This window comes from Mesorhizobium sp. M0317, assembly GCF_040321555.1.
In the GTDB taxonomy this organism is placed as follows: Bacteria; Pseudomonadota; Alphaproteobacteria; order Rhizobiales; family Rhizobiaceae; genus Mesorhizobium.
In genome coordinates this window covers 1-56,933 of record NZ_JAMYRV010000038.1, presented here as the reverse complement: position 1 = coordinate 56,933, position 56,933 = coordinate 1, and the positions used below count along the sequence as shown (strand labels likewise).

Sequence of the window (56,933 nt, the reverse complement as noted above, 5' to 3'; positions counted from 1 at the left end):
CGACGGCTTCGACCGCACGCTGCTCGCCAAATGGTTCGCCGAGGCCGCAGGCACCAAGATCCGCTATGTGCCGGCCGGCATTCCCGATCTCCTGCGCACACGCCAGCTGGTCGACTACGAAGCCAACATCACCAACCGCAGCCGTCTGGCGCAGGCCAGCGAGACGCAGTACCGCATCGAGTACAACCGGCGCCCTGAGACCGACATGGAGGTCTGCATGCCGCGCCATACGCTTGAGATCTTTGCCCGCGGCCTGGGCGTCTGGGACCGCTTTCCCGAGGCTGACCGCCGGCAGCAGCTTGCCCATATGGCGACGCTGCTTGACGATCTCTACCCCACCTTCCGCCTGTTCCTCTATGACGGCCGCATGCGCTATTCCATCCCGCTGACCATCTTCGGCCCTTATCGCGCCGCCATCTATGTCGGCGACATGTATGTCGTGCTGAACGCCACCCAGCCGGTCCAAGCGCTGACCCAGCATTTCGACAATCTGATCCGGGCCGCCGACATCAACCCGCATGAGGCCGCCGCCTACGCGCGCAATCTGGCCGGCGCGTCATTTCCATCGGGTTCTGCCTGATCCCCAACGCCCCGGAAAGGTGCGCCGCGCGGCATCGCCGGTCGCAAACACATTGACTGGACATAAAGACTTCTTTATATCCTTATTCCATTCAAATATCTGAAAGTCGATCCGATGACCGCGAACAATCCCATCGATGCTCTGCTGGCCGAAAAGGGCGTGCTGCTCGCCGATGGCGCCACCGGCACCAATCTGTTCGCCATGGGTCTGGAGGCCGGCGAAGCGCCCGAGTTGCTGAACGAGACAGCGCCCGACACCATCACCAGCCTGCACCAGAATTTCGTCGACGCCGGCGCCGATATCATCCTCACCAACTCGTTCGGCGGCACCCGCCACCGGCTGAAGCTGCATCATGCGCAGGACCGCGTGCATGCGCTGAACAAGCGCGCCGCCGAGATTGCCCGGGCGGTCGCCGACAAGGCCGACAGGAAAGTCATCGTCGCCGGCTCGGTCGGTCCGACCGGCGAGTTGCTGGTGCCGCTCGGCGCCATGACCTATGACGAAGCAGTCGAGGCTTTTGCCGAGCAGATCGAGGGTCTCAAGGAAGGCGGCGCCGAAGTCGCCTGGATCGAGACCATGTCTGCGCCGGACGAAATCCGCGCCGCGGCGGAGGCCGCCATCCGCGTCGGCCTGCCCTACACCTATACCGGTTCGTTCGACACTGCCGGCCGCACCATGATGGGCCTGCTGCCCAGGGATATCCACGGCGTCGTCGACGGACTTTCAGAGACACCGCTCGGTGTCGGCGCCAATTGCGGTGTCGGCGCCTCCGACATCCTGGCCTCGCTGCTCGACATGACCGAGGCGAAGCCGGAAGCGACGGTGATCGTCAAGGGCAATTGCGGCATTCCCGAATTTCGTGGCACCGAGATCCATTATTCCGGCACGCCGGAGCTGATGGCCGACTATGTCCGGCTGGCGGTGGATGGCGGCGCGAAGATCATCGGTGGCTGCTGCGGCACGTCGTTCCAGCACCTTGCCGCCATGCGCAAGGCGCTCGACGCGCACACCAAATCCGAACGCCCGACCGTCGCGGCGATCGTCGAGCGCATCGGTCCGATGCGCAACAAGGTGGCGACGGAAAACACCGCCGAGACCAGCGAAGCCCGCCGCGAACGCCGCCGCACCCGGGCCTGATATCGAACTTATTCGCTGTTTTCAGCGTAACGCGATAGCGCCGTCTTGAAATCCAGGGCGGTGCTGTCGGCGCTTTCATTCATCGTCACCAGGTCACCCGACGACTGCGGATTGCCGATCTGCTCCAGCATGACGCGAAAGCGGTCATTGGTCAGCGCCGACTTTGCGGTATTCCGGGCTGCGTCGACGTCATCCATGATGCGCCTGGATTCTGGCGACAGCGTTCCCGACGCCTGCGTGTGTCTCACCGCCGGCGTCGTGTTTCCAATGTTCATGATCTGCAATTCCCGGCTCCCCAAGCCCAGTCCCGACCCCATGCAATAATAGCAGGGCATTGCGATGACGTTCCGGAAAAGCTGCGCAATTTAACGATCAGGCGGATCATCTGTGCGCTTCGGATCAATCGATCCGAAAAAAAGGCCGGCAGGGTTTCCCCCGCCGGCCTGCCTCACCCGCCCGTAGCCGGTTCCCCGTATCAGAACGACCCCCGTCTGAAAGGAACCGGCTGTATTGCCACTACCGGTTACCGCCGAGCGCCGAGGCAAGGCGCACAAGCGAAAGGAACTCGGACCTGTACCCAAACGGGTCGGCTCCTCGGGCGGCGGTGGCAATCTCCATGATCTTGTCGTAGCCGAACTTCGCGGTCGCATCCTCGTCGCGCAGCTTCTGGCCGAAGGCGGCGACAGCGACGGAGAAACGCTGGTCGGTGCTGGCCTGGTCGAAGGACGCGACCTCGTTGGCCGACGTCACCGGCGTGGTGATCAGCTTCGAGACGTCTTCGTTCGGCAGCTTGTAGCGGATTTTCACGAAGGCATATTCGTCGGCGTTGGCGACGCCGCCATTGTCGACCGCGGCCTGGCCGTAGCGCAGCGGATCCATCTGCTCGCCGCCACTGCCCTTCGGCGTGATCTCGTAGATGGCCGTCACCGAATGACCGGAGCCGATATCGCCGGCATCGACGCGGTCATTGTTGAAGTCCTCGCGGTTCAAGGCGCGGGTTTCATAGCCGATCAGCCGGTACTCCGAGACCTTGTCCGGATTGAACTCGACCTGGATCTTGACGTCCTTGGCGATGGTGAACAGCGTCGATGAGGCATCCTCGACCAGAACCTTCTCGGCCTCGGCCAGCGTGTCGACATAGGCGGCGGTGCCGTTGCCGTTCTGGGCGATGGTCTGCATCATCTGGTCGTTCAGATTGCCGCGGCCGAAGCCGAATACCGACAGGAACACGCCGGTCCTGCGCTCCTGCTCGATCAGCCGCTTCAGATCGTCGTCATCGGTCTGGCCGACATTGAAGTCGCCGTCCGTGGCCAGCATCACACGGTTGATGCCGTCCTTGACGAAGGACTGCTGGGCAAGCCTGTAGGCTTCCTTGATGCCCGCCTCGCCGGCCGTCGAGCCGCCGGGCGACAGATTGTCGATGGCGTTGAGGATCTTGTCCTTCTCGGTGACCTTGGTCGGCATCAGCACGGTGCCGGCGTCACCGGCATAGGTGACGATCGAGATGGTGTCGTCCGCCTTGAGCTTGCTGACCAGCAGCCGGAAAGCCGACTTGAGCAGTGGCAGCTTGTCAGGCTCGTCCATCGAACCCGAGACGTCGATCAGGAACACCAGATTGGCCTTGGGCTGCTCGACCGGCTTGATGTCGAAGCCCTTGATGGCGACGTGCATCAGCTTGGTGTGCCCGTTCCACGGCGTCGGCATGACGCTGACGGTCGAGTTGAACGGCGTCGAAGCCGAGTCCGGACCCTTCCAGTCATAGGGGAAGTAATTGACCATCTCCTCGACGCGGACCGTATCGGCCTGCGGCAGGTAGCCCTGCTTCAGCGAGCCGCGGACGAAGGAATAGGAAGCCGTGTCGACGTCGATCGAGAAGGTCGAGACCGGATCCTGAAGGGCTGCATGCACCGGATTGGTCTTGAAATCCTCGACGCGGTCTCGGTTTGGCTCCTGCGGCGCAATCTGGTCGGCCGGCATCGTCGAAGGCTGTGCCAGGTACTTGGATTCGGTCGCGCCGGCCATGCGGTTGACCCGCGCGCCGCCGGCCGGAGCAGCACTGCCGTCAAGCGAAAACTCGCGGCTCTCAACTGGCGCAGGCTCGGCCAACACGCCGCGTCCCAGCGCATCCTGCTGCGCCGGGGCGACAGCAACGGTCGATTCGGGCTTCGGCGGCGCGGGTGGCGTAAGCGGCGTAGTGGTGTCGCGGCTTCGCACATCGGCGTCGGCCTTCTTGTCGCCTTCAGGCGCCTGCTTTTCTTTTACCGGCGCGTTGATCGCCGGCCCATCGGTTGCCGGTTTGTCGGCCAGCGTCTCGGTGATCTTCTCGTCGCCGCCGAACGGCAACGGCTGTTCCCTCAGCATATGGAAGGTGGCGTATCCGGCGATCGGCAGGGCGACGAGCCCGGCAATGGCCGGCGTGGCGATGAGTTTCTTTTGCATGATCTCGCTCCAGAGCTTTTGTGCTCGCTCTGTGAGACGAAGCCCGCCGACCGATCCTTGGGTGACGGCAGAAATATTTTCCTGATCATAGGCGCTCATGGCGGCTTCGAAGGCGCGTGCCTTCGCGCTTTCGCCCGGCGCCGGTACTGCTGCGTCGCGCAGCCTGTTGAGTTCGTTGTCGTCGACCATGGTCACACTTCCCCGGCTGAACGCATCAACGTCTTCAGCCGTTTCTTCGCTTCATGGATGTGCCAGGAAACCGTCGTCTCCGAGATTGCCATCGCCTCGGCGGCGGCCGCGTGGCTCAAACCTTCGCCATAGACCAGAAGTACTGCATCGCGCTGCTTGTCCGGCAATTGCCGCACCGCTGCCCAGAGCGCCTCAGTGGGATCTTCAGGCTCGGCGGATGCCTCTCCCGAAATCATGCTGTAGGCGCCGAAAGCCTCGGTCTTGACGTTTTCGCGCGTCGTCTTGCGCATCATGTCGCGCGCCGCGTTCAGCGTCACGGAATAGAGCCATGTCGTAAACGCGCCGCCGCCGCGATAGTCGCGGATCGCCTTGCCGAGACGGACACAGACCTCCTGGGCGATGTCTTCGGCATCGGCCTTCTTTCCGCACCAGCGATAGGCGGCGCGATAGACGAAGTCGTAGTGCCGCTCCAGCAATTTGCCGAAGGCACCCCTGTCTCCGCCCTTCGCCCGCCCGATCAATTCGGCGTCGGAGGCTTCGCTTTCATCCAGCATCATCGCCATCATTTGCCTGTTGGACGAAGGCTAATGGCCAATCCTTGGGGTTATGGAAAGATTTTTTTCCGAGGCGACGGATGCACGCGCAACAGGTGCGCTGAGATTCAGGTCAGGCCGAGCCGAAAACGATGGATTTCGAGAACCGGAGCGAAGCGTACTTTTGGTACGCGAGCACCGGAAGCACAGAAGCCGTCGTTTGCAGGCCGGCCTCACCTGAATATCAGCACACCTGGCCCGAGGCCCAGCCGGACGACCAAGCCCACTGAAAATTATAGCCGCCCAGCCAGCCCGTGACATCGACGACTTCGCCGATGAAAAACAGCCCCGGCACGGATTTCGCCTGCATCGTCTTCTGATCGAGCCCGTTGGTATCGACACCGCCAAGCGTCACTTCCGCCGTGCGGTAACCCTCGGAGCCGGCCGGCTTGATGCGCCAGTCGTTGACGGCGGCTTCGACGGTTTTCATTTGCAGGTCTGTCAAATCAGCGAGATTGCCATCGATCCCACTGCGCTCGGCGACTGCTTGCGCAAGGCGCTTCGGCAAATGGTTTGCAAGCACCGTCTGCACCGCTTGCCTGCCGTTGACGCGCCGGGCGGCGCGAAGCAGTTCCGCCACATTCCTCCCCGGCAGCATGGCGATGCGGATCTCGTCGCCCTCGCGCCAATAGGACGATATTTGCAGGATGGAAGGCCCGCTCAAGCCGCGATGCGTAAACAGCATCGCTTCTGAAAACCGCGTCTTGCCGCAGGCGACTTCGGCATCGACGGCATTGCCGGCCAAAGGCGCCAGCCGCTCCAGCGTTCTTGCGTCGAAGGTAAGCGGCACCAGCGCCGGCCGTGTTTCCACCACCGCAAGGCCGAATTGCGCAGCAAGCTCGTAGCCGAAACCGGACGCGCCCATTTTGGGGATCGACTTGCCCCCGCAAGCCACGACCAGAGAATTGCAGGCGACGCTGCCAGTGGAGAGCGTCAGCACAAAACCGTCCGCGGCCTTGCTGACGTTCCTCACCTCGGTCGACAGCGCAAGTTCCACGCCCCCACCCTGCATTTCGGAGACCAGCATGTCGATGATCAGCCGCGCCGAGCCATCGCAAAACAGCTGTCCCAGCGTCTTCTCGTGATAGGCGACGCCGTGGCGTTCGACGAGCCCGATGAAATCGCGCTGCGTGTAGCGGCTGAGCGCCGAAATGCAGAAATGCGGATTGCCCGAGATGAAATTCTTCGGGCTCGCATGGATGTTGGTGAAATTGCAGCGGCCGCCGCCGGAGATGCGGATCTTCTCGCCGGGCTTTGTCGCGTGATCGAGCACCAGGACCGAGCGGCCGCGCTTGCCCGCCTCGATGGCGCACATCATTCCGGCCGCACCGGCGCCGATCACCACGACATCATAGGATTGCATCAGGCTGTTCGTTCCCGCTCGACTGGCGCTGTTTTAACAGGCCGCGCCAATCGTGCAGTCTCTACCCGTTCGTTGCGACTTCAGGCAACGCCTCGTTAGATCAGCGTCTCGGCGAACAGCGTCGTCAGTCGCTTCCAGTGGCGCTCGGCGCCGGCCGCGTTGAAGACGCTGTGGTCCGACACGCACCAGCCATGCGCCATGCCGGCATAGTTTTCGATGACGTGGTCGACTTCCGCCACGCGCAGCGCCTCGGCCAGTCGAGCCGACTGCTCCGGCGGAAAGCTGCGGTCCACCCCAGACGTTCCGACATAGACCCGCGCCTTGATCATTGCAGCCTTGCGGTGCGGACTGTCGGCGGCATCGCTGGCCAGATTGCCGCCATGGAAGCTTGCCGCCGCCACGATGCGATCGGGATAGGTTGCAGCCGCATTCAAGGCCCGCGCCCCGCCCATGCAGTAACCGACGACACCGACCGGTCCGGTGACACCTTCAGCGGTAAGCGTGTCGAGGAACGCCCTGCTGTCGCGGATGGTCATGTGCTGTGTCGTGCCGTGGACCAACGCCGTCAGCGCGACCTTGGTCTCCTCCACGACGAAAGCGGTCTTGGGCTCGAACGGCCCGTAGGGTGCGTTGCGATAGAAGATCCGGCACCAGCACCGCACAGCCCTCGCCAGCCAGCCGCTCCGCCATTGCGTCGAGCGCCGGTGGCGGACCGAAGGCGTCCATATAGAGAATGACACCGGCCCTGGACGGGGAAGCGGTCGCCGAACGGAACAGCCCGGCTTTCGCTACGCCGTCCTCGGTTTTTATCTCAATGTCCTGCTTCGCCATGGCGCGCCCCGTTGATTGTCGTGCGATACATATAAGCAGGCATTGTCAGGGCAAGCCGTCCCCTGACAATCCCGTTCAACACTTTGTGCGGGCTTTCGACCCGGCTACAGGCCGGCAAACGCCGTCATGTGAAAGGCCTGAACCTCAGGCGGATAGCGATGGGCCGTGCCATACGGACAGGCGTTGCGGTCGAGGCAGCCGCCGCCGCGGCATGGTTCGCCCTTCGATCCCCGCACATGCGCCAGGCAAGCCTGATGAGCGAAACCATCCGCGGAATAGGCGTCAACCGGACAGGATTTCAGGCAAGGTTTTGCCACACAGGCGTCGCAAAGGTGAATCGATGCGTGAGCTTCTGGAGCCGCGATCTCGTCTTCGAACAGCAGAGCGCCGCGATAGGCATGCCAGAGCCCGTATTGAGGATGCATGAGGATGCCGAGCGGCGACGGTTTCAGCCCCTCCGCCCGCATCGCCCATTGCTGGAACGGCAGATAAGGTCTGTCCGAAGGCGAAACGCCGCGCGCGCCGAATTTTTCCGCCACCGCGCCGATCACTTCGCGCGACCAAGTGTCGAGCGAATTAGCATTGGTTTGCGGTTGCCGGTCGCGCCAGCGCAGGAAATGCGGCCAGGGTGCCGCTCCCGCCTGCCCGACCAATAGCACGGATTTGGCAGGGGCGGCTGAAGGGCCATGCGGCGGCGTTTCGCTTGTTGCGAAATTGAAGCCGCCGCGCAGGATGAGGCCGTCGGCGGAAAGCGCGGCCGCTATCTCGTCAGCCCGGCGCCGCGCAATCATCCCTTCTTGTCCGGGTCGGAGAAAGCGCTCCGCCAGACTTCCTTGTGGATGATGTTGGCGACTTTAGCCCCGCCTGACTCGGGCTCCTTTCAGGTGAAGGCGTCAGCCATCGACGCCTTCTTCGTCGCGATGTAGTCCTTCAGCCCGTCGTCGATTCCCGGATCGAGATACGGCGCCTCGTAGGTCTCCAGCCAGCGGCGGGCGAGTTCGTTGGCGCGCTGCGGCGCTGTTTTCTCCCCCTCGGCCAGCCACTGCTCGTAGGAATTGTTGTCGGCGATGCTGGAGCGATAGAAGGCGGTCTGGAAATTCGCCTGCGTGTGGTCGCAGCCGAGATAGTGGCTGCCTGGGCCGACCTGGCGGATGGCGTCCATCGCCTGGCCGTTTTCCGACAGGTCGACGCCTTCGGAAAACTTTTGCGTCATGCCGAGCTGGTCGATGTCCATCATGAATTTCTCGTAGCAGGACGCCAGTCCGCCTTCGAGCCAGCCGGCCGAATGCAGGACGAAATTGGTGCCGGCAAGAATGGTCGAGTTGAGCGTGTTGGCGCTCTCGTAGGCGGCCTGCGCATCCGGAACCTTGGAGGCGCAGAGCGAGCCGCCGGTGCGGAACGGCAGACCGAGCCGGCGGGCAAGCTGTGCGGCGCCGTAGGAAACCAGCGACGGCTCCGGTGTGCCGAAGGTCGGCGCACCAGACTGCATGGAGATCGACGAGGCGAAGGTGCCGAACAGCACCGGCGCGCCGGGACGGATCAACTGCGTGAAAGAGGCGCCGGCCAGCACCTCTGCCAGAACCTGCGTCAGCGTGCCGGCCACCGTGACCGGGCTCATCGCGCCGGCAAGGATGAACGGCGTGACGATGCAAGCCTGGTTGTGACGCGAATAAACCTTCAGCGCGCCCAGCATGGTTTCGTCGAACACCATCGGCGAATTGGCGTTGATCAGGCTGGTCAGCACGGTGTTGTTTTCGACGAAATCGTCGCCGAACACGATCTTGGCCATGGCGACGGTGTCTTCGGCCCGCTCTGGCGCCGTCACCGAACCCATGAACGGTTTGTCCGAATATTTGATGTGGCTGTAGATCATGTCGAGATGGCGTTTGTTGACCGGCACGTCGACCGGCTCGCAAACCGTGCCGCCCGAATGGTGAATCGACGGCGCCATATAGGCGAGCTTCACGAAATTCCGGAAATCCTCGATCGTCGCGTAGCGCCTGACACCGTCGAGATCGCGCACGAAGGGCGGACCATAGACCGGCGCGAAGACCGTGGCGTTGCCGCCGATCTGCACCGAACGTTCGGCGTTGCGCGCATGCTGGGTGTAGATGGGCGGCGCGGTCTTCAGCAGCGAGCGGCAGAGGCCCTTGGGAAAATGCACGCGCTCGCCCTTGACGTCGGCGCCCGCCTCTTTCCAAAGCTGCAGCGCCTCGGCGTCGTCGCGAAAGATGATGCCGATCTCTTCCAGCACCGTATCGGTGTTGTTTTCGATAATCGCCAGGCCTTCCTCGTTGAGGACCTCATAGATGTTGATCTTGCGCTTGATATAGGTGAGCTGGGTGCCCGGTCCGCCGCCCGAGCGCGCCGCCCGCCTTGCAGCCGCGCCGCCGCTGGCAGCACGTCCACGTCGCGCATTGGACGCTTCCTGGTCGACTGACGCGTTTTCACTCATGATCGTTTTTCCCTAAAAACCGTTTGCGGCCGCGTAGGCGGCTTCTCGCCCGGATCGTAGCCATGCACCCTATTCGAAACGGCCCGCCAGCGCCAACGCCTGTCGCAAAATCGACAAGAATTCCAATGGATTTGCGGTCGCTTTCCTTTTGCGGGAAGTCGCAAATCAGCTATGGATACCTGCCCCCGCCGGGTTAGGTATTGACGCGATTATTTTAAGCCGCCGTGATCGCATCCGCGCGGCAAGGAGCCCGAGAAAAATGGCCGACGACGAGATCATCCTCTCCGAGCTTTCCGACGACGAGTTGGTGCAGCAGATGCACGACGATCTCTATGACGGACTGAAGGAAGAGATCGAGGAAGGCACCAACATCCTGCTCGAGCGCGGCTGGGTGCCCTACAAGGTGCTGACCGAAGCTCTGGTCGAAGGCATGCGCATCGTCGGCGAGGACTTTCGCGACGGCATCCTGTTCGTTCCCGAGGTGCTGCTGTCGGCCAACGCGATGAAAGCCGGCATGTTCATCCTGCGCCCACTGCTGGCCGCCACCGGCGCGCCGAAGCAGGGCAAGATGGTGATCGGCACCGTCAAGGGCGACATCCACGACATCGGCAAGAACCTCGTCGGTATGATGATGGAAGGTGCCGGCTTCGACGTCATCGATCTCGGCATCAACAATGCGGTGGAAAAATACCTCGACGCCATCGAGCAGCACCAGCCCGACATTATCGGCATGTCGGCGCTTTTGACCACGACCATGCCTTACATGAAGGTCGTCATCGACACGATGAAGGAAAAGGGCATCCGCGACGACTATGTCGTCCTGGTCGGCGGCGCGCCGCTAAACGAGGAATTCGGCAAGGCCGTCGGCGCCGATGCCTATTGCCGCGACGCGGCTGTGGCGGTCGAGACCGCCAAGGACTTCATGAAGCGCAAGCATAACGTGCGCGCTTCAGCCTGATCTGTTACGCAAGGCGTCTGGGCCACAATCGAAAGCCGCGCCTTGCAGCGCGGCTTTTTTGTTCCAGCTATTGGAACGGATGGCTGCGTCAGGGTTTGGTGACGGTGTCGTCGACGGCTTTCGCAGTCGATTTGATATCCCGGCCGACACCACGGACGGTGTTGGCACAGGCCGTAAGCGCCAGGATGCAGGCAAGGATTGCAATCGGCGCAACGCGTAACAGTTTCATGGACGGTTTATCCCTCTCTCGATAGATTCGCCCCACAGCAACGAAGGCCGCTTCGACCAGGTTCCATGGCCAGAATGCAAAAAACGAAACCGAATCAGGACGACAGGCTGCTGGTCATCGCCTGCGGAATGATTGCGCGCGAAGTTTTGGCCGTCAAGGAGCAGCTCAAGCTCGACCATCTCGACCTGACCTGCCTGCCGGCGGAGTTCCATTTCTACCCCGACCGCATCGCACCGGCGATGGACAAGGCGATCGAAAAGGCCAAGGCGGAAGGCTATAGCAACATCTTCGTTGGCTATGCCGATTGCGGTACCGGCGGCATGCTCGACCAGGTCCTGGAGAAGCACGGCGTCGAGCGCATGGCCGGGCCGCACTGCTTTGCCTTCTACCAGGGCATGGACGCCTATGCGAAGGTCGCCGACGACGACATGATGTCGTTCTACATGACCGATTTCCTGTGCCGCCAGTTCGACGCCTTCTTCATGAAGCCGCTCGGCCTCGACAAGCACCCGGAGCTGATCAAGGACTATTTCGGCAACTACCAGAAGCTGATCTACATCGCCCAGACCGACGATCCGGAACTCGACAAGGTCGCCGAGAAGGCCGCGAAGATGCTTGGCCTCGCCTATGAGCGCCGCTCGACGGGCTATGGCGACCTGACGGCCGGACTGGCGCAGGCCGCCGCCCACGCCTGAAGCGGTTCTTGAGCCGGGACGCTGTCGAGAACAGATGACAGGCCGCCGCGAATGGTTAAGTTGTGAGCCAAAAGCAAACAGGCTGATTCAGCCATCCGAACACGGAACGTCCCGATGACCCCTCGCGTCCTGCTTGCCGCCCTTGGCCTCCTCTGCCTCGTCTTGCCCGCTCGCGCCGACGGCGAGGTGCAGAAGATCATCACGCCTGCCGACAAGGTTCGCCTCGACAAATATGGCGAGACCCGCAAGGCGGCGCTGGCCGAGGCAAAAGCGGGAGACCCGGCTGAGGTCAGCCAACTCTACGCGCTGCTGGCAAAGCCGATAGTGGCCTTTTCCGACAAGGACCTGAGCGGCAACTGGCAATGCCGAACCATCAAGGTGGGCCTGACCGGCCCGCTGGTCATCTATGGCTGGTTCAAGTGCAAGGTCACGGACGATGGCTCCGGCTGGCAGCTGGAAAAGGTCAGCGGCTCGCAACGCACCAAGGGCCGTTTCTTCGACGATAGCGAAAAACGCGCGATCTATCTCGGCTCCGGCTATGTCAATGACAACAAGCCAAAACCCTATGGCAGCGGCCCGGAAAGCGACCAGGTCGGCTATGCCTTCCGCACCAGCGCCAACGAATGGCGCATCGAATTCCCGGCGCCCTACTACGAATCGAAACTCGACATCATCGAGTTCAAGCGCTGATCCGTTGGTCTCTCGCTGGCCGGGCGGTCATCAAGATTTAACCTCGCCCGGCACAGAATTGAGCCGGGCAGCGCACGGCAAATGGTTGCGCGCCGGCAAGAAAGCGCGCCATGGCATCAGCGGTTGAAAAAAGTGCTGCGATCGTCATCGTCACCGAAGGCGGGCCGCACATCTGGGCCATCGTCAACGCCATCGCCGACCAGCTCGACCCTATCAGCGTCATCCTCGAAAGCCCTGAATCCAAAAAACAATTGCTGCTCGGCCGGGCGCGCCGCCAGGGCTGGTTTTCGGCCATCGGTCAACTCGGCACGATGGTGTTGACGAGGCTCGGCAAGCGCTTCTTCGCTGGCCACGCAGAGCGGCTCATCGCCGATCAGAAGCTTGAGACCGAGCCGAAGCCGGGACAAAAGATCATCCACGTCTCCTCCGCCAACGCAGCCGATTGCCTGCAGGCGATCGCCGACATCCGCCCGGGCGTGGTGCTGCTCGCCGGCTGCCGGCTCTTGTCCCGGCAGACGCTGGCGCAAATGCCCTGCCCGGTGCTCAACTACCACGCCGGCATCGCGCCGAAATACCGCGGCATGAATGGCGGCTACTGGGCGCTGGCCTGCGGCGATCTCCAGAATTTCGGCACCACCGTGCATCTGGTCGACGCCCGCGGCGCCAACCGCGGCGGGTTGTAACAGGCGCGCGGCAAGCCGGAGCCCGGCGACACTATTTCGAGCTATGCGTTGCGCCAGGCGGCGTTCTCGCGTGACATCTGCGTCGAGGCGGTCCGCGGTGCCTTGGACGGCAAGCTTGTCACGATCGACCCCGGCCTGCCGTCGAAACAATGGTACCATCCGACGATCTGGTTCTATCTCTGGACCGGCCTGACCAAGCGGGTTTGGTAGCCAGCCTTCCCTCGGAATCTCGCCTTTCTTTTTGCGACGTCCAATAGCGTCGCTTTTGAATGCGCGCGCGTCGTCCCATAACAAGCAGCCCCACTGCGCATCCGGCAATGCTCGCACCTGCTGGACAAAGTGGTGGAGCGTCGTTTCCCTCATGGACGCACGGCGCTCTACAGGGAGTGAGAGAATTCATGGCCGATCTGATCGTCGTCTATTGGCGCGACATCCCCGCCCAGGTCATCGTCAAGAAGGGCCGGCAGAACGCCAAGCGCGAACTGCCGCTGCGCTTCACCGAGGCGATCGATATGTGCGCCATGCGCACCGGCGCCGGCGGCACCGACGATTACCTCGCCGAATGGCGCAAGGCCGATCCGATCCCGGTCGGCGACGACCTCGAAGCCGAGGTCGAGAAGGCATTCAGCGACATCGACGCGAAATACGACCGCGAGCGGCTGGTCGCTCTGGTCAAGGCGGGCGGGAAAGAAAATGTCTGACACGACTCCCGGCAAAGGGGGCCCGGCGGTGACCCAGGCCACGCAGGTCAAGAAGGCAGCGCCGAAATCCGACTACAAGCCGGCCGACGTATCGCCGCAGCGGCGCGTGCAGCGCTCGTTTGCGATCAGGCTGTGGTCGATCCGCCATTCGCGATTGCTCGAATGGTTCTACTCCAGATTCGCAGACATGTTCCTGCTGCTCCATCCGCTGTGGAAAGGCCTTGGCTACGGCCGCGTCGAAGCGCCGATCAAGTTCGTTGAAAAACGCGTAAAAGGCTTCATGTTCGACTGCCGCATGTGCGGTCAGTGCATATTGTCCTCGACCGGCATGTCGTGCCCGATGAACTGCCCCAAGCAGCTGCGCAACGGCCCGTGTGGCGGCGTGCGCGCCAACGGCAATTGCGAGGTCGAGCCCGACATGCCTTGCGTCTGGGTCAAGGCCTGGGAAGGTTCGCGGAACATGGAGCATGGCGACACGATCCTGACCGTTCAGAAGCCGGTCGACCAGTCGCTGCGCGAAACCTCGGCCTGGCTGCGGGTGACGGCGCAGTCGGCAGCGGCCCGTGAAGCCGCTGCCAAAGCCAATACCGGAGCGGGCGCGTGATCGGCCGTCAGCGCGATGAAAACCCGGCCGGCATCCATCTGCCGCTAGATCCCCAGCCCGGCCACTCCTCGCGTGGCCGACTGGAGCGCGTGCTGCGACGCGGCGAATTCGCCGTCACCACCGAGCTCAACCCGCCCGACAGCGCCGATCCCGAAGACGTCTACAACAGGGCGAAAATCTTCGACGGCTGGGTCGACGCCATCAATGCCGTCGATGCCTCCGGCGCCAACTGCCACATGTCGTCGGTCGGCATCTGCGCGCTTTTGACCCGCATGGGCTATGCCCCGATCATGCAGATCGCCTGCCGCGACAGGAACCGCATCGCCATCCAGGGCGACGTGCTGGGCGGTGCCGCAATGGGGGTCGCCAACATGCTGTGCCTCACCGGCGACGGCGTCCAGGCCGGCGACCAGCCCGGCGCCAAGCCTGTCTTCGACCTCGATTCCATGTCGTTGCTGGAAACCTGCCGCATTATGCGCGACAACGGCAAGTTCCTGTCCGGCCGCAAGTTGACGACGCCGCCGCAAATTTTCCTCGGCGCCGCCGTCAACCCCTTCGCGCCACCCTTCGATTTCCGCCCGATCCATCTCGGCAAAAAGATCGCCGCCGGCGCGCAGTTCGTGCAGACGCAGTATTGCTTCGACGTGCCGATGTTCAGAACCTTCATGCAGAGGGCGCGGGACCTAGGGCATACGGAAAAAGTTTTCATCCTGTGCGGCGTCGGCCCGCTGGCTTCGGCCAAGACGGCCAAATGGATCCGCTCCAACGTGCCCGGGATCCATATTCCCGATGCCATCATCAAGCGGCTGGAAGGCGCCCAGGACCAGAAGAAGGAAGGCAAGCAGCTCTGCACCGACATCATCAACGAGGTGAAGGAAATTCCTGGCGTCTCCGGCATCCATGTGATGGCGTACCGCCAGGAGGAATATGTCGCCGAGATCGTCGATGAATCGGGCGTGCTGAAAGGCCGCCAGCCCTGGAAACGCGAGATCCGCCACGACGATCAGATGGTCGCCGACCGGCTCGAGAGCATACTGCACGACGACATTACCGAAACGCAGGTGGATATGGTGAAGACCGCGCACTGACGGCGCGGACGGCCAGCCATTTGCTTGAATGAAACTAGACAACGATATAAAGAAATCTTTATATCAGGCGGAGAGACTTCATGACCCGGACCATCGTCGCCTCGGCGACACGAGAGATCATCATCGGCTTCGACCAGCCTTTCTGCGTCATCGGCGAGCGCATCAACCCGACCGGCCGCAAGAAGCTGGCCGCCGAGATGATCGCCGGCAATTTCGAGACCGTCATCAAGGATGCGCTGCAACAGGCCGCCTGCGGCGCCACCATGCTCGACGTCAATGCCGGCGTCACCTCCGTTAATCCGAACGAAACCGAACCCGGCCTGCTCGTGCAGACGCTGGAGATCGTCCAGGGCCTGGTCGACCTGCCGCTGTCGATCGACTCGTCGGTGACCGCCGCCATCGAGGCAGCGCTCAAGGTCGCCAAGGGCCGCCCGCTGGTCAACTCCGTGACCGGCGAAGAGGAAAAGCTCGAAGCCATCCTGCCGCTGGTCAAGAAGTACAACGTTCCAGTCGTCGCCATCTCCAACGACGAGACCGGCATTTCGATGGATCCGGATGTGCGCTTTGCCGTCGCCAAAAAGATCGTGCAGCGCTGCGCCGATTTCGGCATTCCGGCGCATGACGTCGTCGTCGACCCACTGGTGATGCCGATCGGCGCGCTGGGCGATGCCGGCCGCCAGGTCTTCGCGCTGTTGCGCCGCCTGCGTGAAGAGCTCAAGGTCAACACCACCTGCGGCCTGTCCAACATCTCGTTCGGCCTGCCGCACCGCCACGGCATCAACGCCGCCTTCATCCCGATGGTGATCGGCGCCGGCATGACCTCGGCGATCATGAACCCGGTGCGCCCGCAGGAAATGGAAGCCGTGCGCGGCGCCAATGTGCTCAACGGCACCGACGAGAACTGCACCAACTGGATCAGGACCTACAAGGACTACAAGCCGGCCGAAGGCGGTCAGGCGGTCGCAGCGCCCACCGCGGTTAACGCTCCGGGCGAAGGCGGCGGCAATGGCAATGGCGGTCGCCGTCGCGGCGGCCGTGAAGCCCGCATGGCCAGGGGATAGAGCGAGACAGGACACGGTTTTCTTGACAGATCAAGACCGCACAAGGCCTGAAATGCCGAACTGGCAGGTAATTCTGCGAGTGGCTTTTTGCAGCGTATTTATGCTTTTGGCCGGGTCCTATGCCTTCGGCTATCTGAGTCATGAATACCTCCGGTATTTTGTTCTGTGTATCTACGCCACTGCGTTGCTAATGTTTGTCCTGATCGCATTTCCACTTCTGCTCGGGGCAATTTCCGCAAGGACATTGGACCGGCAAAGACTGGACAATTTCTCCATGTTTTGGCTGCGATGGTATCCGCTGCCGCTCATCGCTTCCTATCTGGCAAGCCTCGCATATGTGAAATCTTTTCCAGTGCCGGCTTAGTCGAGTAATGAAAATATGAACTCGCCTGCAAACATTACCGATCCGCTCGTGCTGTTCATGCCGTCAGGCAAGCGCGGGCGGTTTCCTGTCGGCACGCCGGTGCTCGACGCCGCGCGCCAGCTCGGCGTCTATGTCGAAAGCGTCTGCGGCGGCCGCGCCACCTGTGGGCGCTGCCAGATCGAGGTGCAGGAAGGCAATTTCGCCAAGCACAAGATCGTCTCGTCCAACGACCACATCTCGCCCAAGGGCGCCAAGGAAGAGCGCTACGAGCGCGTCCGCGGCCTGCCCGAGCGGCGCCGCCTCTCCTGCTCGGCGCAGATCCTCGGCGACCTCGTCATCGACGTGCCGCAGGACACGGTCATCAATGCACAGACCATCCGCAAGGATGCCGACACCCGCGTCATCGCCCGCGATTCAGCGATCCGCATGTGCTATGTCGAGATCGAAGAGCCCGACATGCACAAGCCGCTCGGCGATCTCGACCGCCTCAAGATCGCGCTGATGAAGGATTGGGGCTTCAAAAACCTCGAATTTGACTTCTACCTGATGCCGCAGGTGCAGGGCATCTTGCGCAAGGGTAATTGGACCGCCACCGCCGCCATCCACAAGGACGCCGAAAGCGACATCGCCCGCGTCATAGCACTCTGGCCCGGCCTCAAGAACGAAGCCTATGGGCTGGCCTGCGACATCGGCTCGACCACCATCGCCATGCATCTGGTGTCGTTGCTGTCGGGCCGCGTCGCCGCCTCGTCGGGCACGTCGAACCCGCAGATCCGCTTCGGCGAGGATCTGATGAGCCGCGTCTCCTATGTGATGATGAACCCGGACGGCCGCGAAGGCATGACGGTCGCCGTGCGCGAGGCGATCTCGGGCTTAGTCGACAAGGTTTGCGCCGAAGGCAATGTCCAGCGCAACGACATCCTGGACAGCGTCTTTGTCGGCAATCCGATCATGCACCATCTGTTTCTCGGCATCGATCCGACCGAGCTCGGCGGCGCGCCCTTTGCGCTCGCCGTCTCGGGCGCGGTGCGCATCAAGGCCTCCGACATCGGCCTGAAGCTCAACCAGGGCGCGCGCCTCTATATGCTGCCTTGCATCGCCGGCCATGTCGGCGCCGACGCCGCAGCCGTGACGCTGTCGGAAGGTCCGCACCGCCAGGACGAGATGATGCTGATCGTCGACGTCGGCACCAATGCCGAGATCGTGCTCGGCAACCGCGCGCGGGTCGTGGCTGCTTCTTCTCCGACCGGTCCGGCCTTCGAGGGCGCCGAAATCTCCGGCGGCCAGCGCGCCGCGCCCGGCGCCATCGAGCGCGTGCGAATCGATCCCGATACGCTGGAGCCGAAATACCGCGTCATCGGCTCGGAACTGTGGTCCGATGAACCGGGCTTCCTCGACAGCGTGCAGGCGACCGGCGTCACCGGCATTTGCGGCTCCGGCATCATCGAGATCGTGGCCGAGATGTATCTCGCCGGCATCATCTCCGAGGATGGCGTTGTCGATGGCTCCCTGGCCGCCCGCTCCCCACGCGTCACCGCCAATGGCCGCACCTTCTCCTATGTCTTGAAGGAAGGCGAACCCAAGATCACCATCACCCAGACCGACGTGCGCGCCATTCAACTCGCCAAGGCAGCACTCTATGCCGGCACCAAGCTTTTGATGGAAAAGCAGAACACCGAACACGTCGACCGCATCCATTTCGCCGGCGCCTTCGGCTCGTTCATCGATCCGAAATACGCCATGGTGCTCGGCCTGATCCCGGATTGCGACCTCGACAAGGTCTCGGCCGTCGGCAACGCCGCCGGCGCCGGTGCGCGCATGGCCCTGCTCAATCGTGGCTATCGCCGCGAGATCGAGGACACAGTCAGCCACATCGAGAAGATCGAGACGGCACTGGAGCCGAAATTCCAGGAGCATTTCGTCTACGCGATGGCGCTTCCCAACAAGGTCGATCCGTTCCCGAAACTGTCGGCGGCGGTGAAATTGCCGCCACGCAAGACCGTCAGCGAGGATGGCGTCGCCGGCGACGCCGCCCCGCGACGGCGTTCGCGCGAAGGCCATGCCGCCAGGCGCAGCCGGGAATAAGCCGCCTTACGAAGGCCGCCAATTCGCCCAATTTCATTTGTATGCAAATGTTTCCAGATCGCACCGATCTGGAAACGGAAACGCTGTTTTGGCGCAATCCGTCCGATACAGACGTGAAGCATTTAACGGACATCGAATGGCGGACCGGAGTATTCCGCCGCCACAACGCTCCAAAGGAGAATAGAGATGTTCGAGACCCTCGGCCGTTTTCGTGCGGCCATGAAGAATGCACAGGCCGTGCGCGCCATGAACAACCTGCCACCCGAAATCCAGAAGGACATCGGCTGGCCCGTGTCGCCGCGCATCGACGCCCAGACCAACCTGTCGCGTCTGATCCTGGGCTCGGGCCGCTGATGACCTTCGCCGACAAGTGCAAATTGCTAACCAAGCGCCGGGGCCGCCGTGTGGTCCCGGCTGCGACCGACATCAAGCTGCGCGCCGCGCTGCTGCCCCGGCGCTGAGCCGCGCTGCGCAAAGCCGCGGACGTGGCTGATCAAACAACCGTGTTGGCTTGGGCCAGAATCTTGACATTTCGGCTGGAGGTACGATCTTCGAGATAGTGGGGAATTCTCTTAGTCGGCTGCTGCCGAGCTTGTGTATTCGAATGCCCAGTTTCAAAAGCCACCTCGTTTCCTTCATCCTCCGGCACAGCCGCAAGAAGGCATTTGCCAGCCCGGAGAACCTGCAGCGCTGGATCGCCTATGCGCGCAAGACCGAGGATCATCATCCCCCGGCATTGCTGCGGGAGCGGCTCGATATCACCGAGCGCAGCGTCGATGGCTTTCCCGTCTACGAGATTGCGCCGAAGGCGGGCGAACGCAGGCGCATCCTCTACATGCATGGCGGCGCCTATGTCTTCCAGATCACATCCTATCATTGGGGGTTGATCGCCGAGATGGCCGAGCGCTTGGGTTTAGGTATCACCGTGCCGATCTATCCCATTGCGCCGGAGCATGATTTCCACGCCATGTTCGGCATGGTCGGCGACGTCTACCGGCAGATGCTGGATGAGACGGACGCCGAAGACATCGTCTTCATGGGCGATTCCGCGGGCGGCAACATGGCCGTCGTGCTGACCATGATGGCGGCTGAGGAAGGCCTGCCCTTGCCGTCGCGCCACGTGCTGATTTCACCCGGCCTCGACATGTCGCTGTCCAACCCCGAAGTGTTCGAGGCGGAACGCAACGATCCGTGGCTCGGCATTTCCGGCGGGCTGGAAGCGATCCGCATGTACAGTGCCGGCATTGATCGCAGCGACTGGCACATCAGCCCGCTCTATGGCGATCTCTCGGTGCTGCCGAAGACCCTGCTTCTGACCGGCTCGCACGACCTGCTCAGCCCCGACAATCTGATCTTCGCCAAAAAGGCACGCGCTGCCGGCGTCGATATCGACGTCGTCTATGAGGAAGGCATGTTCCACGTCTGGCCGCTGATCGAGATGCCGGAGGCGCGTCGCGCCAGGGACAGCATCGTCACCTTCCTTGAAGGTGAGCCCACCAAGCGGCGCGCCACCACGCGGCGCAGAGCGCGACCCGCTCTCGCGGCGCGCCCCGCCCAAGCAGCGGAATAGCAGAACAATTCCAGGAAAAGTGTAAAACGGTTTTCCCGGGAAATGCGTGTAGCGCTTTCCCTTGGGAATTGCGTCAAAACAAGGAGTTAGAGCGGCTCGCCGTTTCCGTGAAACGGTGAACCGCTCTAGAACTTGCCGGTTTCGCGGAAAAGCTCGAACGTCGCACGGATATGGTCGGCGACGGCCTTGACCGGCGCGCTGGCGTCCGGCGACACCACCATCGCCAGATTGTAGGTGCCGATATCGGGCATGCCGTCCTTCGGGCAAAGCTCGACCATGTCGTTGCCCAGGAACGACTTCGGCAACGGTGCAACCGCGAGATCCGACATGATGGCGGCGCGCTGGCCGGCCGTGTGGGCGCTCATATAGGCGATGCGGTAATTGCGGCCTTCACGGCTCAGCGCATCGAGCGCGCCGGCCCGCCAGGCGCAGCCCTCTTCCCACAGCGACACCGGCAAAGGCTCGCGCAGATGCGCGCTGCCGCCCTTGGCGCCGGCCCAGACGATCGGCTCGGTGAGCAGCACCTCGGCGCCGAGTGCGCTGGTCTTGTAGGAATTGGTCAGCAGCGTGATGTCGAGCGCCCGGTCGTCCATGCGGCGGCGCAGATTGCTGCTCTGGTCGATGGTGACGTCGACGGCAATCGACGGATGCGACTGCGCGAAACGCTTCAGCACATGCGGCAACACGCGCTCGCCATAGTCGTCCGGCGAGCCGAGCCGCACCACGCCGACGATCTCGGGGATGATGAACTTCGACACCACCTCGCGGTTGATCGACAACAGCCGGCGGGCATAACCGAGCAGCATCTCGCCATCCGTGGTCAGCGTCACCGAGCGCGCATCCCGCGCGAAGACAGAGCGCCCGAGAATGTCCTCGAGCTTCTTGATCTGCATGGAGACCGCCGACGGCGTGCGGAACACCGCATTGGCCGCCGTGGTGAAACTGCCGGTCTCGGCAATGGCCACGAAGGTGCGCAAAACGTCGAGATCGAGCAGCGGCAGCGGATGATTGAGTGGGGCGTTCATCGGGATCGACCTTCAATTTTTCTGATGTGAAGCATCATTCCATTTCGTTTGATTGAACATCAGATTGGGAGGATAGTCAACTCCATCGAAGGCGGGACGTGCCATGGCTCCAACGCTCCTGACACGGAATTGCACTCGATGCGGAATATCCAGGCGACGGAACGCGTTCATGCGGGACGTGGCACAACCAAAGGAGAATGAGATGTCTATCCTGTCATCCATCGGTCGGCTTGCGACCGAGTTCAGCGCGGCCCGCGCCCGCTTCCAGACCGAACGTGCGATCCGCTCGCTGCCGATCGAACTGCAGAAGGATATCGGCTGGCCTGAAGCTGCCGACACCAAGACCGGTGCACGCCACGGCGTCGGATCCTAGGCTGGAGCAAAGTAAACCATTGTGTACCTTGTGCTGAAGGCCTGCCGCGCAGACCAGCCCGGCAGGCCTTCTCTATTTTGCCGCGCAGGCTTTCTCCAACTTATTTGCATTCAAATGATTTTCAGAGCCATGTCGCCGCTGCATGGCGTATATGCGTCACTTGCATGGCGCCTCAATGTCGCAGGTAACACGCTGTAAGTAATCGTAAATTTGGGCACCATGCCCAATAATGTCGCAAACGATGTCGCATTTCCATTCAAGCGCTTCGCATTTGCGATTTAGTTTCTGCTCACGCAGGCCTATATCAACGCCAGCAAACGAGCTGCCCCACTCCATCAAGCGAAGGCGACCCGTCTGAGCAACCGATAGGAGATGATGATGAAGCTTTTTGCCCGCCTCTTTGCCCGCCGCGAAATGAACCTGATGACCGCTCTCGAGCGCCAGCGCCTTGCCAATACCATGCCCGGCCAGACCGGTGCCATGAATGCGGTGCGCCTCGGTTTCGTTGCCTGAGATAACGGCTAGCGCTCAGCGCTTCCCTGCCGCTGCCGATAGTCGATAACAGCGCCGCTTCGGTTTGACCGAAGCGGCGTTTCTCCTTTTTGGCACCTATGCCGCCGCCACCATGCCCAATCCGTCGGCAGCCCGTCCCTGTCATCCCGGACGATTGCCCATTTGCGACCCATGTCGCAAATATAGTTTCCGCTTAGCCCCCTAGCCAATTGACAGGAATGGTTTTTCCTGATGTCGCTGTGCTGTTCGCGACATCCTGTTCGCGCCATGGCTGCGTGAGGTTCCCTTGAACGCCGTAAAGCATCCGATCAAGCGATCGTTTGTATTCTTCCTTGTCCCGGACTTCACCATGATCGCCTTTGCGACGGCGCTCGACCCGCTGCGCTCGGCCAACCGCATGCTTGGCTATGAGGCCTATCGCTGGCGCCTCGCCAGCATCGACGGCAAGCCGGTGCGCGCCTCCAATGGCGTCGAATGCGCCGTCAACACCTCGCTCGAGGAAGAGCGCAAGAAGATGGCCGGGCCGGATCGGCCGAACATGGCCATCGTCTGCAGCGGCATGAATGTCGAGCGCTACCAGAACAGGTCGGCCTTCGCCTGGCTGCGCGAGGAATACAACAGAGGCGTCGCCGTCGGCGGCCTGTGCACCGGCGCGCATATCCTTGCCGCCGCCGGCCTGCTCTCCAACAAGCGCTGCGCCATCCATTGGGAAAACCTGCCGGGCTTTTCCGAGGCCTTTCCCAAGGCCAACGTCTTTGCCGACCTCTTCGAGATCGACCAGAACATCTACACCTGCGCCGGCGGCACCGCCGCCCTCGACATGATGCTCAAGCTGATCGGCGACGATTTCGACGACAATCTGGTCAACCGCGTGTGCGAGCAGGTGCTGACCGACCGCGTGCGCAGCCCGACCGACCGCCAGCGCCTGCCGCTGCGCGCGCGCCTGGGCGTGCAGAATTCCAAGGTGCTGACCATCATCGAACTGATGGAAGGCAATCTCTCCGAACCGCTGTCGCTGATCGAGATCGCCGACCATGTCGACCTGTCGCGCCGCCAGATCGAGCGCCTGTTCCGCACCGAGATGGGCAGATCCCCTGCCCGCTACTACCTCGAAATCCGCCTCGACCGCGCCCGGCACCTGCTGATTCAGTCGTCGATGCCGGTGGTCGAGGTGGCGGTCGCCTGCGGCTTCGTCTCGGCCTCGCATTTCTCCAAATGTTACCGCGAACTCTACGCCCGCTCGCCGCAGCAGGAGCGCGTCGACCGCAAGCAATTGCTGGCGGCCTGAGAGTCAGATGACCGCGCGAACGGCACTCTCCAAAGAACTCGCCGACCGGCAGAGTTTCCGCCTCGACGTCGAAAAATGGGCAGCATTCAAGGCGGCGTTGGAAACTCCTGCGCGTGACCTCCCACGCTTGAAGCGATTGCTGAGCGAACCGAGCATCTTTTCCGTAGGCGACCCAGCTTAGGTCACTGCGCCTGCGCCGTCCGCATCGCCTCGACGCGGATATCCTCGGTCAGCCGCGCCTTCAGGCCTGAGAATTCCGGGCTGGTCTTCAGCGTATAGTGACGCGGATGCGGCAGGTCGATGGCGACATCCGACTTGATGCGGCCTGGCCGCGCGCTCATCACGATCACCCGCGAAGCCATGAAGATCGCCTCCTCGATGTCGTGGGTGACGAACAGCACTGTCTTCTTGCGCCGCTCCCAGATGCCGAGCAGCAGTTCCTGCATCAGTCCGCGCGTCTGGTTGTCGAGCGCACCGAACGGCTCGTCCAGCAACAGGATTTCGGGGTCGTTGGCCAGCGCCCGGGCGATCGCCGTGCGCTGCTGCATGCCGCCGGACAGCTGCTTTGGCCAATGGTTCTCGAAGCCCTTGAGCCCGACGAGGTCGACATAGGAAGCGACGATCCCGTCTCGCTCCTTTTCGGCCATGCCACGTTCGCGCAGGCCGAAGGCGATATTCTGCGCCACCGTTAGCCACGGAAACAGCGTGTAGGACTGGAACACCATGCCGCGATCCGGTCCCGGCCGCGTCACCGCCTTGCCGTCGAGCAGCACACGGCCTTCGCTCGGCGCTTCCAGGCCGGCAACGATCCTGAGCAGCGTCGACTTCCCGCAGCCGGACGGCCCCAGAATGGTGATGAAGTCGTTGGCCGCGACCGCAAGGTCGACCGGCATCAGCGCCTTGACCGGCTGCCCGCCGCGCACGCCGGCGAAGGTTCGCGAGACGCCTTCGATAAGCAACTTGCTCATGCCAGGCTCCAGGGAAAGAGCCAGCGATTGAACGCCTTGAAGGCGAAGTCGGACAACAGTCCGATCAGCCCGATGACGATGATGCCGAAGATGATCTGCCCTGTCGCCAGCCGCGACTGGCTGTTGATGATCATGTAGCCGATGCCTGAGGACGAACCGATCAGCTCGGCGACGATGACATAGGTCCAAGCCCAGCCGAGCACCAGCCGCAGCGTCTCGGCAATCTCGGGCGCATTGGCCGGCATGATGACCCGTTTGACGATACCGCTGTTGGTCGAGCCCAGCGTATAGGCCGCCTCGACCAGGTCGCGCCGCGTCGAGCCCACCTTGACCGCGACGATCAGGATGATCTGGAACACCGAGCCGACGAAGATGACCAGCAGCTTTTCCAGCTCGCCAATGCCGGCCCACAGGATGAGCAGCGGAATGAAGGCCGAAGCCGGGAGGTAGCGGGCGAAGGAGACGAACGGCTCCAGAAACGCCTCTATTGGTTTCCAGGCGCCCATGGCGATGCCGATCGGCACGGCGACGATCGACGCCAGCAGGAACCCGCCGAAGACCCGCCAGATGGTGATCAATATGTCGAGCCAGAAGCGGTCCTCGACCAGCAGCCGCCAACCATCCCGCAGCATCGACAGCGGGTCGGCGAGGAAGATGCGGTTGACGTGGCCGCCAAGCGTGATCCACGCCCAGAAGGCGACGAACAGCACGAAGAAGGAAATGCCAAGCACGGTTCGAATGCCCGGCGACACCGGATGCAAGGGGCGCATCTTCAGATCGTCCGCATCGTCAAATCATCACTTGTCCAGGAGAGAGCGGCGGCCCTAGGCGCCGCCGCACAATGGTCAAAGGCGAGGCCTGTCAGTTCGCCACCGCGCTGGTGTCGGCCAGCGTGGCAACGTCTGGCGCTTCCTTGATCAACCCCATCTGCAGCAGAAGCTCGCCGGCGGTCTTGGAAAAGTCCTGGAATTCCTTGGTGAAGAACTGCTTGTTCTCCGCCTTGTCGGCCCATTTCAGGTATTTCGCCGAATCCTCGAATTCTTTCGCAGACTGCTTCACGTCGGCGCCCATGATCTCGTAGGATCTCTGCGGATCGCTCTTGATCAGGTCGAGCGCTTCGAAATAGCTGTCGGCCAGCGCCTTGGCGGCGTCGGGATTGGCGGTGAGGAATTCAGGCGTGCAGCCGACCGTGTCGAGCACCATCGGGTAGTCGAGCGTGGTCGCCAATATGTGGCCCTGATCGGACTTGTCGCGCACCGCCGAGATGAACGGCTCATAGGTGACCGCCGCATCGTTCTGGCCGGCGAGGAAGGCTTGCGCCGCCGCATCCGGTTCCAGGTTGACGACGGTCACATCCTTGGTCGACAGGCCGTTCTTGTTCAGCACCCAGGCCAGCATGAAATAGGGCGACGTGCCCGGCGCCGAGGACGCGACATTCTTGCCCTTGAGGTCGGCGACGGTCTTGATGTCGTTGCGCACGACAATGCCGTCGGCGCCATAGGATTTGTCGAGCTGGAAGATCTGCTTGGTGGTGACGCCGCTGGCGTTCCACACCAGCCAGGTCTCGACCGTGGTGGCGGCGCATTGCAGATCGCCGCTGGCGATGGCGAGCGGCCGGCTGGCCTGCGGCACCTTCTTCAGGGTCACGTCGAGGCCATGCTTCTCGAAGATGCCGGCCTGCTTGGCGAGCGTCAGCGGCGCAAAGCCGGTCCATCCGCTGATGCCGATGGTGACCGATGTGGCAGCCTCGGCCGGCACGGATATTGCAGCCGCAAGCGCCAATACCGCGGCAGCGACGATGGTCTTGTTCATGTCGGTTCCCCTTGTTTTTTCGGATGCCGAATTGTGTCACAGACGCCCATGGGCTTGTCAATGAAACCGGCCCTTCACGGCAGCGTGATGATGCGAACGCTAACGGGCATCGAACATCCAGCTGCGGTCGCGCCACATCTTTTCGCCGACCTGGCAGTCGGTCGGCCGGTCCTGCGCCAGCACCACCGGCGGATGCCCGGCCTCCTCGCGCGCCCGTTGCGGCGAAGCGGCGCCGGCCAGCTCCAGCACCAGCTTGCGGCGGATGGCTTCGGGAAACTGCGTCCAGTCATTGACCGGGATCATGAAGGATCCGGGACCGCCGATGACGCAGTCGCTGTAGTAGCGGTCGAGATTGTTGACGTCATAGGCGCCGCTGAACCCGCCGCGCGTCATCAGCGGCAGGCCGTTGATGATGATGCCTTGCTTGACCACCGCGTCGCGGGTGATGTCGACGGGCGCGCCCTGGTTGTTGGGCCCGTCGCCGGAAATATCGATGACGCGCTTTGTCCCCTGAAAACCGCTTTCGGCGAACAGATCGCTGCCGAATTCCAGCGCGCCGGAAATCGAGGTGCGCCGGGCGCTGGCCGGCGGATGGGCGGAAAGCTGCGCGGCCACCCGCTCGGCATCGGCCCGGCTGGCGATCACCGTCCACGGCACGACGACCTGCTGCGTGGTCGCTCCCGCCCATTCGACATAGGTGACGGCGACCTTGCCGTAGGCGCCATCGGCGATGGCCTGCAGAACATTGTCGTGCGTCAGCGCAGCAGCATAGCCGTGACGCTGGATTTCAAGTTCGCCCGGCGACATCGACAGCGACACGTCGACGGCCAGCACCAGCTCGACGTCGACCGGCTCGGCGGCTTGAACCGGCGGCACCAGCCAGAGCCCCAGCGCCAGCGCGGCGCTGCCTGAAAGGAAATGTCGTGCGCAAGAAAAAGCAGACATACCCGAAGGTAAGCGAAAACCGGCTGCTGACAAAGCAAAAAGCCCGGCGAGGTGCCGGCTTTTCGATATGTTGGTTGGAACCGATGAAGCTCAACTCCTCGGCTTCAGATTCTCTGGATCGTAGAGCGGCTTGTAGCCGACGGCAGCCACCTCGACCGGGTAGGTCTCGCCGAAATATTCGATGGCAAACTTGCGGCCCTCCTGGGCATGGGCCCAGGGCAGATAGGCGAGGCCGATGTTCTTGCCGATGGTCGGGCCGTAGGCCATCGATGTGGTGAAGGAGCGGCGGCCGAGTTCGTCGACCAGCGTCTCGCCGGTCTTCGGATCCATCACCGGCATGGTGCCGACGGGATAGCGGGCAACACCCTTCGAATCGACGTTTTCCGTCATCACCAGCGTGCACAGGATCGCCGGCTGGTGCTCGCGGGCGCGGTATTCGACATGTTTTGCCTTGCCGCAGAAATCGTTCTCCTTGACCTTCGGTCGGGCAAGGTCGGCCTCGAGCAGATTGTACTCGGTCAACAGGTCGGCGTTCTGCAGGCGCAGGCTCTTTTCCATGCGCCGGGTGTTGGCATAGGTCTCGACGCCGAACGGCATGACCCCGGTCGAGCGCAGCGCGTCCCAAACGGCCAGGCCGTCTTCGTAACGCATATGCAGTTCCCAGCCCTGCTCGCCGACATAAGAGATGCGGAAGGCGGTGACGTCCTTGCCGCCGATCCTGACCGGCTTGATCGCCGCGAAGGGGAAGTTCTCGAGCGAGAGACCATCCGGATTTTCGACCACTTTCTGCAGCGTCGCCCGCGCGTTCGGTCCCCAGATGCCGATGGTGACGTATTTTTCCGTCACGTCGGTGATGGTGACGTCAAAGCCTTTGTCCTGCGCGGTGCGCTGCATGTAGCGGAAGTCGCGCGGACCGGCGTCGGCGCCGTCGATCAGACGGCAGCGGTCGGCCATGCGGATGACGGTGAAGTCGGCGCGCACCATGCCTTCCTCGTCGAGGAAGTGGGTGTAGATACCCTTGCCGATATTGTTGTCGCCACCAATCTTGGCCGCGCACAGCCACTCCAGCAGCGCGACATGGTCCGGCCCTTCGATGTCGTACATCGAGAAATGCGAGAGGTTGACGATGCCGCAATCCTCGCTCACCGCCAGGTGCTCGGCATTGGACACCCGCCAGAAATGGCGGTTGTCCCATTCGTTCTCACGTACGGGAACCCGGTTGCCATACTTCTCCAGCAGATGCTCGTTGGCGGCATAGCCATGCGCGCGCTCCCAACCGCCCAGCTCCATGAAGTAACCGCCAAGCTCCTTCTCGCGCTCCCAGAACGGCGAGCGGCGGATGTTGCGGCCTTTGGAGAACGGCTCGCGCGGATGCACCGCCGGATTGTAGACCTTCATCGCCGTCTCGGTGCAGCGATCCCAGATGAACTGCTCTTTCGTCTGGTGCGGATAGAAGCGCGCATAGTCGATGGCGTGATGGTCGATTTCCGTGCGGCCGTCCGTCATCCAGTCGGCGATCAGCTTGCCCATGCCGGGGCCGTCCTTGACCCAGATGGCGACGGCGTACCAGAGGCCCCTCACCTTCTGGCTCTCGCCCATGGACGGGCCGCCATCGGCGGTCACCTGCAACAGGCCGTTGAAGGAATGGCTTTCATTGTAGCCGAGTTCGCCCAGGATCGGCGTCAGCTCCATGGCGCGCTCAAGCGGCGCCAGGATCTGCTCCATGTCGAGATCGCGCTGCGACGGCGACAGCCGCGCCTGATCCTTTTCCAGCAAATCGCGCGGATGGCAGAGGCGCGGATTGGTCTCTTCGTAATAACCCCATTCGATCTGCCCGCCCTCGGCGGTCCTGGGGTCGCCGGTGTCGCGCATATAGGCCGAATTACCCTGGTCGCGCAGCAGCGGCCAGCCGATCTCCTTGCCCGTGCCGGCAAACTCATTGTAGGGACCGAAGAACGTCAGCGGATGGTCGATCGGCATGACCGGCAGGTCTTCGCCGACCATCTCGGCGATCAGCCGGCCCCAGATGCCGGCGCAGACGATGACATAATCGGCCATGATCGTGCCGCGGTCGGTGACGACGCCCTTGATGCGGCCCTCCTCGACGATGAGAGATTTGGCCGGCGTGTTGGCGAAGGACTTCAACTTGCCCGACGCTTCCGCCTGGTCGACCAGCTTGCCGGCGACAGTCTGCGAGCGCGGGATGACCAGGCCGGCGTCCGGATCCCACAGGCCGCCCTGCACCATGGACTCTTCGATCAGCGGGAATTTTTCCTTGATCTCGGCCGGTTCGATCAGCCGGGCGCGGGTGCCGAAGGATTTGGCCGAGGCGATCTTGCGCTTGATCTCGTCCATGCGACTGTCATCGCCGACGCGCGCCACTTCGAGGCCGCCAATGCGGGCGTAGTGGCCCATCTTCTCGTAGAAATCGATGGAGTAGAGCGTCGTCCAGCAGGACAGGAAATCATGGCTGGTGGTGTAGCAGAAGTCCGAGGCGTGCGCGGTCGAGCCGATATCGGTCGGGATGCCCGACTTGTCGATGCCGACAATGTCGGTCCAGCCGCGTTCGATCAGATGATGGGCGATCGATGCGCCGACAATGCCACCCAGGCCGACGATGACGACCTTCGCCTGTTTCGGAAACTCTGCCATTGCCGCGACTCCAAGGGGATAAAGCGGGCGTGTCCGCGCCCGTTCGAATGGCGCACAATATGCAGAGGACGTGGATGGAGCTACCGCCTGTTTGCGACACGTCGCAGATGCGACGCGACCCGGCGACCCGGCGTGCCGCCAGTGGCGATCTATCTCAGGCGAAGGCCCAGATGTCCTCGGCCTGGAAGCCGACCTGGTAGCCTGATGTCTTCAGCTTGACCACGACCTGGCCGATTTCGGCAGCCGGCAGCGCGCCGACCTCGACCTTGATCATGCCCGGACGATAGCGCTTGAGATCGAGCTGTTCGAAGACGATCCAGTCGGCGCCTTCGCAATCGACCAGGAAGGCGTCGATATGCGTGATGCCGTTGCGGTCGAGCAGCGTCTGCAGCGTTTCCGACGGCACCTCGATATCCCTGAGGTGCGGCGCGAACTTGTTGAAATTGGCGTCGGCCTCGCCCCAGGCATTCTTGCCCGACATCAGATTGGTGTTGGTGACCGATGAGCAGCCGATGAACTCGACCGGCAGCGTGCCGGCCTCGAGTGCCGCGGCATCGAAAGTGTGGACGGTGATCGTGCCTTTGGTTTTTGTCACCGCGACCGGTTCGACGACGAAGCGTTCCGTGTCGGGATAGTTGGCGCGCAACCGCTTCTGATTGTACGGGATCGGCTCGACCAGCACGGCCCGCGCCCGCGGAATGCGGTGCAGCCACGGCGTGACGTCGTCGAACAGCGCGCCGTCGCAAGCGCCGACATTGACCATCTGGAAGGCTTGCCCACCGCCAAACCGCGCCTTCAGCGCCGCCTTGGCCAGGAATTTCGTGCCGCGCAACGCCGGCCCGCGATCGAGCAGGCCGGCGGGCAGGCCGAGTGAAAGGGCGATGCGCGCCAGCCCGGAAATGGAACTCATGGCTTATCTCCAGGTATGGCGATGGGCCGCCTTCCATTCAGGCTTGCCGACGCCCACAGCGCCATGACCGGGCCGACAAGCAAAAGGTAGGGCGGCAGAAGGTTCGGGAAGTAGATGCGGGTGTCGTGGATCGGAAAGACGGTGAATTTCGCCAGCACGCCAAGCACCAGTGCTGCAAGCAGGATGCCGGCGCGACGATCGAGCCGGAAGCCGGCGCGGCCGAGCGCAAACCACGCGGCCAGCGCCAGAACCGAGACCCCGACCCAGCTGTTGATGCTGATGGCGCGAATGAAGGATGCGGCAAACGCCTTGAGATAGGCGCCAACCGAGAACGGCGGCTCGAAGCCATCCATATTGTAGTGCTGCTCGATGCTGGAGAACCACAGATGCGGCCACCAGCCGGGATGCTGCGCCCAGTGCGAAATCGCGAAATAGGCGACGAAGGACGCGGCAAAGCCGGCCAGCGCGCCCCACGCCCGCTGCCGGAAGACCAGCAGCAGCACGGCGAAAATGGCCAGGAATACGATGTTGTCCGGCCGCGCCATGAAGGCCAGGAAAAGCAGGACAGCGGTCGCTGCCTCGCGGCCGCGCACATAGGCAAGCAGCCCGCCGAGGAACAGCGCCGAGCACAACAGATCCGGGGTCGAGGCGCGTGCGGCATCGCCGAAATCGGCCATGATCAGCACCGCGCCGACCACAGGCGCCAGCGCAAGCGCGCCTTCGGTTCGCAGCCAAAGCAGCGTGATCATCCCGAACAGCAGCACCGAGACCACCTGCAGCACCCGCATCGCCTCGACCGGCGACATCACCGAACTCATCGTCGACAGCATCTCGGCATAGAGAAACTTGATCCGGTACATGCCGAGCAGCGAATGGAAGTCGGCGGCATTTTCAGCCATGTGGCTGCGGAAACCGCCGCCGTCGTCGGTCAGCGCCTTGTAGTCGGCGGCCGACACGCCGGCCTGGACCGTGCTGTAGGCGTAGTCATGCAATGCCTGCGCATCGGGATAAGCGCCCTCCTCGGCGACGGCGAGATAAGGCAGCATGTCCCAATTGGCGTCGGGCATCGTCCAGGCCATGAACGCCGTCAGCAGGATATAGAGCGAAAACGCGATCGCGCCGACCGGAGCCGCCCATCGCGCATAAGTCCCCTCGCCCCACGCGAGAGCGGCCGGGGTCAGCCGGTCGAGTGTGGTTTGCGGGGCGGGAGACTTGCTCAGCATTGTCGGACTCAGGACTTCGCTCAACGGACTTCTTTTAACGGACCTGGCTTTTGACGAAATCCTTCACGATTCCCACAATGCCGCGCGACAGCAGGCTATCGAAAGCATCGACGAAACGGTCGACATGCTCGCGCTGGCAGATCAGCGGCGGCTCGAGACGGATAACGTTGCGATTGTATTCGGTGAAGGCGACGAGCACGTCATAGTCGCGCAGCAACAGCGCGCCGACGAAGCCCGACAGCGAGCCCTTCAGCTTGTCGTCGAGGACGCTGACGATCGGACGTAGCACCATCGGCAAGGTCTGCGAGAAGTCGTGGAACTCGAGCCCGACCATAAAGCCTTTGCCGCGCACATCCTTGATGATCTTCGGGTACTTCTCCTTCAGCGCCTGCAGGCGCTGCAGCAGATAGTCGCCGGTAGAGGCGGCGTTGTCGATCAGCCCCTCGTCATAGAGCACGTTGATACCCTCGATCGCGGTGACGCAGGCCTCGCCCATGCCGCCGAAGGTGGCCATGGCATGGATCATCGCCGTCTTCGGCGTGCCATAGGCCTTCATATAGACCTCGCGCCGGGCGATCATCGCGCCGACCGCCGCCTTGCCGGCGCCGAGCGATTTCGCCAGCGCCGTCACATCGGGCACGACGCCATAATGCTCGAAGGCATAGAACCGTCCCGAGCGGCCATAGCCGCACTGCACTTCGTCCGCCACCCACAGCACGCCATACTGGTCGCAGAGCGCTCGCAGCTTCTGCCAATATTGCGCCTCTGCCTGGATGATGCCGCCGCCGCCCTGGATGGTCTCGAGCACTATGACGCCGACCTCCGGGTCGGAGCGGAACAGCCGCTCGACCGCTTCGATATCGGCGAACGGAATGCGCACGGTGTTCTCAGCCATCTTGAAGTCCGCGCGGTAGAGCTGGCCGTCGGTGATGCCGAGCACGCCCTTGGTCTTGCCGTGGAAGGAATTCTCGGCATAGACCACCTTCGGCCGCTTCGGCCCGGCGGCGCGCTCGGCGAGCTTCACCGCCGCTTCCATCGCTTCCGAACCCGACGAGCCCAGAAACACCATGTCGAGATCGCCGGGCGAGCATTTGGCGATGTTGTGCGCAAGGGCCGATGCATATTGCGACATGAAGGCGATGGCGATTTCCTGGCGCTTCTCCTCCTGGAATTTGCGCCGGGCCTCCAGGATGCGCGGATGGTTGTGGCCGAAGGCCAGCGAACCGAAGCCGCCGAAGAAGTCGAGAATCTTGCGGCCGTTCTGGTCGATGTAGAACATGCCTTCGGCACGCTCGATCTTGATCTTGTGGAAGCCGAGCAGCTTCATGAAATGCAGCTGGCCCGGATTGAGATGCGCCTTGAACAAGTCGGTCATGCGCGCGACATCCATCGCCTTCGCCTGCTCGACGCTGATCAGGTCGGGCTTGGCGATGGCGGTAGGCGACAACGCCGGCGCGCCGACGATGGTGCGCGCGTTCGTCTGCTCAGGCTTGGCCATGACGGTCATTTCGGAGTTCTCCTGGTCGTCCCACTTATTCGGCGGGGACATGATTGGCGGTGACGGCAAGCCCGTCTTTCTTGGCGCGGTATTCGCTGTAGGCGGCGATCAGCATGTCCTCGTCGCGATATTGCGGCACCCAGCCGAGCTGGCGCTCGGCCTTGGATACGTCGAGCACGCACTCCTCATCGGCGATCAGATATTGTTCGGGATCCATGATCGGCATGTTCATGAGATCGAGCAGGTCGAGGGTGCGCTTGACCGCCCAGCCCGGCGTCGGGATCAGCAGCGATTTCGAGCCGGCATGCTTGATCAGGTCGCCCAGCAATTTCTTCACCGGCGGCGGATTGAGGGAGCCCAGATTATAGGCCTGGTTGGGCACGCCTGCCTTCCAGGCCGAGCGGGCAGCTTCCGCGCAATCGAACACCGAGATGAACTGATAGGGGTTCTTGCCCGAGCCGATCATCGGCACAGGAAAATTCCAGTCGATCAGTTTGAACAGCTTTTCCAGGATCCCGAGCCGGCCGGGACCGATGATCAGGCGCGGGCGAAACAGCGAGATCGACATGCCGCGCTTGCGCCATTGAGCGGCGAGCTCCTCGGTCTTCTGCTTCGACCAGCCATATTCGCCGAGCGGCGCGACCGGATGTTCCTCGGTCATCGGCTGGGTGACCGTGTGGCCGTAGATCATGTCGGTGGTGTAGTGGACGAGCTTGGACGCGCCGGCCTTGTCCATCGCCTGCATGATGTGTTCGGTGCCGTGGAAATTCACCGGAAAGAAGAAGTCGTGACGCTTGGCCCGCACCTGGATCGGCGACAGCATTTTGGCCGACAGGTTGTAGATCATGTCGTCGGCCTTCAATCCGATGTTGGCCACCGAGGCCGTATCCGTGACATCGCAGGTGACGAAGCGAACGTTGCGATAGTGCGTCAGGTCGCTCTTGACGATGTCGGCAACGACAACCTCTTCACCATCGGCCACAAGCTTCGGGGCAAGATGACGGCCGACGAAGCCGTCGCCGCCGAAAATAACATGTCTCATCGAACGATCTCGTTTGTCTGGATCTTGTCGGGGATGATGGAAGCGGTTTGGTCGTCATGCCCGCGCCCGCCCAAGTCTCGACCGCTTTGCGCAATCAGCACGGTGCCGACGCAGATGAAGGCGATGCCTGCAATGCGCCAGGCATTGAGGTCCTCGCGGAAGATGAAATAGGCGAAGATCGCAACCGCGACATAGGCAAGGCTGAGGAACGGATACGCAAAGCTGAGCTCGACCTTGGACAGCACATAGAGATGCGAAGCCATCGAGATGACGAAGGTGCACAGGCCGAGAAACACCCATGGGCTGAAAACGACCTGCAACAGCTTCAACAGCGGATTGGTGCCTTCGAACGAAATGGGACCGAGCGACATCATGCCTTGCTTCAGCATCAGCTGCGCGGCGGCATTGGTCATGACCGTGAACAGAATGAAGACGATGTATTTCATATTTTGCACCCGCCACTCGCAACGGTCCTATTACTAACCTGCAAACATTTCGTGAAGTCACGACAATGCTTTGAGTAAACCAGGGAACTTACGATCTATTCACCATGACTTATTCGGATTGTACCTATTCAGCTGCCTCGACACGCCCTGGCCGGACGTTGAGCTTTTTCGCCGTCCGCAGCCAGAAACTGGACACGAACGCCGGGTCGCGCAGCGCTTCAAGCCGCTGCCAATTCGGGAAGGAGGCCGCGAAAGTATCAGCGCCCATGCGCGCATCCTTGTACGGGTTGACCGCGCCGCCGGCCGCGACCGTGATGCGGTCGAGTTCGCTGAGCAGGGCCAGCGTCCTGTCGCCGCGATTGGGGAAATCCAGCGTCAACGTGAAGCCTGGCCGCGGAAAGGACAGCAGCCCCGGCGAGCGGATCGAGCCGAAGCGCTTCAACACGGTGAGGAAAGAGCCCTGCCCGGCCCGACGCGCCGCGTCGAGCAGCGCCGGCACGGTCTGACGCGCGACATTTTCCGGCACCACGCTCTGGTGCTGGTAGAGACCTTTCGGGCCATACAGCCGATTCCAGTCGCCGACACCATCAAGCGGAAAGAAAAAGCCCTGGTAGCCGGTTTGGCTCGGCCCCGGCGAGCTCCCCTTCTTCCACCGATAGGCGGCGTTGAAGGCGGTGAGGAACGGCCGGTTGAGCACATTGAACGGCGGCTGGAACGGCACTGAAAAACGGGAGCCGGCGCGAGACGCCGCATGCGAGCCATACTCGGCATGATTGCCTGTCAACAACAGGCCGCGTCCGCGGCCATGGCCGCCGGCAAGCTGGTCGATCCAGGCGACGGCATATTCATTGGCCTGGTCGGCGGCCTCGGCCAGTTCGAAGAATTCGCCGAGATCGGCAAACCGCGTTACCTTCTCGGCGATATCGAGCGAATGCACCCGCATCAGCCAGATCGAGGCCGACAGGATCAGGCCGGTCAGCCCCATGCCGCCGATCGTCGCCGCAAACAGCCTTGCATTGTCGGTTGCCGAGCAGGTGTAGGTCCGCCCGTCCGAGCGCAGCAGCGTGAACGACTCGACATGGCAGCCAAAGGTGCCGCGCCGGTGATGGTTCTTGCCATGGACGTCATTGGCGATCGCGCCGCCAAGGGTGACGAACTGGGTGCCTGGGACGACAGTCGGAAAGAAACCGTAAGGTGCAGTGTGCGCAATGATATCGGAGAGGAACACGCCGGCCTCCGCCTCGAGCAGGCCGGTCTCGGCATTGAAGGCGCCGATGCGGTTCAGCGGCCGCATGTCCACGACCGCACCTGGCCCGTTCTGGCAGGAATCACCGTAGGAGCGGCCATTGCCATAGGCGAGCAGAGCGTTCTTTGTCGCCTTGCCGCTTCGCATCAGCGCGATGGCATCGTCGGCCGCGATGGCTCGCTTTGCGGCCGGCGTGGCGAGGCCAAAACTCCGGTACCGTTCGCCGGCCATCCCCTACCAGCCTCCCGCGACCAGAAGGGCGGCGCCGATCACCACGACGATCTGGCTTCGCCAGTCGCGAATGATGAAGATGACCGGATCGTCATTCATCTCGTTGCGGCGCGCCAGGATCCAGACCCGCATGGTCAAATACAGCACGATCGGCGCCAGCGGCCAGACCAGCCAGGGATGCGGATAGAGTTCGCGTACGGAGACGCTGTCCATGTACAGCGCCAGCACCAGCGCCGAGGAGAAGGCCGACGCCATTCCTGCCTGGGCGACGATCTCCTGGTCTTCGATGCGGTAGCCGCGGCCGGCAATGCGCTCGCCCACCGGAATGGCCGTGGTCCGCAGTTCGACATAGCGCTTCACCAGCGCCAGCGACAGGAAGAAGAAAATCGAGAAGGCGAGCAGCCAGAACGAGACTTCGACCCCGGTCGCCGCAGCACCTGCCAGCACACGCACAGTGTATAGCCCCGCCAGCGTCAGTACGTCGGCCAGGAGCATGCGCTTGAACGACAGCGAATAGGCTGTGGTCACCACCAGATAGCCGGCGAGCACGCCCAGGAACTCGATCGGCAACAGAAGCCCGGCGGCAATGCCGATCGCCAGCAGCACCGCCATCGCGCCGAGACCGAACGGGATCGACAAAGCGCCGCTGGCGAAAGGTCGGTTGCGTTTGGTCGGATGCTTGCGGTCGAGCGCAAGGTCGAAGAAATCGTTGAGAATGTAGATGGCGGAAGCCACGGCGCTGAAGGAGACGAACGCCAGCAGGCATTGCCAGATCATGTTGATGTTGAAGTATTCATGCGACAGCACCATCGGCACCGCGATCAGCGAATTCTTCAGCCACTGATGCACGCGCAGCATCTTGACGAATGTCTTCAATGTCCTTTTCGGCGCCGGCATCCTTTCGGCGCTATGCGCGGCCTGCCAGCGCTTCGCATGGCGGTCGGGCGCCACGACGATGGCCTTGCGTGCGGCTCCGAAAACCTTGACGTCGTGCCGGCTGTTGCCGGCATAGTCGAAACCGCCGTCGCCATAGGCGGCGATGAGCGCGTCGCGCTTGCGGCCCGAGGTCATGTTGTGGGGACCGTCGGTCGCCAGCACATAGTCGAAGACGCCCAGATGCGCCGCGATCGCCTCGGCGAACTTGCGTGGCGTACCGGTCGCCAGCACGATCTTGCGTCCGTCGCTATGGTCGGCGAGCAGCCGCTGCAGCAGCGCTTCGCGATAGGGCAGCGAGGCCGGATCGATATCGATGCGGTCGGCGATGGCTTGTTTCAGCCGCGCCGGGCCGGCGGCCAGCCAGTACGGGACCAGGAAAACATAGAGCGGATTCTTCTTGAGCAGGATGAACAGGCCTTCCCAAAGAAGATCGGTCGCAATCAGCGTGCCGTCGAGGTCGACCGCAAGCGGGATTGCGTTCTTGTCCGACCGCGCATCCATGTCCGTTCTGCCCTATTCATAACCGGTTGCGCCGTGTTTCGGCGTCTTCGCACCGGTATAGCGGCGGAACGGCGTATTGAACGTTAAAACGCACGGTTGCAGCCGGTAGGCGCCACGATATTTCCCGCGTCATTGTTAAGCAATCGCTACCGCGAACAATAAAAGGCCGGGCATTGCCCGGCCTTTACTACATCTGCTTGCCGACTTTACTTGATGCGGGCAACGCCACCTGAGATTTCGACCGTTTCCGAGCCGGTCAGGGCCTCGAGGTCACCATTGGGCAAGGTGACGAAACAGCCGTTCGGGCAGAATTCCACGGTTTCGCCGGCGGCCAGCGCCAGCTCCGTCTTGCCGCCGCCTTCCGTCACGATCAGCGTACGGGTCTCAGCATCCTTGTTGACCGCGCTGGCGGCAAAGGCCGAGCCACTCGCTGCGGTAAGAGCGATGGCGACGACGAGCGACTTCCACATTTTGCAATATCGGTGTTTCCACACCGCCTCTGTTGCATTTCGCAAGGCATTCTCGCCTTTGCATGTGAGCTTATATGAGATGCAAGCTGAACCGCAACTGAATGCCGCATTCATGCCGCAATTGGTTTGGGAGGAGCTTGGGGCCTTAGCTGGGATCGGGTTTGCGGGCCTTGCGACCAGTTTTGGCCAGCCGCTTCGCCTCGGCGGCGGCTCTGGCCTCCGCCTGCTCCTTCTCGGCGAACTCGACCTCGATCTTGTCGTCGTCGATCGGCCATGCGTCGGTCTGCTTGACCTTGACCTCGGCGCGCGGCGTCGTGGGGATTTCTATGTGCTCGGCGTCAAAAGCATCGAGAACGGCAAAGCGGATATCGTTCTGAACGATGGCGCCGTTCAGCACATCGGCCAGGAACACGCGGATCTCGAACTCGAGTGCTGCCGGCCCGAAATTGGTGAACAGGACGAAGGGTTCCGGGTTCTTCAGCACCAGCGCATGGCCGCGCGCAATCTCAAGCAGGACCGCGTGTACCCGCTTGACGTCGCTGCCATATGCGACCCCGACCTTGATCTCCACACGTCCGAGCTTGTTGCGGTGCGTCCAGTTGCCGACGGCGTTGTTGATGAGGTTCGAATTGGGCAGGATCACCGATTGCCGCTGGAAGGTCTCGATTTCGGTGGCGCGCACGCTGATCTTCTTGACCGTGCCTGATGTGTCGCCGGCGACGATCCAGTCGCCGACCTTGAACGGCCGCTCGGCGAGCAGGATCAGGCCGGACACGAAGTTGGACACGACATTCTGCAGGCCAAAGCCGATACCCAGCGAAAGTGCGCCGGCAACAAGCGCCAGGTTGGAGAGATCGATGCCCGCCGCCGAGATGCCGACGAGCCCAGCGAGCGCGACGCCGGCATAGCCGACCGCCAGCCGGATCGAGTTGCGCACGCCGGTATCGACCTTGCCGCGCGCCATTACCGAGCCGTCGAGCCAGCCCTGGAACCAGCGGGTCAGGAAATAGCCGATGATGAAAACGACGATGCCGGTGAGGATGCCGGTGACCGAAATCGTCACCGAACCGACGGTGACGCCTGTCGCCAATTTATAGCCCCAGGCCTGGATATCGCCGGGCTGGAAGCCCCACATCAACAGGATCAGCGGCAGGAACACCAGCACGATCATCAGGTTGATGGCGACGCTGACGACGAGGCCGAGCTGGTCGAGCGCGGTGTCCTCATAGCTGGAATTGGTCTTCAGCCAGCGCCCGATCGACGTGCCGGCGAAACCGCCCTCCTCACCAATCACGCGCGCCGACAGGAAACCAATATAGGCGGTAATCAGGATGGTGCCGGTGACAACGACTTGGACCGAAACGAAAATAGCCAGTCCGATATAGCCGAACAGCGCTGCCACAATGGTGGCCAGGCCGAGCGCGACGGCGGTATAGCGCAGCCAAGCCGGCCACGGCCTCCAGCTTCCGTCGGAGCCCTTGTACGGCCTTAGCAGCGCCATCAGGATCAGGATGACGCCGACAATGATGGCGGCGACAAGGCTTCTGGCGATGGTCAGCGACAGCGGCGAGCCCATACTATCGTTGACCACCGATAGGAAATAGTTGACCCCAAGGACGATCGCCATGGCTGTGGTCAACCGCACCAGCCAGCGCGCCGGGCCGGTCTCAACCTGGATCAGGCGCCAGTTCGGCAGCCGTGGCGCCAGCGCTGCATTGGTCAGGCGGTTGACGCAGAAAACCCCGGCGATGACCGGGGCCAGCGCGTTGAAGAAGTCGCCGATGTCGCCGCGCAGCACATTGTAATAGTTGTACAGGAACACCGTCGAAGCGAGGAACGCGCTGACCGCTACCGTCGGCAGCAAAGTCGACCAGAACGCCACCGACAGGCGGCTGAGATAGGTGGGATCCTCGACGGACGGATCGGCCTCAAAGATACGCCCGAACAGGCGGCGCCCGCCGACCAGAAGCACCGCGGCCAACGCAAGCGCCATGAGGGTCGCCGCGAGCATCGCCTGGAACTTGAACTTGAAGGCAAAGCTCAGCCATGACGACACCGCCCTGTAAAAATTGGCGTATTCGTCCCTGGCGTCGGAAAACACCTGCGGGCTCAGCGCATCGGACAGCACATAGCGTTTGGTAAGCAGGTTGCGGAACAGCGCGCTGCGCATGTTGCCGATCCTCTCGATCAACGAATTGATGCGGATCGACAGGGTCTGCGCGTTGGCGATGACGGCATTGATCTCCGCCTTTTCCGACGCCAGTGCCTGGCGCTCGCCGGTCACGATATCTGGTTCAGGCGGCTGTCCGGCAGCCGGGGGCGCACCAAGCTGCTCAAGCCTCGAATTGATCTCCCCCAGCCGCGACCGGAACGCCAGCGCGCTGTTCAGCGCACCGCGCGACAGCTCTTCCAGCTGCAGGCGGATCTCGACGAGGGTGGTGTCGTCGACGCCGTCCTCCTGGACTTTCTTCTCCAGGGCGTCGGTTTTCGTCGTCAAACCCTGCAGGATTTTCTGCTGGTCGGCGACCAGCCCGGCAGGCGCCTGGCCCAGCCCCTGCGCCATCGCGCCGAACGAATGCGGCGCCAAGGCAACGAGCGCGAGGACCAGGATCAGGCGAAAGAAGCGAAAAAGCATAATGGTGGCGACTCAAAGGGCGGCAAGGCCGCTTCTAAAGCGGTCCTTGATAGAGACGCTCATCCCGTGGGGCAAGTCGTGGCGAAGTCATGACAGTTGGGCGCCTTGCGGGAGTCGGCCAGTCGAAAAGCCATGGCGCAATCTTGGCTTTGCGCCCGCCGCCTGCTCTATAGTCTGCCGCATCGCACCCGAGCCGGAAGGTTTCAGGTCTGCCCCACCTGAAACCTTCCGGCTCTAGAAATCAAAGATATAGAGCATGATGTCGTTCGAAAACCGCTTCACACTTTTCGGCATCATGCTCTAGGGATGACATGAAGAATGGCGGAATATTCAGCCCTTTCGCTTCTCGCGAACGCGCTCAAGGGAAACAAGGACTGGAAGCCGGCCTGGCGCAAGCCCGACCCTAAGGCTTCCTATGACGTCATCATCATCGGTGGCGGCGGCCACGGCCTGTCGACGGCCTACTATCTGGCCAAGGAGCACGGCATCACCAATGTCGCGGTGCTGGAAAAGGGCTGGCTGGGTTCCGGCAATGTCGGCCGTAACACCACGGCGGTGCGCTCCAACTACCTTTTGCCGTCCAACACCCGCTTCTACGAACATTCGATGAAGATGTGGGAGAACCTTTCGCACGACCTCAACTACAACGTCATGTTCTCGCAGCGCGGCTGCCTGAATCTGGCTCACACGCCGGGCCAGTTCGACGACTTGGCAAGGCGCGGCAACGCCATGCGCCATCTCGGCGTCGATGCCGAGCTGATGAGCACCGCCGAGATCGCGCGCCTGGTCCCGGCGCTGGACATGTCGGCCTCCGCGCGCTTTCCCATCGTCGGCGGCCTGATGCAGCCGCGCGCCGGCACCGCCCGTCACGATGCGGTTGCCTGGGGCTATGCCCGCGGCGCCGACCGACGCGGCGTCGACATCGTCGAGAATTGCGAGGTCACCGGCTTCCTGCGCGACGGCGACCGCATCACCGGCGTGCAGACGACGCGCGGAGAGATCCGCGCCAAGAAGGTCGCCGTGGCCGTTGCCGGCAGCACCGGACGGGTGATGCAGCTTGCCGGCATCGACAGGATGCCGATCGAGAGCCATGTACTGCAGGCCTTCGTCACCGAATCGCTGAAACCCTTCATCGACACGGTGCTTACCTTCGGCATGGGTCATTTCTACATGTCGCAGTCCGACAAGGGCGGCCTTGTCTATGGCGGCGATATCGACGGCTACAACAGCTACGCCCAGCGCGGTAATCTGCCCATCGTCGACGAGGTCATGAGCGAGATGCTGGCGCTGTTTCCCGGCCTTGCGCGTGTACGCATGCTGCGCTCCTGGGGCGGCGTCTGCGACATGTCGATGGACGGTTCGCCGATCATCACCACCGGCCCGCTGCCCGGCATGTATCTCAACTGCGGCTGGTGCTATGGGGGCTTCAAGGCCACGCCGGCCTCGGGCTGGTGCTTCGCATACACCATCGCCAAGGACGAACCGCACGCGTTCAACGCGCCGTTCACGCTCGACCGTTTTTATCGCGGCCTGGTGATCGACGACAAGGGCCAGGGCGCAACGCCCCGGCTGCATTAGGGTTCAAACAAATGCTTATCACTTGTCCCTATTGCGGCCCGCGCGACGTCATCGAGTTCACCTATCAGGGCGACGGCAACCGCGAGCGCCCGCAGCCCAACTCGCAGGACCTCGACGCCTGGAACGCCTATGTCTACGATCGGCTGAACCCGGCCGGCGACCACAATGAGATCTGGCAGCATTCCGGCGGCTGCCGCACCCATCTGAGGATGGTGCGCAACACGGTCACACATGAGATTTCCAGCACCGGTTTCGCCCGCGGCGACCACAATGCCGCCGCCCGGCACAAGGCCGGAGGCAAGTCGTGAGCCCGCGCCGCACCGAGACCGGCGGCCGCGTCGACCGCATGCGCACCATCCGCTTCACCTTCGACGGCACACCCTACACCGGCCATGGCGGCGACACGCTGGCCTCGGCGCTGCTTGCCAACGGCGTCACGCTTTTCGGCCGCTCGTTCAAATACCACCGCCCGCGCGGCCTGCTCTCGGCCGGCGTCGAGGAACCGAACGCGCTGGTGACGGTGCTGCGCGGCGAAGTGCGCGAGCCCAACATCGCCGCAACCATGGTCGAGATCTATGACGGGCTGGTGGCCGTCAGCCAGAACCGCTTTCCCTCGCTCGCCTGGGACATCAACGCCGTCAACCAGCTCGGCGGCAAGATCCTGGCCGCCGGCTTCTACTACAAGACCTTCATGGGCCCTGTCTTCGGCCCCTTGAAAGGCACCCGCTTCTGGATGTTCTGCGAGCATTTCATCCGCCGCGCCGCCGGCCTGGGCCGCGCCGGTATTGCCGCCGACACCTCGCGCTACGAGCGCATGAACGCGTTTTGCGACGTGCTGGTGGTCGGCTCCGGCCCGGCCGGCCTGTCAGCCGCCAAGGCCGCTGCCGACCAGGGCGCGCGCGTCATCCTGGCCGAACTCGAGCCGCGTTTCGGCGGCTCCGCCAACTGGTCCGGCGAGGCCATCGACGGCGCGCCGGCCGCCGACTGGGCGGCGCGCGCCGTCAGCCAGCTCGAAGGCCATGACACGGTCCGCCTGCTGCCGCGCACCACGGTGTGGGGCTATTATGACGGCAACACGCTGGCCGCGCTCGAGCGCGTCACCGACCACAAGGAAACGCCCGGCAAGGGCGAGCCGCGCCATCGCTACTGGGCGATCCGCGCCAAGACGGTGGTGCTGGCCACCGGCTCTTTCGAGCGGCCGCTTGTGTTCCCCGGCAATGACCGGCCGGGCGTCATGCTGGCGCATGCCGCCGAGCGCTATGCTAACGATTATGGCGTGCTGCCCGGCGACAGGATCGCGCTGTTCACCAACAATGACAGCGCCTATCGCTCGGCTCTGGCGCTGAGGAAGGCCGGGGCAGCTATTGTCGCCATCGTCGATGTGCGCCCCGAGCTTTCGGCCGAAATGCGCAGCCTCGCCACCGAGGCCGAAGCCGAAATCCTCTCCGGCCATGCCGTAGTCGCCACCGAAGGCGGCAAGGCGCTCTCCGGCCTCAAGGTGCAGCGCTTCGACATGAACTCGGGCGCGCTCAGCGGTGACGCCCGCAGCATCCACGCCGATAGCCTGCTGATGTCGGGCGGCTGGTCGCCGACCATCCATCTCGCCAGCCAGGCTGGCGCGAGAGCCGAGTGGAACCCTGCCCGCCAAGCCTTCCTGCCGCCAAAGCAAACGCAACAGCGCTGGCCAAATCAGCAATGGATTGGTGCGGGTGCTTTCAACGGAATCTTCTCGACCATCGAAGCGATCACCGAGGGCCGCGCAGCCGGCCTTTCCGCAGCGGGCGGAGCGGCTGCGCCGGCAGCTTTGCCGGATGTCGAAGCAGCCCCGGGAAACCCCGATCCGGCGCCGGTGTTCGAGATCAAAGCCAAGGGAAAAAGCTTCGTCGACTTCCAGCATGACGTGACTGCCGAAGACGTGCGGCTGGCGCATCGCGAAGGTTTTGTCTCCGTCGAGCATCTGAAGCGCTACACCACGCTCGGCATGGCGACCGACCAGGGCAAGAACTCCAACGTTCCGGGCCTCGCCATCATGGCCGAGGCGTTGGGCAAACCGATCCCCGAAGTCGGAACGACGCGCTTCCGCCCGCCCTATTCCGCGGTGTCGATCGGCTCGCTTGCCGCCGAACGCTTCGGCGATCTGAAACCCGAGCGCCTGACGCCGATGCATGATTGGCACCTCGTCAATGGCGCGACGATGTATTCGGCCGGCCTTTGGTTCCGGCCGATGATCTACGGCCTTGCCGGCGAGACGGTCGAGCAGGCCTATGTCCGTGAAGCCAGGGCGACGCGCGAAAGCGCCGGCATCGTCGACGTCTCGACGCTGGGCAAGATCGCCGTTCAGGGACCGGATGCGGGCGAATTCCTCGACCGCGTCTACACCAACATGTTTTCTACCCTCCCCGTCGGCAAGGCCCGTTACGGGCTGATGCTGCGCGAGGATGGGCTGGCCTTCGACGACGGCACCACATGGCGGCTCGGCGAACGGGACTTCCTGATGACCACCACCACGGCCAATGCCGGCAAGGTGATGCAGCATCTGGAATATTTCCTCGACGTCATCTGGCCGGAACTCAAAGTGCATGTCACCTCGGTAACCGACGAATGGGCGGGCGCGGCCATCGGCGGGCCGAAGGCGCGGGCCATCCTCGCCGCCTGTGTCACGGGCACCGCCGTCGACAACACAGCCCTGCCCTTCATGGGCATCGTGCGCGGTGAGATATCAGGCGTGCCGGTGATGATTTGCCGGCTGTCCTTCTCCGGCGAGATGGCCTTCGAGGTCTATTGCGGCGCCGGCTACGGCACCCATGTCTGGCAAGCCCTTGTCGAAGCCGGCAAGCCGTTCGGCCTGGTCACCTACGGGCTGGAGGCGTTGGGCACGATGCGCATCGAAAAGGGCCATGTCACCGGCGCGGAGATCGACGGGCGCACCACGGCGCGCGACCTGCATCTCGACTGGATGCTGTCGAAGAAGAAGCCGTTCATCGGCTCGGCGATGATGGACCGCGAAGGCCTGATCGCGCCCGAGCGGCTGCAGCTGGTCGGCCTGGTCTCGCTCGACAACCGGCCGTTCAATGGCGGCGCCCACCTCGTCGAGCAACTGGACGAAGCCAATCCGCACGATTCCATCGGCCACATCACCGCCTGCTGCTATTCGCCGGCGCTGGGCAAGCACATCGCGCTGGCCCTGGTCGAGGGCGGCAAGGCGCGCCATGGCACCCGGGCATTCGTCTCCGATCCGCTGCGCAAGCGGTTCGGGCCGGTCGAAATCGTCTCCAACCATTTCTACGACCCGGACGGGAGCCGCATGCATGGCTGAGCGCCAATCACCCGAACGCCAATCACCCGAGCGCCTTTCGCCGCTCGAGCCGGTGTTCCATCCGGGTTCGCACGGCAATTTCGAGCATGGCGTCGATGTCATCCTGACCGAAATCAGGCCAGGCTCGATCCTGCAACTGGCCGCATGGCCGGGCGCGGAAAAGCAGCTGATCGAGGCGATCGACAAGGTCACCGGGCTCGCTTTGCCCGACGGTGCCGGCGGCGGTCTCGCCAAGTTCGGCAAAGCCGTGTTCGGTTTCGCGCCTGGAAAATTCACGGTCGTCGACGATGCCGAGGGCCTGGCGGCGCGTTTTGCCGGGGATGTAACCCCGGCAATCGGCACGATCACCGACCTGTCGCATGGTCGCACCGCAATCCGCATCGCCGGCCCTAAGGCCGAATGGGTGCTGGCGAAATTCTTCGCCATCGACTTTGCGCTGCCCGCCTTCCCCATAGGCTCCGGCCGTTCGACCACCCATCACGACGTCTTTGCGCAGATCCAGCGCACCGGCGCCGACCAGTTCGACATCTATGTCTTCCGCTCCTTCGCCCGCTCGTTCTGGAAGGCGCTCTGCCTTGCCAGCGAGGAGGTCGGCTACGAGGTTCAGTAGGGCCGACAGCCGTTCTGGCCTCAAGGCCAGCCGGTTCTGCCGCTAGAGAATGCTCCAATGGAAGCCCATGGTGGGGAACGTGGCCCAACCGGCCCAGGGGATTAAAAAGATCCCGTCTCAGAGTCGGCATCGTCGTTTGGTTCGAACATCCCCATGACCGCAGATCTATCCGCCGGCGCCACGGATCGCGCCGATGTGTCGGCCAGAGCCTTGCTCCTGCTGCCGCTCACGGTCGCCTGCGGCGTGTTCATGACCAGCCTCGACCAGAATGTCGTGGTCACCGCCCTGCCCGGCATCAGCGACAGCCTCGGCCGGCCGCCGAGCCAGCTCGGTCTGTTGATCACCGTCTATGTCGCCAGCTTGATCATCTCGATGCCGCTCGGCGGCTGGGCGGCCGACCGCTTCGGCTTGCGCAACGTTTACTGCTTCGCCTTGCTGGTGTTCGCCGCGTCATCGGCGCTGTGCGGATTGTCCAACGACATCTGGACGCTGGTCGGCGCCCGCGCGCTGCAAGGCTTCGGCGGCGCCTTGATGGGGACGCTCGGCCAGGTCGTCATCCTGTCGACCTTCCCGCGCAGCCGCACGCTGAAGATCAACATGTATATTTCGCTGGCCGGCCAGTCCGGCCCATTGGTCGGCCCGCTCGTCGGCGGTGCGCTGACGACTTACATTTCATGGCGCTGGATCTTCTTCATCAACGTGCCGTTCGCGCTGGCGGCGGCCGTTCTTGCCGCCTCGCTGTTTCCGACGGCCACCAAGCCGGTGCGCACGCCGTTGGATTTCCCGGGCTTCCTGCTGGTCGGCAGCGGCATGGTCCTGCTGGTCTTCGGCATGGATTCGCTTGCGGCCAAAGACGCCGCCGGCAGCATGATCGCGGCCGAGCTGACGCTGGCGATCGTCATCCTGACGCTTGCTTCCTTCTACTGCCTGCGCGCCCGCAACCCCTTGCTTGACCTGAAGCTCCTGCGCATCCGCACCTTTCGCATCTCATTCCTCACCGGTGGTGGGCTGGACACGATCGGCCTGAGCTCGGTCGTTTTCCTTTTGCCGCTGATGTTCCAGCTCGGCTTCGGCATGAGCGCGGTGCAGGCGGGATCGCTGACTTTCGTCGCCGCAATCGGCTCGCTGATCATGCGTGTCTTCATGCCGCGCCTGCTCAACCGTTTCGGCTTTCGCCGCGTGCTGGTCGTCAACACGCCGATCGTTGCTGCCATGGTAGCGGGCTTCGCCTTGATTGAGGCGACAACGCCGGTCTGGATCGTGCTCGTCTATATCTTTGCCTTCGGCGTTCTGCGCTCGGCGCAGTGGGCTTCGACCGGCAACCTCGCCTATTCCGACATCGCGCCCGACCAGCTCGCCCGCTTCAGCGCGCTCTACTACATACTGTGGCAGTTGGGGGTAGCGATCAGCGTCGGCCTGGCGGCGGCGCTGTTGTCGTTCCTGGCTGGCGGCAGGCCGGCGGTGACCAACGATTTCCGCATCCTGTTCGTGGTCGAGGGCGTCATCACGTTGTGCGCGCTGATCGCCTATCTCAGACTGACACCGCAGGACGGCGCCCATGTCAGCGGCCATGGCGCGCAGATGAACGTGAAATAGGGCGCCGTTAGCCGAGCCCTATTCGCTGAACGTCACCCACTCTTCCAGCGGCACGCGGTCGGTGCGGAAGTCGTTTTCGGGCTTGGAGGTGTCCTCGAGGCCTAGCGCCATGCCGCAGACGACGATCTCCTCGTCGGGAATGTTGAGCACCGGCCGGATCTGCCGGTGATAGGGCGCGAAGGCGGCCTGCGGGCAGGTGTGCAGGCCCCTGCCTCGCGCCGCCACCATGATGTTCTGCAGGAACATTCCGTAGTCGATCCACGAGCCTTGGTTCAGCCGCCGGTCTATGGTGAAGATCATGCCGACCGGCGCGTCGAAGAAGACGAAGTTGCGGTCGTGCTGGGCGCGCATCTTGTCGACCTCGCGGCGGCCGATGCCGAGTGCCCCATAGAGCCCGAAACCGTTGGCGCGGCGGCGGGTGAGATACGGCTCGAAGAACTGGGTGGGGTAATAGCGATACTCGTCCCAATCGGCCTTTTCGGCGCGGATACCGGAATTCAGGATGGCATCGGTGATCTGCTGCTTGACCTCGCCCTTGACGACATAGACCCGCCAAGGCTGCATATTGGTGCCCGAAGGCGCGCGCGCGGCGACGCCAAGAATGGCTCGGATCGTCTCGTCATCGACCATGTCGGGCAGGAAAGCGCGCACTGAACGGCGCGAGATGATCGCCTCGTCGACAACAGCCGCGTTTTGCGCTGCCAGGCCATTTTTTTCCAGCATGGGCCGTCCCTTTGCGCACAGTTCGAAAGCCGAACCGGCTATCGGAGAAGACCTTGCGCAGATTTCAATCCTTGGTCGCCGACCCGCATTCCCACACCCGCCGCTCGTGCCAGAGCCTTTGCATGAACCTCCAAAATCGCGCAAGCAAATCTTGTGTGCCCATGAAAATTCGCTTGATTTTTTCACGGACATGAGCTCTCATGAAATTCATTTCTAGTTTTTCATCAAGTGAGCATTTTGCCCCCAGCTATCCCCAAAACATTGCAGGGACCTGACGAGCGCCTGTTGGCAAGCGACATCCGTGCGCTGCGCAAGGCGCGTGGGCTGACGCTGGCTGAGATCGCGCTGAAGCTTGGCCGCTCTGTCGGCTGGGTCAGCCAGGTCGAGCGCGGCCTGTCGATTCCTTCGCTCGGCGACCTCAGGGCCTTCGCAGACCTGTTCGGCGTGCCGCTCAGCCTGTTCTTCAGCCACGACGTGCCGATCGAGAAGGAGCGCGGCGTTGTCGTGCGCGCCGGCAGCCGGCGCACGCTTGGCACAAGCGAATCCGGCCTGGTGGAGGAGCTTCTGTCGCCCGATCTCGGCGGAAGTTTCGAGATGGTGCGTTCGATCTTCGCGCCGGGCGCCGAGATGAAGAGCGAGCAGCTGCGGCCGACCGAGGAAGCCGGCTACATCGCCTCTGGCATTTTCGAGATCGAGATAGCCGGCGTCTGGCACCGGCTCGGCGAAGGCGATTCCTTCCGCTTCGAGCGCAAGCCGTACCGCTGGCGCAATCCCGGCAGCGAGCCGGCCGTGGTCATCTGGGTGGTTTCACCGCCTGTTTATTGAATGCATGTCGCCCAAAGTGTGCAGCGGTTTGGGAAACGACATGCATCAAGCAAAAAGATAGAAGCGCAGCGCGCTTCAGGTTTGGGAGAAGAATATGGCCGGTTTGCCGACCACGGCGCGCGTGGTAATCATCGGGGGCGGTATCGTCGGCGCCTCCTCGCTCTACCATCTGTGCAAGGCGGGCTGGACCGACTGCGTGCTGCTTGAAAAGAACGAGCTGACATCGGGCTCGACCTGGCATGCCGCCGGTAATGTGCCGACCTTCTCGTCGTCCTGGTCGCTGATGAACATGCAGCGCTATTCGACCGAGGTCTATCGCGGCTTGGCTGATGCCGTCGACTATCCCATGAACTACCACGTTACCGGCTCGCTGCGGCTCGCCCACACCAAGGAGCGCATGCAGGAGTTCCAGCGCGCCAAGGGCATGGGCCGCTACCAGGGCATGGACATCGACATCGTCGGCCCCGACGAGATCAAGCGCCGCTATCCCTTCATCGAGACGCATGAATTGAAGGGCGCGCTCTACGATCCGAACGACGGCGACATCGATCCGGCGCAGCTGACGCAGGCGCTGGCCAAGGGCGCACGCGACATGGGCGCCAGGATCGTCCGCTTCTGTCCGGTGTCAGGTGTGCGCCGCGAGAACGACGAATGGGTTGTCGAGACGCCGCAAGGCGAGATCCGTTGCGAGATCGTCGTCAACGCCGCCGGCTACCGAGCCGCGGAAGTCGGCAAAATGTTCGGCCGCGACGTCCCGATGATGGTGATGAGCCATCAGTACATCTTGTTCGAGGAAATCCCCGAACTGGTGGCGTGGTCGAAGGAGCAGGGCAACAAGCTGCCGCTGCTGCGCGACGTCGACACCTCCTACTATCTGCGCCAGGAAAAGAACGGCATGAATCTCGGCCCCTATGAGCGCAATTGCCGCGCGCATTGGGCAACCCACAACGACCCGATGCCGGAGGATTTTTCCTTCCAGCTCTTCCCCGACGATCTCGACCGTCTCGAGCACTACCTTGCCGATGCCGTCGCCCGCGTGCCGATTCTCGGCACTGCCGGCCTGTCCAAGGTGATCAACGGGCCGATCCCTTACGCGCCGGACGGCAATCCGCTGATCGGTCCGATGCCCGGTGTTCCCAACGCGTTCGAGGCCTGTGTCTTCACCTTCGGCATCGCCCAGGGCGGCGGCGCCGGCAAGGTGCTGGCCGAATGGGTGACGCAGGGGCAGACCGAATGGGACATGTGGTCCTGCGATCCGCGCCGCTTCACCAGCTTTGCGGCCGCCCCCGACTATAGCGTTGCCAAGGGCATGGAGATCTACGGCAACGAATACGCCATCCAGTTTCCGCGGCATGCCTGGCCGGCCGGGCGCGACCGCAAGCTGTCGCCGATCCACGATCGCATCAAGGCCCTCGGCGCCCAGTTCGACGCCTATAATGGCTGGGAGCGTGCCACCTGGTATGCGCAACCCGGTGACGACACGTCGGAAGAAGCAACACTCACCTTCCGCCGCGACGGGCCGTGGCAGCACCGCGTGCGCGAAGAATGCCTGGCGGTGCGCGACGCCGCCGGCATTCTGGACCTGCCCGGCTTCTCGCGCTTCAACCTCGAAGGTCCTGGCGCAGCCGAATGGCTGGCGCTGCAGGTCACCGGCCTGGTGCCCAAGCCGGGCCGCATCGGTCTCGCCTATTTCGCCGACGACAAGGGCCGCATCGTCACCGAGATGTCGGTGGTGCGCCATGGCGAAGAGCAGATGACTCTGATCACCGCGGCGGTAGCGCAGTGGCACGATTTCGAATGGCTGAAGTCGCGCCTGCCGAAGGACGCAGCTTTCACCCTCACCGACAGGACCGAAGACTATTCGACGCAAATCCTCGCCGGCCCCAATTCGCGCAAGATCCTGGCCGAGGTCTGTGGCGCGGATCTCTCGCTGCCCTGGCTGACGCATCAGGAAACCACCATCGCCGGCCGCTGGGCGAAGCTGGTGCGGGTATCCTTCGCCGGCGAACTCGGCTGGGAAATCCACACCAAGGTGGGAGACACCGCCGCCATCTTCGACGCCGTCTGGACGGCGGGACAAAAACACGGTCTGAAACCGTTCGGCATGTATGCGCTGGATTCGCTGCGCCTCGAAAAGGGCTACCGGACCTGGAAGGGCGACCTGTCGACCGACTATACGGTCCTGCAGGGCGGGCTCGAGCGCTTCGTAAAATGGGACAAGCCCGACTTCCGCGGCAAGGCAGCCCTGCAGAACGAAAAGCAGCAAGGCGTAAAGAAGCGCTTCGTCACGCTGGTGGTCGAAAACCCCGGCGATTGCGACGCGCCGTCGGTGTCGACGCTCTGGCATGACGGCAAGATCGTCGGCGAGACGACGTCCGGCGGCTGGGGGCATCGCATCGACAAATCGATCGCGCTCGGCATGCTGCGCGCCGACCTGGCTGAACCCGATACCGCGATCGAGATCGAAATCTTCGGCGATCGCTTTCGGGCGGTCGTGCAGAAAGACGAGCCGCTGTGGGATCCGAAAAACGAAAGATTGAGAGCATGAAGAAAGTCATTCTCACCGATGGCGGCATGGGCCAGGAACTGGTCCGCCGCAGCAGCTCCGAGCCGACGCCGCTCTGGTCGGCCAGGGTGCTGATCGACGAGCCGGATCTGGTGCGTGGCCTGCATGCCGAATTCATCCGGGCCGGCGCTCGCGTCATCACCATCAACACCTATTCGGCGACGCCGGAGCGGCTCGCGCGGGAAGGAGCAGAAGACCTCTTCAGGCCCTTGCAGAAGCGCGGCATCGAATTGGCAAGACAGGCACGCGAGGAGGCAGGCGATGCAGCGATCGCCGGCTGCCTGTCACCGCTGTTCGGCAGCTATGCGCCGTCGCTGACCATATCGTTCGAGGAGACGCTGGACATCTATCGCCGCATCGTCGCCGAGCAGACCGACGGCGTCGACCTGTTCCTGTGCGAGACCATGGCCTCAGCCGACGAAGGCCGTGCGGCCGTTACCGCTGCGTCGGAAAGCGGCAAACCTGTCTGGGTGTCTTGGACGCTCGCCGATCACGGCGCGCCGCGGCTGCGCAGCGGCGAAACAATAGCGGCAGCGGCGGACGCCCTCGACGGCCTGACGGTTGCAGCGCGCCTGGTGAATTGCTGCCGGCCAGAAGCGATCGCCGCGGCACTGCCCGAATTGATTGCTCTCGGCGGCCCGGTCGGCGCCTATGCCAATGGCTTCACCTCTGTCGAAGCGCTCAAGCATGGCGGAACGGTCGAAGTGCTGCACGCACGCCACGACCTTGATCCGGATGCCTATGCCGACCAGGCGCTCGGCTGGGTCGCCGCTGGCGCCACCATCGTCGGCGGCTGCTGCGAAGTCGGCCCTGCCCACATCGCCGCGTTGCGCGATCAGCTCGAACAGGCCGGCCACGAAATCTCGGGAGTATCCTGATGCCCAGACCCTCATCGCGCATTTCCGGCATCGTGCCTTCGGGCAAGGATGGCTGGGAGGTCCACACCGAGGCATGGGCCCGCAAGGAGGCCGGCCAGGACATCATCATGCTGTCGGTCGGCGACCATGATTTCGATACGCCGAGCCAGACGATCGAAGCCTGCGTGACGGCGGTTCGCGGCAGCAACCACCACTACACCCCGCTTCCCGGCGTTCCGCGCCTGCGCAGGGCGATGGCGGCGGCCTCGACCGCTTGCACCGGGGTCGAGACGGCACCTGACCAAGTCATCGCCACGCCGGGCGGCCAGGCTGCCCTTTACGCGGCCGTGCAGGCCGTTCTCGACCAGGGCGACCACGCTATCGTGGTGGCGCCCTACTACGCGACTTATCCCAACACGTTCAGCGCCGCCGGCGCCAGCTTCACCGTCGTCGAGACGCCGGCCGAGGACGGTTTCCAGCCGCACGCCGAGATGATCCGCGCGGCGCTCAAGCCCAACACGCGCGCCATTTTGATCAACACGCCGAACAACCCGACCGGCGCCGTCTATTCGCGTGAGCGTCTGGAAGAGCTGGCCGAGATCTGCCGCGAGCACGATCTCTGGCTGCTGTCGGACGAGGTCTACTGGACGCTCGGCGGCGGCGAGCACATCTCGCCGCGCGGCCTGCCCGGCATGGCCGAGCGCACGCTGGTCATCAATTCGATGTCCAAGAGCCACGGCATGACCGGCTGGCGCATGGGCTGGCTGACCGGCCCGACGCAGATGATCACGCTGTTGACCAATCTCAATCTGGTGACGACCTACGGCCTGCCGGCCTTCATCTCGATCGCCTGCGCCGAGGCGCTGGAGAACTGCTTTGGCGTCAAGGAGATCGCCGAACGCTATGCGGCGCGCCGCACCGTCCTGCTCGACGCCGTGCGCGGCATGAACAATGTCAGCGTGCACGGCTCCGAGGGCGGCATGTATGTCATGCTCGACATCTCCGCCGTCGAGCCCGACGACGAGAAATTCGCCTGGGCCTTTCTCGACCAGGAGAGTGTCGGCGTCATGCCGGGTTCCAGCTTCGGCAAGGCCGCTGCCGGCCACATCCGCATCAGCCTCTGCCAACCGGAACCGGTGCTTCAGGAAGCCGCAAAACGCCTGCGCCGCTTCGCATCCGGCTATCGCCGGGAGGCCGCATGACCAGAAGCATTCCCATCAAGGCCCGCGCGGTTATTATCGGCGGCGGTGTCTCCGGCTGTTCGGTCGCCTACCACCTGGCCAAGCTCGGCTGGACCGACATCGTGCTGCTGGAACGCAAGCAGCTGACCTCGGGAACGACCTGGCACGCCGCCGGCCTGATCGGCCAGCTGCGCGGCTCGCAGAACATGACGCGGCTGGCGAAATATTCGGCCGACCTCTACGTCAAGCTGGAGGCCGAGACCGAAGTCGGCACCGGCATGCGCCAGGTCGGCTCGATCACCGTGGCGCTGACCGAGGAGCGCAAGCACGAGATTTACCGTCAGGCCTCGCTCGCCCGCGCCTTCGATGTCGATGTGCGCGAGATTTCGCCTGGTGAAGTCAAGGAGATGTACCCGCATCTCAACGTGTCCGATGTGGTCGGCGCCGTGCATCTGCCGCTCGACGGCCAATGCGATCCGGCCAACATCGCCATGGCGCTGGCCAAGGGCGCCCGCCAGCGCGGCGCCACAGTCGTCGAGAATGTGAAGGTCACCAAGGTCCACACCAAGGCCGGTCGCGTCGCCGGCGTGTCGTGGGCGCAAGGCGACGACCAGGGCACGATCGAGGCCGACATCGTCGTCAACTGCGCCGGCATGTGGGCGCGCGAACTCGGCGCCCAGAACGGCGTCACCATCCCGCTGCATGCCTGCGAGCATTTTTATCTCGTCACCGAGCCGATCCCCGGCCTTGGCCGGCTGCCGGTGCTGCGCGTGCCGGATGAGTGCGCCTACTACAAGGAAGACGCCGGCAAGATGATGCTTGGCGCCTTCGAGCCGGTGGCCAAGCCCTGGGGCATGGACGGCATAAGCGAGGATTTCTGCTTCGACCAGTTGCCGGAGGACATGGAGCATTTCGAGCCGATCCTCGAGATGGGCGTCAACCGCATGCCGATGCTGGCAACCGCCGGCATTCACACCTTCTTCAACGGCCCCGAAAGCTTTACCCCCGACGACCGCTACTATCTCGGCGAAGCGCCGGAGCTGTCGGGCTACTGGATGGCGACCGGCTACAACTCGATCGGCATCGCGTCGTCCGGCGGCGCCGGCATGGTGCTGGCGCAGTGGATCAATGACGGCGAAGCGCCCTTCGACCTCTGGGAAGTCGACATCCGCCGCGCCCAGCCATTCCAGAAGAACCGCCGCTATCTCAAGGAGCGGGTCTCCGAGACGCTCGGCCTGCTCTATGCCGACCATTTCCCCTACCGGCAGATGGCAACGTCCAGGAATGTCAGGCGATCGCCCCTGCATGAACACCTGAGGGCGCGCGGCGCGGTCTTCGGCGAAGTCGCCGGCTGGGAGCGCGCCAACTGGTTCGCCCGCGAAGGGCAAGAGCGCGAATACCGCTATTCCTGGAAGCGGCAGAACTGGTTCGACAACCAGCGCGAGGAACACCTGGCGGTCCGCAACAAGGTCGGCCTGTTCGACATGACCTCGTTCGGCAAGATCCGTGTCGAGGGCCGCGATGCCTGCGCGTTCCTGCAAAGGCTCTGCGCCAACGACATGGACGTGGCGCCGGGCAAGATCGTCTACACTCAGATGCTCAACCAGCGCGGCGGCATCGAGAGCGATCTTACCGTGTCGCGGCTGTCGGACACGGCCTATTTCCTCGTCGTACCGGGCGCGACGTTGCAACGCGATCTCGCCTGGCTGCGGCGGCATGTCGGCGAGGAATTCGTTGTCATCACCGATGTGACGGCGGCAGAAAGCGTGCTCTGCCTGATGGGTCCGGATGCGCGAAAGCTGATCCAGAAAGTCAGCCCTAACGATTTCTCCAACGAGAACAATCCGTTCGGCACCTTCCAGGAGATCGAGATCGGCATGGGCCTCGCCCGCGCCCACCGCGTCACCTATGTCGGCGAACTCGGCTGGGAGCTTTATGTCTCTACCGACCAGGCTGCCCATGTTTTCGAGGCGATCGATGAGGTGGGGGCGGATGTCGGCCCGAAACTTTGCGGCCTGCATACGCTCGATTCCTGTCGCATCGAAAAGGCGTTTCGGCATTTCGGCCACGACATCACCGACGAGGACAATGTGCTGGAGGCCGGCCTCGGCTTTGCGGTCAAAACCGCCAAGGGCGAGTTCATCGGCCGCGATGCGGTGCTGAAGAGAAAAGAAGCCGGCCTGTCGCGCCGGCTGGTGCAGTTCCGTTTGAAAGACCCTGAACCCCTGCTCTTCCACAACGAGGCGATCCTGCGCGACGGCAAGATCGTCGGCCCGATCACATCGGGGAATTACGGCCACCATCTCGGCGGCGCGATCGGACTGGGCTATGTGCCCTGCCAGGGCGAGAGCGAGGCGGATGTGCTGGCCTCGTCCTACGAGATCGAGATCGCCGGCGAGCGTTTTGCGGCGGAAGCATCGCTGAAGCCGATGTACGATCCCAAGGCGGAACGGACGAGGATGTAGCACCTTTTTACCCTCCCCTTGTGGGGAGGGTCGGCTCGCAGTCGGAGCGAAGCGGCGATTGCGAGACGGGGTGGGGGTGCGCCCTACGAGACCCCCCACCCCCGCTGGGACGCGCCCCGGAGACGCGGATTAGGCGGGCCCCGCCCCCCCACGGGGTGGCTGAGTGAGCGTATAAACGGAACAGCAA

50 protein-coding genes and 2 pseudogenes (1 of these 52 running past the window's edge) are annotated in these 56,933 nt (G+C 63.2%); 28 read left to right on the top strand and 24 right to left on the bottom strand.

The features are described 5' to 3' along the window. Together NKI88_RS23395 and bmt are read left to right on the top strand one after the other, a co-directional pair. On the top strand, positions 1–580 hold the 3' portion of the coding sequence (locus NKI88_RS23395) for a helix-turn-helix domain-containing protein (protein WP_023681768.1). The gene continues 278 nt to the left of window position 1, outside the view; the window shows 580 of its 858 coding nt (coding positions 279–858); its start codon lies off the left edge, out of view; the stop codon is at positions 578–580. Positions 581–694: 114 nt separating this feature from the next. Next, on the top strand, positions 695–1,717 hold the full coding sequence (gene bmt, locus NKI88_RS23390) for a betaine--homocysteine S-methyltransferase (protein ID WP_023725605.1): 1,023 nt from the start codon (positions 695–697) through the stop codon (positions 1,715–1,717). Positions 1,718–1,725: 8 nt separating this feature from the next. Here bmt and NKI88_RS23385 read toward each other — a convergent pair whose 3' ends face one another. The 7 genes and pseudogenes from NKI88_RS23385 to NKI88_RS23355 form a co-directional block, all read right to left on the bottom strand. Further along, complete coding sequence (locus NKI88_RS23385; RefSeq protein ID WP_023753429.1) at positions 1,726–1,992, bottom strand: hypothetical protein; 267 nt, start codon at positions 1,990–1,992, stop codon at positions 1,726–1,728. A gap of 241 nt (positions 1,993–2,233) precedes the next feature. Next, the gene (locus NKI88_RS23380) at positions 2,234–4,345 is read right to left on the bottom strand and encodes a vWA domain-containing protein (protein WP_352657550.1); all 2,112 of its coding nucleotides are present in this window, start codon (positions 4,343–4,345) and stop codon (positions 2,234–2,236) included. Between the two features lie 2 nt (positions 4,346–4,347). Then, positions 4,348–4,908 (bottom strand): RNA polymerase sigma factor, encoded by a 561-nt coding sequence (locus NKI88_RS23375; protein WP_023696454.1) that lies wholly within the window; start codon positions 4,906–4,908, stop codon positions 4,348–4,350. 214 nt (positions 4,909–5,122) lie between these two features. Then, complete coding sequence (locus tag NKI88_RS23370; protein WP_352657548.1) at positions 5,123–6,301, bottom strand: BaiN/RdsA family NAD(P)/FAD-dependent oxidoreductase; 1,179 nt, start codon at positions 6,299–6,301, stop codon at positions 5,123–5,125. Positions 6,302–6,396: 95 nt separating this feature from the next. Next, positions 6,397–7,132: pseudogene (locus tag NKI88_RS23365) on the bottom strand (dienelactone hydrolase family protein). 104 nt (positions 7,133–7,236) lie between these two features. Next, a complete protein-coding gene (locus NKI88_RS23360) occupies positions 7,237–7,923 on the bottom strand; it encodes a 4Fe-4S dicluster domain-containing protein (protein WP_352657545.1) in 687 nt (228 codons plus the stop codon). A gap of 89 nt (positions 7,924–8,012) precedes the next feature. Beyond that, positions 8,013–9,587, bottom strand: coding sequence for a trimethylamine methyltransferase family protein (locus tag NKI88_RS23355; RefSeq protein WP_023670403.1), 1,575 nt, complete (start codon positions 9,585–9,587; stop codon positions 8,013–8,015). A gap of 259 nt (positions 9,588–9,846) precedes the next feature. Here NKI88_RS23355 and NKI88_RS23350 point away from each other — a divergent pair, with 259 nt between their 5' ends. Beyond that, positions 9,847–10,545: a cobalamin B12-binding domain-containing protein gene (locus NKI88_RS23350; RefSeq protein WP_023688118.1), complete on the top strand. Its 699-nt coding sequence runs from the start codon at positions 9,847–9,849 to the stop codon at positions 10,543–10,545. Between the two features lie 88 nt (positions 10,546–10,633). Here the strand turns inward: NKI88_RS23350 and NKI88_RS23345 are convergent, their stop codons facing one another. Beyond that, complete coding sequence (locus NKI88_RS23345) at positions 10,634–10,774, bottom strand: entericidin A/B family lipoprotein (RefSeq protein ID WP_023688117.1); 141 nt, start codon at positions 10,772–10,774, stop codon at positions 10,634–10,636. 65 nt (positions 10,775–10,839) lie between these two features. Here NKI88_RS23345 and NKI88_RS23340 point away from each other — a divergent pair, with 65 nt between their 5' ends. From NKI88_RS23340 to NKI88_RS23290, 11 genes and pseudogenes are all read left to right on the top strand, one after another. Continuing rightward, positions 10,840–11,469, top strand: coding sequence for a DUF1638 domain-containing protein (locus NKI88_RS23340; RefSeq protein ID WP_352657543.1), 630 nt, complete (start codon positions 10,840–10,842; stop codon positions 11,467–11,469). Positions 11,470–11,583: 114 nt separating this feature from the next. After that, positions 11,584–12,159 carry a DUF4893 domain-containing protein gene (locus NKI88_RS23335; protein WP_352657540.1) on the top strand — a complete coding sequence of 192 codons (576 nt, stop codon included), beginning with the start codon at positions 11,584–11,586 and terminating at the stop codon, positions 12,157–12,159. A 110-nt stretch (positions 12,160–12,269) separates the two neighbouring features. After that, positions 12,270–13,052: pseudogene (locus tag NKI88_RS23330) on the top strand (formyl transferase). Between the two features lie 188 nt (positions 13,053–13,240). After that, positions 13,241–13,543 (top strand): virulence factor, encoded by a 303-nt coding sequence (locus NKI88_RS23325; protein ID WP_023670397.1) that lies wholly within the window; start codon positions 13,241–13,243, stop codon positions 13,541–13,543. Next, entirely contained in the window at positions 13,536–14,147 is a 612-nt protein-coding gene (locus tag NKI88_RS23320; protein ID WP_352657537.1) for a methylenetetrahydrofolate reductase C-terminal domain-containing protein, read from the top strand. The genes NKI88_RS23325 and NKI88_RS23320 overlap by 8 nt, the downstream gene beginning before the upstream one ends. Continuing rightward, on the top strand, positions 14,144–15,235 hold the full coding sequence (locus NKI88_RS23315; protein ID WP_352657534.1) for a methylenetetrahydrofolate reductase: 1,092 nt from the start codon (positions 14,144–14,146) through the stop codon (positions 15,233–15,235). Before NKI88_RS23320 ends, NKI88_RS23315 begins: the two co-directional genes overlap by 4 nt. 80 nt (positions 15,236–15,315) lie before the next feature. Further along, positions 15,316–16,296 (top strand): methyltetrahydrofolate cobalamin methyltransferase, encoded by a 981-nt coding sequence (locus NKI88_RS23310; protein WP_352657532.1) that lies wholly within the window; start codon positions 15,316–15,318, stop codon positions 16,294–16,296. Positions 16,297–16,318: 22 nt separating this feature from the next. Further along, a complete protein-coding gene (locus tag NKI88_RS23305; protein ID WP_352657530.1) occupies positions 16,319–16,660 on the top strand; it encodes a hypothetical protein in 342 nt (113 codons plus the stop codon). 15 nt (positions 16,661–16,675) lie between these two features. Next, entirely contained in the window at positions 16,676–18,745 is a 2,070-nt protein-coding gene (locus tag NKI88_RS23300) for an ASKHA domain-containing protein (RefSeq protein WP_352657527.1), read from the top strand. A gap of 186 nt (positions 18,746–18,931) precedes the next feature. Continuing rightward, a complete protein-coding gene (locus tag NKI88_RS23295; protein ID WP_196813564.1) occupies positions 18,932–19,099 on the top strand; it encodes a hypothetical protein in 168 nt (55 codons plus the stop codon). A gap of 250 nt (positions 19,100–19,349) precedes the next feature. Next, positions 19,350–20,315 carry an alpha/beta hydrolase gene (locus NKI88_RS23290; protein ID WP_352657524.1) on the top strand — a complete coding sequence of 322 codons (966 nt, stop codon included), beginning with the start codon at positions 19,350–19,352 and terminating at the stop codon, positions 20,313–20,315. Between the two features lie 125 nt (positions 20,316–20,440). On the opposite strand, the gene NKI88_RS23285 is transcribed toward NKI88_RS23290, so the two are convergent. Continuing rightward, a complete protein-coding gene (locus NKI88_RS23285; protein ID WP_023670389.1) occupies positions 20,441–21,340 on the bottom strand; it encodes a LysR substrate-binding domain-containing protein in 900 nt (299 codons plus the stop codon). A 202-nt stretch (positions 21,341–21,542) separates the two neighbouring features. Between NKI88_RS23285 and NKI88_RS23280 the strand changes: the two genes are divergently transcribed. The 4 genes from NKI88_RS23280 (at position 21,543) to NKI88_RS23265 (ending at position 23,695) form a co-directional block, all read left to right on the top strand. Continuing rightward, on the top strand, positions 21,543–21,713 hold the full coding sequence (locus tag NKI88_RS23280; RefSeq protein WP_081732309.1) for a hypothetical protein: 171 nt from the start codon (positions 21,543–21,545) through the stop codon (positions 21,711–21,713). 378 nt (positions 21,714–22,091) lie between these two features. Next, positions 22,092–22,226, top strand: a complete 135-nt coding sequence (locus NKI88_RS23275; RefSeq protein ID WP_352657521.1) for a hypothetical protein — start codon at positions 22,092–22,094, stop codon at positions 22,224–22,226. A 349-nt stretch (positions 22,227–22,575) separates the two neighbouring features. Then, on the top strand, positions 22,576–23,514 hold the full coding sequence (locus tag NKI88_RS23270; RefSeq protein WP_348524244.1) for a GlxA family transcriptional regulator: 939 nt from the start codon (positions 22,576–22,578) through the stop codon (positions 23,512–23,514). Between the two features lie 7 nt (positions 23,515–23,521). Beyond that, positions 23,522–23,695 carry a type II toxin -antitoxin system TacA 1-like antitoxin gene (locus NKI88_RS23265; protein WP_352657519.1) on the top strand — a complete coding sequence of 58 codons (174 nt, stop codon included), beginning with the start codon at positions 23,522–23,524 and terminating at the stop codon, positions 23,693–23,695. Position 23,696: 1 nt separating this feature from the next. Here NKI88_RS23265 and NKI88_RS23260 read toward each other — a convergent pair whose 3' ends face one another. The 14 genes from NKI88_RS23260 to NKI88_RS23195 form a co-directional block, all read right to left on the bottom strand. After that, positions 23,697–24,482: an ABC transporter ATP-binding protein gene (locus NKI88_RS23260; protein ID WP_352657516.1), complete on the bottom strand. Its 786-nt coding sequence runs from the start codon at positions 24,480–24,482 to the stop codon at positions 23,697–23,699. After that, on the bottom strand, positions 24,479–25,252 hold the full coding sequence (locus NKI88_RS23255) for an ABC transporter permease (RefSeq protein ID WP_023688107.1): 774 nt from the start codon (positions 25,250–25,252) through the stop codon (positions 24,479–24,481). The genes NKI88_RS23260 and NKI88_RS23255 overlap by 4 nt, the downstream gene beginning before the upstream one ends. 91 nt (positions 25,253–25,343) lie before the next feature. Beyond that, a complete protein-coding gene (locus NKI88_RS23250; RefSeq protein WP_023688106.1) occupies positions 25,344–26,294 on the bottom strand; it encodes an ABC transporter substrate-binding protein in 951 nt (316 codons plus the stop codon). 99 nt (positions 26,295–26,393) lie between these two features. Continuing rightward, the gene (locus NKI88_RS23245) at positions 26,394–27,239 is read right to left on the bottom strand and encodes a DUF1194 domain-containing protein (protein WP_352657514.1); all 846 of its coding nucleotides are present in this window, start codon (positions 27,237–27,239) and stop codon (positions 26,394–26,396) included. 90 nt (positions 27,240–27,329) lie between these two features. Beyond that, positions 27,330–29,891 (bottom strand): GcvT family protein, encoded by a 2,562-nt coding sequence (locus tag NKI88_RS23240; protein ID WP_352657511.1) that lies wholly within the window; start codon positions 29,889–29,891, stop codon positions 27,330–27,332. A 154-nt stretch (positions 29,892–30,045) separates the two neighbouring features. Next, a complete protein-coding gene (locus NKI88_RS23235) occupies positions 30,046–30,801 on the bottom strand; it encodes an FkbM family methyltransferase (protein ID WP_352657508.1) in 756 nt (251 codons plus the stop codon). After that, positions 30,798–32,024, bottom strand: coding sequence for a hypothetical protein (locus tag NKI88_RS23230; protein ID WP_352657506.1), 1,227 nt, complete (start codon positions 32,022–32,024; stop codon positions 30,798–30,800). Before NKI88_RS23230 ends, NKI88_RS23235 begins: the two co-directional genes overlap by 4 nt. Before the next feature lie 34 nt (positions 32,025–32,058). After that, positions 32,059–33,531, bottom strand: coding sequence for an aspartate aminotransferase family protein (locus tag NKI88_RS23225; protein WP_352657504.1), 1,473 nt, complete (start codon positions 33,529–33,531; stop codon positions 32,059–32,061). Between the two features lie 25 nt (positions 33,532–33,556). Continuing rightward, the gene (locus NKI88_RS23220) at positions 33,557–34,564 is read right to left on the bottom strand and encodes an NAD-dependent epimerase/dehydratase family protein (RefSeq protein WP_023670374.1); all 1,008 of its coding nucleotides are present in this window, start codon (positions 34,562–34,564) and stop codon (positions 33,557–33,559) included. Beyond that, positions 34,561–35,010, bottom strand: a complete 450-nt coding sequence (locus NKI88_RS23215; RefSeq protein ID WP_352657502.1) for an EamA family transporter — start codon at positions 35,008–35,010, stop codon at positions 34,561–34,563. The genes NKI88_RS23220 and NKI88_RS23215 overlap by 4 nt, the downstream gene beginning before the upstream one ends. Positions 35,011–35,134: 124 nt before the next feature. Beyond that, complete coding sequence (locus tag NKI88_RS23210; protein ID WP_352657499.1) at positions 35,135–36,487, bottom strand: FAD-binding oxidoreductase; 1,353 nt, start codon at positions 36,485–36,487, stop codon at positions 35,135–35,137. A gap of 3 nt (positions 36,488–36,490) precedes the next feature. Then, a complete protein-coding gene (locus tag NKI88_RS23205; RefSeq protein WP_352657496.1) occupies positions 36,491–37,924 on the bottom strand; it encodes a UbiA family prenyltransferase in 1,434 nt (477 codons plus the stop codon). 206 nt (positions 37,925–38,130) lie between these two features. Beyond that, positions 38,131–38,394: a hypothetical protein gene (locus NKI88_RS23200; RefSeq protein ID WP_023670370.1), complete on the bottom strand. Its 264-nt coding sequence runs from the start codon at positions 38,392–38,394 to the stop codon at positions 38,131–38,133. Between the two features lie 145 nt (positions 38,395–38,539). Continuing rightward, the gene (locus tag NKI88_RS23195) at positions 38,540–41,029 is read right to left on the bottom strand and encodes a mechanosensitive ion channel family protein (RefSeq protein ID WP_352657493.1); all 2,490 of its coding nucleotides are present in this window, start codon (positions 41,027–41,029) and stop codon (positions 38,540–38,542) included. A gap of 318 nt (positions 41,030–41,347) precedes the next feature. On the opposite strand from NKI88_RS23195, the gene NKI88_RS23190 reads away from it, so the two are divergent. The 5 genes from NKI88_RS23190 to NKI88_RS23170 all read left to right on the top strand — a co-directional run bounded on the left by NKI88_RS23190 (position 41,348) and on the right by NKI88_RS23170 (position 48,129). Next, positions 41,348–42,607, top strand: a complete 1,260-nt coding sequence (locus NKI88_RS23190; RefSeq protein ID WP_352657490.1) for a sarcosine oxidase subunit beta — start codon at positions 41,348–41,350, stop codon at positions 42,605–42,607. An 11-nt stretch (positions 42,608–42,618) separates the two neighbouring features. Beyond that, positions 42,619–42,915, top strand: coding sequence for a sarcosine oxidase subunit delta (locus tag NKI88_RS23185; protein ID WP_023670367.1), 297 nt, complete (start codon positions 42,619–42,621; stop codon positions 42,913–42,915). Then, entirely contained in the window at positions 42,912–45,923 is a 3,012-nt protein-coding gene (locus NKI88_RS23180; RefSeq protein ID WP_352657487.1) for a sarcosine oxidase subunit alpha, read from the top strand. The genes NKI88_RS23185 and NKI88_RS23180 overlap by 4 nt, the downstream gene beginning before the upstream one ends. Next, positions 45,916–46,533, top strand: coding sequence for a sarcosine oxidase subunit gamma family protein (gene soxG, locus NKI88_RS23175; protein WP_352657484.1), 618 nt, complete (start codon positions 45,916–45,918; stop codon positions 46,531–46,533). The genes NKI88_RS23180 and soxG overlap by 8 nt, the downstream gene beginning before the upstream one ends. 153 nt (positions 46,534–46,686) lie before the next feature. Beyond that, on the top strand, positions 46,687–48,129 hold the full coding sequence (locus tag NKI88_RS23170) for an MFS transporter (RefSeq protein ID WP_352657481.1): 1,443 nt from the start codon (positions 46,687–46,689) through the stop codon (positions 48,127–48,129). Between the two features lie 18 nt (positions 48,130–48,147). On the opposite strand, the gene NKI88_RS23165 is transcribed toward NKI88_RS23170, so the two are convergent. Beyond that, a complete protein-coding gene (locus NKI88_RS23165; RefSeq protein WP_023746843.1) occupies positions 48,148–48,852 on the bottom strand; it encodes a nitroreductase in 705 nt (234 codons plus the stop codon). A gap of 282 nt (positions 48,853–49,134) precedes the next feature. On the opposite strand from NKI88_RS23165, the gene NKI88_RS23160 reads away from it, so the two are divergent. The 5 genes from NKI88_RS23160 (at position 49,135) to NKI88_RS23140 (ending at position 56,746) form a co-directional block, all read left to right on the top strand. Then, the gene (locus NKI88_RS23160; RefSeq protein WP_023746844.1) at positions 49,135–49,677 is read left to right on the top strand and encodes a helix-turn-helix domain-containing protein; all 543 of its coding nucleotides are present in this window, start codon (positions 49,135–49,137) and stop codon (positions 49,675–49,677) included. 94 nt (positions 49,678–49,771) lie between these two features. Continuing rightward, the gene (locus NKI88_RS23155; protein WP_352657478.1) at positions 49,772–52,225 is read left to right on the top strand and encodes a GcvT family protein; all 2,454 of its coding nucleotides are present in this window, start codon (positions 49,772–49,774) and stop codon (positions 52,223–52,225) included. After that, a complete protein-coding gene (locus NKI88_RS23150) occupies positions 52,222–53,121 on the top strand; it encodes a homocysteine S-methyltransferase family protein (protein ID WP_352657475.1) in 900 nt (299 codons plus the stop codon). The genes NKI88_RS23155 and NKI88_RS23150 overlap by 4 nt, the downstream gene beginning before the upstream one ends. Then, positions 53,121–54,302 carry a pyridoxal phosphate-dependent aminotransferase gene (locus tag NKI88_RS23145; protein ID WP_023688085.1) on the top strand — a complete coding sequence of 394 codons (1,182 nt, stop codon included), beginning with the start codon at positions 53,121–53,123 and terminating at the stop codon, positions 54,300–54,302. The genes NKI88_RS23150 and NKI88_RS23145 overlap by 1 nt, the downstream gene beginning before the upstream one ends. Continuing rightward, positions 54,299–56,746: a GcvT family protein gene (locus NKI88_RS23140; RefSeq protein ID WP_352657472.1), complete on the top strand. Its 2,448-nt coding sequence runs from the start codon at positions 54,299–54,301 to the stop codon at positions 56,744–56,746. Before NKI88_RS23145 ends, NKI88_RS23140 begins: the two co-directional genes overlap by 4 nt. The last annotated feature ends 187 nt before the right edge of the window (positions 56,747–56,933 follow it).

What these genes read in the sequence shown, in the direction of transcription:
- NKI88_RS23370 (WP_352657548.1), bottom strand. Translation starts at nt 6,301, where the DNA reads ATGCAATCCTATGATGTCGTGGTGATCGGCGCCGGTGCGGCCGGAATG.
- NKI88_RS23345 (WP_023688117.1), bottom strand. Translation starts at nt 10,774, where the DNA reads ATGAAACTGTTACGCGTTGCGCCGATTGCAATCCTTGCCTGCATCCTG.
- NKI88_RS23335 (WP_352657540.1), top strand. Translation starts at nt 11,584, where the DNA reads ATGACCCCTCGCGTCCTGCTTGCCGCCCTTGGCCTCCTCTGCCTCGTC.
- NKI88_RS23310 (WP_352657532.1), top strand. Translation starts at nt 15,316, where the DNA reads ATGACCCGGACCATCGTCGCCTCGGCGACACGAGAGATCATCATCGGC.
- NKI88_RS23245 (WP_352657514.1), bottom strand. Translation starts at nt 27,239, where the DNA reads ATGTCTGCTTTTTCTTGCGCACGACATTTCCTTTCAGGCAGCGCCGCG.
- NKI88_RS23200 (WP_023670370.1), bottom strand. Translation starts at nt 38,394, where the DNA reads ATGTGGAAGTCGCTCGTCGTCGCCATCGCTCTTACCGCAGCGAGTGGC.
- NKI88_RS23140 (WP_352657472.1), top strand. Translation starts at nt 54,299, where the DNA reads ATGACCAGAAGCATTCCCATCAAGGCCCGCGCGGTTATTATCGGCGGC.
- NKI88_RS23380 (WP_352657550.1), bottom strand. Translation starts at nt 4,345, where the DNA reads ATGGTCGACGACAACGAACTCAACAGGCTGCGCGACGCAGCAGTACCG.
- NKI88_RS23150 (WP_352657475.1), top strand. Translation starts at nt 52,222, where the DNA reads ATGAAGAAAGTCATTCTCACCGATGGCGGCATGGGCCAGGAACTGGTC.
- NKI88_RS23260 (WP_352657516.1), bottom strand. Translation starts at nt 24,482, where the DNA reads ATGAGCAAGTTGCTTATCGAAGGCGTCTCGCGAACCTTCGCCGGCGTG.
- NKI88_RS23255 (WP_023688107.1), bottom strand. Translation starts at nt 25,252, where the DNA reads ATGCGCCCCTTGCATCCGGTGTCGCCGGGCATTCGAACCGTGCTTGGC.
- NKI88_RS23190 (WP_352657490.1), top strand. Translation starts at nt 41,348, where the DNA reads ATGGCGGAATATTCAGCCCTTTCGCTTCTCGCGAACGCGCTCAAGGGA.
- NKI88_RS23385 (WP_023753429.1), bottom strand. Translation starts at nt 1,992, where the DNA reads ATGAACATTGGAAACACGACGCCGGCGGTGAGACACACGCAGGCGTCG.
- NKI88_RS23235 (WP_352657508.1), bottom strand. Translation starts at nt 30,801, where the DNA reads ATGAGTTCCATTTCCGGGCTGGCGCGCATCGCCCTTTCACTCGGCCTG.
- NKI88_RS23165 (WP_023746843.1), bottom strand. Translation starts at nt 48,852, where the DNA reads ATGCTGGAAAAAAATGGCCTGGCAGCGCAAAACGCGGCTGTTGTCGAC.
- soxG (WP_352657484.1), top strand. Translation starts at nt 45,916, where the DNA reads ATGGCTGAGCGCCAATCACCCGAACGCCAATCACCCGAGCGCCTTTCG.
- NKI88_RS23225 (WP_352657504.1), bottom strand. Translation starts at nt 33,531, where the DNA reads ATGACCGTCATGGCCAAGCCTGAGCAGACGAACGCGCGCACCATCGTC.
- NKI88_RS23155 (WP_352657478.1), top strand. Translation starts at nt 49,772, where the DNA reads ATGGCCGGTTTGCCGACCACGGCGCGCGTGGTAATCATCGGGGGCGGT.
- NKI88_RS23205 (WP_352657496.1), bottom strand. Translation starts at nt 37,924, where the DNA reads ATGGATGCGCGGTCGGACAAGAACGCAATCCCGCTTGCGGTCGACCTC.
- NKI88_RS23270 (WP_348524244.1), top strand. Translation starts at nt 22,576, where the DNA reads ATGATCGCCTTTGCGACGGCGCTCGACCCGCTGCGCTCGGCCAACCGC.
- NKI88_RS23275 (WP_352657521.1), top strand. Translation starts at nt 22,092, where the DNA reads ATGAAGCTTTTTGCCCGCCTCTTTGCCCGCCGCGAAATGAACCTGATG.
- NKI88_RS23170 (WP_352657481.1), top strand. Translation starts at nt 46,687, where the DNA reads ATGACCGCAGATCTATCCGCCGGCGCCACGGATCGCGCCGATGTGTCG.
- NKI88_RS23220 (WP_023670374.1), bottom strand. Translation starts at nt 34,564, where the DNA reads ATGAGACATGTTATTTTCGGCGGCGACGGCTTCGTCGGCCGTCATCTT.
- NKI88_RS23350 (WP_023688118.1), top strand. Translation starts at nt 9,847, where the DNA reads ATGGCCGACGACGAGATCATCCTCTCCGAGCTTTCCGACGACGAGTTG.
- NKI88_RS23295 (WP_196813564.1), top strand. Translation starts at nt 18,932, where the DNA reads ATGTTCGAGACCCTCGGCCGTTTTCGTGCGGCCATGAAGAATGCACAG.
- NKI88_RS23325 (WP_023670397.1), top strand. Translation starts at nt 13,241, where the DNA reads ATGGCCGATCTGATCGTCGTCTATTGGCGCGACATCCCCGCCCAGGTC.
- NKI88_RS23355 (WP_023670403.1), bottom strand. Translation starts at nt 9,587, where the DNA reads ATGAGTGAAAACGCGTCAGTCGACCAGGAAGCGTCCAATGCGCGACGT.
- bmt (WP_023725605.1), top strand. Translation starts at nt 695, where the DNA reads ATGACCGCGAACAATCCCATCGATGCTCTGCTGGCCGAAAAGGGCGTG.
- NKI88_RS23280 (WP_081732309.1), top strand. Translation starts at nt 21,543, where the DNA reads ATGTCTATCCTGTCATCCATCGGTCGGCTTGCGACCGAGTTCAGCGCG.
- NKI88_RS23195 (WP_352657493.1), bottom strand. Translation starts at nt 41,029, where the DNA reads ATGCTTTTTCGCTTCTTTCGCCTGATCCTGGTCCTCGCGCTCGTTGCC.
- NKI88_RS23230 (WP_352657506.1), bottom strand. Translation starts at nt 32,024, where the DNA reads ATGCTGAGCAAGTCTCCCGCCCCGCAAACCACACTCGACCGGCTGACC.
- NKI88_RS23250 (WP_023688106.1), bottom strand. Translation starts at nt 26,294, where the DNA reads ATGAACAAGACCATCGTCGCTGCCGCGGTATTGGCGCTTGCGGCTGCA.
- NKI88_RS23210 (WP_352657499.1), bottom strand. Translation starts at nt 36,487, where the DNA reads ATGGCCGGCGAACGGTACCGGAGTTTTGGCCTCGCCACGCCGGCCGCA.
- NKI88_RS23145 (WP_023688085.1), top strand. Translation starts at nt 53,121, where the DNA reads ATGCCCAGACCCTCATCGCGCATTTCCGGCATCGTGCCTTCGGGCAAG.
- NKI88_RS23300 (WP_352657527.1), top strand. Translation starts at nt 16,676, where the DNA reads ATGAACTCGCCTGCAAACATTACCGATCCGCTCGTGCTGTTCATGCCG.
- NKI88_RS23265 (WP_352657519.1), top strand. Translation starts at nt 23,522, where the DNA reads ATGACCGCGCGAACGGCACTCTCCAAAGAACTCGCCGACCGGCAGAGT.
- NKI88_RS23285 (WP_023670389.1), bottom strand. Translation starts at nt 21,340, where the DNA reads ATGAACGCCCCACTCAATCATCCGCTGCCGCTGCTCGATCTCGACGTT.
- NKI88_RS23340 (WP_352657543.1), top strand. Translation starts at nt 10,840, where the DNA reads ATGGCCAGAATGCAAAAAACGAAACCGAATCAGGACGACAGGCTGCTG.
- NKI88_RS23290 (WP_352657524.1), top strand. Translation starts at nt 19,350, where the DNA reads ATGCCCAGTTTCAAAAGCCACCTCGTTTCCTTCATCCTCCGGCACAGC.
- NKI88_RS23375 (WP_023696454.1), bottom strand. Translation starts at nt 4,908, where the DNA reads ATGGCGATGATGCTGGATGAAAGCGAAGCCTCCGACGCCGAATTGATC.
- NKI88_RS23360 (WP_352657545.1), bottom strand. Translation starts at nt 7,923, where the DNA reads ATGATTGCGCGGCGCCGGGCTGACGAGATAGCGGCCGCGCTTTCCGCC.
- NKI88_RS23240 (WP_352657511.1), bottom strand. Translation starts at nt 29,891, where the DNA reads ATGGCAGAGTTTCCGAAACAGGCGAAGGTCGTCATCGTCGGCCTGGGT.
- NKI88_RS23215 (WP_352657502.1), bottom strand. Translation starts at nt 35,010, where the DNA reads ATGAAATACATCGTCTTCATTCTGTTCACGGTCATGACCAATGCCGCC.
- NKI88_RS23185 (WP_023670367.1), top strand. Translation starts at nt 42,619, where the DNA reads ATGCTTATCACTTGTCCCTATTGCGGCCCGCGCGACGTCATCGAGTTC.
- NKI88_RS23320 (WP_352657537.1), top strand. Translation starts at nt 13,536, where the DNA reads ATGTCTGACACGACTCCCGGCAAAGGGGGCCCGGCGGTGACCCAGGCC.